Raw genomic sequence first — 57,671 nt, 5'->3', positions numbered from 1 at the left:
AATTCCTTCTTTTAATATAGTATCCAATAAAACTAGATAGTTTTTCAGTATCTCATTGATTCTTAGTCTTAGCGCTAAATTAGATTGTCTTAACTCTAATTGAGTCACTGTTGCTAAATGATGATCTTCTGCTAATACATTAAAATGATTTTCGATCATTTTAAATAATTTCTCGGAGGATGTCGTATTTTCTTCTAAAATAACTTTTAAATTATCTGCGAACATCTCCATCTTCTCTTCGAAAACTGAGATTAAAATGTCTTCCTTGTTTTTAAAGTATAAATAGATCGTACCGTCGGCTACACCTGCTTGTTTAGCTATTTTTGAAACTTGTGATTGATGATAGCCATTTTCTGCAATAACAATAATTGCCGCATCGATAATTTGTTTATACTTAGGCTTGTCTTTCTTCAATGAATTCACCACCAAAATAAAAATATGAATGATGATTCATTCATATTTTTATATTATATTTAATTTTTCTGAATGTCAATCTTGAATTATGCCTCTAGTGCTTGTGTTAATTTTTCTTTTTCTTCTTCAATTAACTTTCTTCGTAATATCTTTCCGACAGCTGTTTTTGGTAGTTCTTTTCTAAATTCATAGATTCTAGGAACTTTAAAAGCTGCTAGATTTTCACGACAGAACTGATTTAAATCTTCCTCTGTAACTCTTGCACCTTCTTTTAAAACGATAAACGCCTTAACCGTTTCCCCACGATAAGGGTCGGGTACACCTGCTACAACACACTCTTGGACTTCAGGGTGTTCATATAATATTTCTTCAACGTCACGAGGATAAATATTATACCCTCCTGCTATTATCATGTCTTTTTTACGATCAACAACGTAAAAGAAACCGTTTTCATCCATATACCCTAAATCACCTGTTAAAAACCATCCATCACGCATCGACATAGCTGTCTCCTCTGGACGTTTCCAATAGCCCTTCATTACTTGAGGTCCTTTAACAGCTATTTCACCTATTTCACCAGGAGGTAGCGGAATCGTCGAGTCAACATTAAAAATAGCAGCATCCGTGTCTGGCCATGGAATACCTACTGATCCTTTTACACGTTCGTCACTATATATTAAATTAGCATGGGTAACAGGGGAAGTCTCTGTTAAACCATAACCCTCCACTAATCTACCACCAGTAACTTTTTCAAACTTCTCTTGAACTTCAGCTGGTAAAGCAGCTGAACCGCTTAAACAAGCAACGATCGAGGATAAGTCATATTTTTGAATATCAGGATGATTTAAAAGACCGATATAAATTGTTGGAGCACCGGGAAATATAGTTGGTTTTTGCTTATCTATCGTTTTAAGTGTAGTCTCCACATCAAACTTAGGTAATAATATCATTCTATTCCCTAGCATTACGGAGAAGATCAATACAGTAGTCAGGCCATATACATGAAAGAATGGAAGGACTCCTAAGATACTTTCTTCTCCTTCAACACATTTATAATTCCAAGCGGTACACATAGCAGTATTAGATACTAAATTTTTATGTGTCAACATAACTCCTTTAGGAAATCCGGTTGTACCCCCAGTGTATTGTAAGAGAGCGATATCTTCTTCAAAATCAAACTCTAGTATAATAGGTTCCGCTTTTGCGACTTTCATAATTTCAGGGAATAGATGATTCATACCACGATGCTCTACTTTTACACTAAATCCATATTGCTTCTTTTGAATAAATGGATACACTACATTTTTAGGGAAAGGCAAGTAATCTTTAATACCTGTAATAATAATATTTTCAAGCTCTGTCTCTTTTAAGATTTTTGAGATTCGAGGGAATAAAATGTCCATTGCTAATATAACTTTTGCACCCGAATCTTTCATTTGGTAGGATATTTCTCTTTCAGTATACAATGGGTTTGTCTGAACAACAATTGCCCCTGCATAAAGTGCGCCATAGTATCCAATAACCCCTTGTGGACAGTTTGGCAACATAATAGCTACTCGATCACCTTTTTGAATTCCTAAAGTTTGCAGATAATTCGCGAACTTTAAAGAAGATTCATAGAGTTCTTTGTACGTAATATCCTTTCCCATGAAATGAATAGCAACATTTGATGGGAACTTTTCATACGATCTAGTTAAATATTCTTGAACTGGAATAGCTTCATAATCAAGCGTATGCGGTATTTCAGGTGGATAATTTGATAACCATCTTCTTTCTGTCATTATAAAAACCCCCTTTGTTTTATAATAGCGTGAATATTCCTATTTTTGATTATAATGAAAAATGAATGACAATTCAATTCCTTGTAAAAAAAGAATGAGTTGGCTGCTCATTCTTAATTGATTACTACATATACTATTCCGACTATAACAAAACATATGCCTACTGCTATTAACACTTTCGATAATTTTTCCATTTTAATCTCTCCTAAGAAATACTTGCACCAATAACAAATGACAAACCTACGGAAATTATGAGAGAAATAAAACCAACAGAACGGTTGTCCTGTTCAATTTCTTTGTCCACATTAAAAGAGGGTGTTAAAAATTCAAATAACCAATATGCAATGATGAGCAGGAAAAAGCCAAACCCTCCCCATCCAATCATTTCAAAAAGTGAATTATGTTGTTCAATTGAGTAACGGAAAATATTACATACACCAAATATTTTCCCTCCTGTTGCCATTGCAACAGCTATATTCCCGTTTCTGATTTCTGCCCAATTTTTATACTTTGTTACGATTTCAAATATTACCATGGAAACGACTAAGCACAATATGACTACGCTAAAATAGCCAGCAGACTCTACAAGTGGGTTCGACCAAAAACTTAATAGTATCATTTAAATAACCCCTTTAAACTTTTCTTACTCTACGTTCAACAAAATAAAAGGTTTCAAAATTTAATATTTTACTTTAATTCAACTACTGTAACTCCATGTCCGCCTTCTCCCGCTTCTCCATATCGATAACTTTTCACTCGAGTGTGGTTTTTCAAATATTGTTGAATAGCTTGCCTTAATACACCAGTGCCTTTCCCATGAATAATGGAAACACGTGGATAGTTAGCAAGTATTGCGTCATCTAAATATTTTTCTGTACGGATAATTGCATCTTCGTATCTTTCTCCTCGAAGATCTAGCTCGAGTTTCACATGTGAGTCTCTTCCTCTAACTGCATTAACTGATACTGTTTGTTTTTGTTTTTCAGGTTTTATATATTCCAAGTCTGCTTCATCAAGCTTCATTTTCAGCATACCTATTTGTACTGACCACTCAGTGTTGGAGAGCTTTTCAAGCAATGTACCTTTTTGACCAAAACTAAGTACCTTTACTTCGTCACCTGCTTTTAATTCTTTTAGTTGTTCGTTTAATTTCTTTTGTTTTTTAAGAACCGGATTGTTAGGTAATGCCTCTTCCAAACGTTTTTTTGCGTCAATTAATTCATGTTCTTTTACGAGCTTATGCGTATTTGCTTGCATCTTTCGTAACTCACTAATAATTTCATCCGCTTCACGTCTTGCGTCTTCCACTATTTTCTTTGCTTTTTCCTTTGCTTTTTGCTCTAATTGCTCTTTCTTCTTATCAAGTTCTGATAGTTTTTGTTCTAACTCTTCTTTTACTTGACGTGCTTCTACTAACTGTTCTTCTGTTTCTTCCGCATCTTTTTCTGCTTGTCTTCTACTTTCTTCAAGAGATGCAATCATGGAATTTACTTCCCCACGGTCTGTACCGGTAAAGGATTGAGCCTGGGAAATAATATGTGTTGGAAGCCCTAAACGTTCCGAAATTTCAAATGCATTACTGCGACCAGGAACTCCGATTAACAGTTTATAAGTGGGACTTAGTGTTTCAATATCAAACTCCACGCTTGCATTTGCCACTCCAGGACGATTATAGCCATATGCTTTTAGTTCAGGATAGTGAGTAGTCGCCATAACGCGTGCTCCTGTTCCATGGACCGCATCCAAAATAGATATTGCAAGGGCAGCTCCTTCTTGAGGATCGGTACCTGCACCAAGCTCATCAAATAATATTAAAGACTTTTCATCATATTTCTTTAGAATATCTACGATATTAACCATGTGTGAGGAGAACGTACTTAGACTTTGTTCGATCGATTGCTCATCCCCGATGTCTGCAAATACCGATTCAAACAAAGCCACTTCAGAACCGTCTAAAGCAGGGATTGGTATTCCACTTTGTGCCATCAAAGTACATAAACCTACTGTTTTTAGTGTAACGGTCTTCCCCCCTGTATTAGGACCTGTAATAACAATAGCCGTAATATCTCTTCCGAATTCAATTGTATTTGTAACAGCGGAGTCTACAGGAATAAGTGGATGTCGTGCTTTTACTAACCTAATATATCCTTCATTATTAATAAGCGGCATCGTACATTTCTCCGCTTGTCCATATTTTGCTTTGGCTAGAATAGCGTCAATTTCGCCTAGTATATTAACTAATTGAAAAATTTCGTGACCTACTACTTCAACTTCTGCTGTTAGCTTAATTAAGATTCGTTCAATTTCTTCTTGTTCTTTTACTTTCAAACCCCGAATATCATTATTCAATTGAACAACTGCAGATGGTTCAATAAAAAGCGTTTGCCCTGAAGAAGATTGATCATGAATAATTCCACCATAATGGCTTCTATATTCTGATTTCACAGGTATAACATAGCGGTCATTACGAATCGTAATGATTGAATCTGACAACATTTTAGATGCATTTGCACCTCTAGTATAGCTCTCTAATTTTTCACGTACTCGTCCTACATAAATACGTAGTTGCTGACGAATAGATCTTAGTGTACTACTAGCGCTATCTAAAACAGTACCATTTTCATCTATGCAATCATTTATTTCGTGTTCTAATGCAGTTAGAATAGGAATGGCTTCCTTTTTTTCTAGAAGGTGAGCTATCTGCACATCTTCAGTTTCCGCCACATTTTCTAAAAATTGACGTAAAATTTTACTTGCACGTATGGTGCTTGCTGTTTCCATAAGCTCCATTGGACTTAACATTCCACCTATTTGCGCTCGTTTAGCATGGGGACGTATATCTGTGATTCCCCCCATTGGAACATTACCTCGTAGTCGTAGTACAGTTAAGCCTTCATCCATTTCTTCCAAAAGCTTAGTTACTTTTGCATAGTCCACAGAAGGAACAAGCGCCTCTATATGACTTTTTCCTATAGAAGACGTACAGTATTTCGAAACTTCTTCTCTAATTTTAAAGTATTCTAATGTTTTCAGTGCTCTTTCAGTTATCACTAAGGCACCTCCTATTTATTTCGTTATAAATTGCTTAAACTTATCCAATGACCATGTATTCACAATTTCATCTGTGGATAACCAAGCTTTTTGTGCATAACGTACTCCAAGATCCATGTATTTAAGTTGGTTTATATGATGAGCATCCGTATTTATGGCAATCGGAACACCTGATTCTTTTGCAATCCTCAAATATTCTGTTTTTAAATCTAACCGATAAGGGCTAGCATTGAGTTCAAGTATCTTTCCATATTCCTTAGCCCACTCGATTAAAGTCGGGACATCGGGATTGTACCCATTCCGAGTTTCAATTATTCTTCCGGTAGGGTGTGCAATCATGTGAACAAAAGGATTTTTAATAGCGTTAAACAAACGCTCCATTATTTTCTCCTCCGGCTGACTAAAGCTTGAATGGATCGAAGCAATAACAAAATCCAATTGTTTTAAAACATCATCATCAAAGTCTAGCGAGCCATCAGGTAGAATATCCATTTCTGTCCCAGTAAATATTTCGATATCTGTATACTTTTCGTTTATCTCGTGAATTGTTTCTATTTGATGTAACAAACGCTCTTTTGTTAATCCATTTGCTACTTTTAAATAATCGGAATGATCCGTAATGACTAAATGCGAATATCCTTTAGTTCGACAAGCTTCCACCATTTCCTCTATGGAATAAGCTCCATCAGACCAAGTAGTATGCATATGAAGGTCTGCCTTTATATCCTCTAACTTTACAAGTCGTGATAGCTGATCTAGTTTTGTAAATTCTGAGCCATCCTCTCGAACAGTTGGTGGAATAAATGGCAAATCGAAAAATGCATAGAATTCCTCCTCAGTTTTAAAATGCTGAACTGTCCCGTCTTCTAACTCCACACCGTATTCACTTATTTTTTTCCCATGGTCCTTTGCAATTTGCCTCATTTTAATATTATGATCTTTTGAACCTGTAAAATGGTTGAGAGCGGAGGCAAATTGATCAATGTTTACTAAACGAAAGTCAACGTCTACCTCATTCTCTACGTCAAGTGTAATAGAAACTTTTGTGTCGCCAGCAGCAATAACTTTTAAAACCGGGAGAACTTTCAAAATTTCTTCTCTAACTTCGATTGGGTACTCTGTTGCAATGATAAAGTCAATGTCCTTACTTGCTTCCTTTACCCGTCTATAAGAACCCGCAACAGAAAATTTTTCAATCGCGGTAATATGTGAAAGCTTCTCATTAATTATTTCAACAATTGGCTCTAATAGCCAAACTGCACTTCTTTCAGGTTTCACTTGAAAGTTTTCTAATTCAGCTAGTATTTTCACTTCTGTCTTCGCGGCAAAGCCAGGAAGTTTTTGAACCTTATGTGATTCACATGCTTCTTTCAATGCTTCAATTGAATCTATTTGTAATTCTTTATAAAGCTTTGCAATTTTCTTACCGCCAAGCCCAGGTATTTTTAACATAGGAAGTAATCCACTTGGCACTGAATTTTGTAGTTCAATTATTAAAGAGGATTCTCCTTTATTCATCAAATCTTCAATAACAGCTCCTGTCGCAGCACCGATCCCTTTAAGTGATAAAATATTATCCATTTCTGAAAGACTTCTTGAATCTAATTCTATTACTTGGGCAGCTTTCCGAAATGCAGAAACTTTAAAAGGATTCTCACCCTGCAACTCCATATATAATGCAATCTTTTCTAAAGTTTTAATGATTGTCTTTTTATCCAAAACAAAAACCCCTTTCTGTCCATAGAAGCAAGCACTTGGTCAGTGCCTTGAGTAGCTATGTGCTAAGTTTAGATATTCAAAAAAAACTTCCCTCTACTGAGAGAAGTTATTTTTCGATATAAATATACCACCATTTTTTTACTGTTTCCGATAGTAAAGGAGTATGATCCAACATCCAAGATGTCAAAATAGACTTGGAAATTAAATTTTGAATAAAATCTATCGGTAGTAACGCAAAAACATAAAGTAAAACAAATAATATAAAATAAAACTCTATAAATCCTAAAACTGCACCAACAATATTGCTTATAAAACCAAGTATAGGCAAATACTTTAAAAAATCAAACATCGAAGCTAATAACTGTAATGCAAACTTTACAACAACAAAAATAAGTGCAAATGCAATAATACGATAGAATGTTTGATCCAAATCTAAACTTTCTACAGCAATTGTAAGCTTAGATCCCGCAGTTACTGCTGGAAACGGAATCCATAAAACAAATTTATCCGCAAGTGGTTTATAATAAGTATAGGCAACGATTAAAGCGATGATAAATCCAGTCATATGAATAAGCTGAACAATTAACCCTCGTTTTGCGCCAGTAATTAAACCAGCTACTAGTAATATTAAAATCAGAATATCTAACATTTTTTCAGTCCTTTAACTTTTTCACTTCTTCTTCCAGAAGCTCTAATTGTTCTTTTACTTTTATGTAATCGTTTACTGCATTAACGGCTGTTAACACCCCAAGTTTAGCAATATCTAGTTGACTATTATGAGAATGAATTTCTCTCATTTTATCATCTACCATGGAGGCTACAAGACGCATATGTCCAGAAGTTTCTGGACCTACCATTGTATAATTCTGTCCATATATATCAACAGAAATTCTTGTTTTTTGTTGTTCTGACAAAGACATACCCTCCCCCAGAAAATCCTATTAATTATAATAACACGAAATAGATTCTGATGTGAAGAAAGGAACAATCGAATGTCCAATGTAGTGCTAGTGTTATCACCCGATGAGATTAAAAAAGTGAAACTTCATTATATGAATTATAAAATTGAAAGATCTGCTCCAGGTGTCGTTTTTGCGGCAAAGCTAACCGATACAGCTATAACAGTCTATAAATCTGGCAAAGTCATGTTTCAAGGAAACGGAGCATCTCAGGAAGCTTCTTTATGGGGAATGTCTCCTGAAAAAGTTACCGTTTCTACTAAAGGCGATACATTACCACCTAATTTCTCTTCTCTATCTGTCATCGGATCAGATGAAACTGGAACGGGTGATTATTTTGGTCCTATAACAGTTGCTGCATGTTTTGTACGCGAAGACCAAATAGAGTTAGTTAACGAGCTAGGAGTCAAAGATTCAAAAATGCTTACCGATGATGTGATGCGTAAAATGGCACCTGATTTAATGGCTTCATTATCACACAGTGTTCTAGTATTAAAAAATGAAAAATATAATGATATACAGAGCCGAGGTTGGTCCCAAGGGAAAATAAAAGCACTCATGCATAACCAAGCACTCAAGCATGTAATAAACAAAATAAATCCTGAAAAGCCATCTTTTATATTAATCGATCAATTTGCTGAACGTGGAATCTACTATAATCATATTAAGATGGAAAAAGAAATTATACGTGAAAATGTACTCTTCGCTACAAAAGCTGAACAACTTCATGTTTCTGTTGCAGCAGCTTCCATTATAGCAAGATATGCTTTTTTGAAGGAGATGGATCGTCTTACCGAAATAGCCGGAACAACTATCCCTAAAGGTGCTAGCGCAAAAGTGGATGAAATAGCAGCAAAAATTTATATAAAAAATGGAGAAGCATTTCTAAAATCCATTACAAAATGGCATTTTGCAAACACGCAAAAAGCATTGATGCTTGTTAACAAAAGAGAATTTTAAGCATACTAGAGCAAAAGCATTCCATTGTTTTTGCTCTTTTCTTTCTACACCCGTGTTAGAACATTCTTAATATTCATTATTTTTGTCGAAAATTCTGAGAATATATTGTATAATAATGAAAACGCTTTCGTAATTATTGAAGGAGGTTAGTTAATGGATTTGATTCTTAACCAAAGACAGGAACTCGGCTTAGTTATGACATTTCAGTTAAGACAAGCCATCGAACTATTACAATTCTCCACTTACGATTTATATCAATACATAAAAGAACAAGAGATTGAAAATCCATTGATAGAATTAAAGGAACAGACAAAGGATATAGTATATACCGAGCAAACGAATAGAAAATCGCTTTCTTCCTCTCCTACATCAGATATGCTTGATTTTATAAAAAACGAGGAAATCAGTATGAGGCAGAAGCTATGTGAACAAGTTAGGCTTCATTTCAAAGAAAAAGATCAACAATTCCTTTTATATCTAGTTCAAAATTTAGATGATAGCGGGTACTTACGTTTAGATGATAGTGCAATATATGATGAAAATGCAGTTAAAAGAGGCATCCATCTTCTCCAAGAGATTGGACCAATCGGTATTGGCGCAAGAAGTTTAGTAGAGTGCTTACAATTACAATTAACATACAACTATCCAGATCAATTGCTGGCTAAAGCGATAATTGACAATCACCTTGACCTAATAGCGAATAGAAAGTGGAACGATATTGTACGTGTGATGAAAATATCATTAGAAAAAGTAAAAGAAATTTATGAGTTTATACAAACCCTTAACCCAAAGCCTTGTATACACTTGGCTGATTTTAAAGTGGAATATGTAGTACCAGACATTGTAGTTGAATTGAAAGAAGGAAAATTAATTCATTATTTAAATGAAAGCTATTTACCAAAAATTAGTCTAAATAAAGACTATTCCAGTTTATTAAACGTTAAAGATGAAACATCACACTATATTTCCAATCAATTTTCCAAATACAAGTGGCTGATAAACAGTATAGAGCAACGCCGCGTAACCATTTTGAAAATAATGAAAGTGTTATTGGAAAAACAAGCTAGTTTTTTTAAAGAAGGCTTTTCATCATTAAAGCCATTAACATTAAAAGATGTCGCAACGGAAATTGACATGCATGAGTCTACTGTTAGTAGAGCTACTATGAATAAAATTATTCAAACTCCTCATGGTACGTTCGATATACGCATGTTATTTACCTCCAAGCTTGAGACAGTGGATGGGAATTCTATCTCTCAAACGGAAGTTAAACAACTCTTAGAAAACATTATTAAGAAAGAAAATAAATGTAAGCCATTATCCGATCAAAAAATAGCCGATTATTTTATAACCGAAAAAGGAATTACAATTTCTAGACGTACAATAACTAAATATCGGGAAGAGTTGAATATTCCTTCTTCTAGTTTACGAAAAGAAATTTAATTGAAAAAGAGATTATGGTCAATCCATAATCTCTTAAACACTAAACATACTTGAATATATTTTTATATAGATTAGTTCAGGTTTTCCGAAGCTTACCGCTCGCTTTCCGCGGGCGAGCGCCGAGCCGCTTGGGCCAACAGGACGTTGGTCATGCAATCGTTGCCGCAGAACTCGGCGAACTTAGGTTACCTTACATTTGAATAGACGCGCCTATAGCCTTCCTTCCTCTCCTACGCTGAGGGCACTAAAAAGTCCATAGAAATCGACTTTACTAAATAATTTCGTCCGATAAATAAGAAAAGCGTTGAAACGGCTCCCTTTCCGTGGGCGTTGCCTTAGCCTCCTAGGCCAACACGATGTTGGTCATGCAATCGTTGCCGCAAAAGTTCTTTTGCGACGAGCTTTGCGCAGGAGCAGGATGCGGCGAACTTAGATTGCCTTCCCCTCAACTGCGGAATCTTCGGCTAACGCTATTCCCGCAGGAGTGTCGCCTTTTTCAACGATTTTCTATAAATACTAATTGAAAAAATGTAAGTGATAATAACTTGATCTATTAATGAATGATAGTTTTCTTATTGAAAAGCGGATAATAGTTGATGGAGTGGAAGGCGGCGACTCCAGCCGGAATAGCAAATGTTTTCTGCACCGAAAGCGAAGCGTCAGGTGCATGAGCTGAAGACCCTGGACTGAGCGGAGCGAGGGAAGCGGCTGAAGCCATGCCGGCGGAAAGCGTCCGCCTGGAACGGAATTTAACGGGACCCAGACAAAAAGCGAGTATGTGAACGAAATGTCGTTCACATACTCGCTAAGAGATACCTTACTGCCGTTTGTCTTAAATCTGAGAGATTATGAATGTTACATAATCTTTTTTTCTATTTCCCTTTATAGTGTTTTTATTAATATACTTGCAATAATAACCGACCCTACAGTTACAGTTGTAAAACCACCTACGAGCATGGGGGTTAATATCTCATTAAAAATCTTTTCTTCTTCTTCTTTATCTCTTCCTACACTTCTGCTAACTTCTTCACACACAATATAATCTCCAGGGAAGCCAAACGTAGCAGTTAGGGCCACTGGAATCCCTTTAAGTGGGTCCCACTTAAATATTTTTGATCCGATGTACGCACCGACAATAATTCCTATAATCCCAACAACCATAATGTATAGTACTTCTGGGAGGTAGCCAATAAATTGGCCAAATGTAATATCATTCATCATGATAATAATTAAGAATATAATTCCTGCCATACCGACAGTAAATGCATTCGCACGCTCCATTACTCTCTCTGGATAGAATCCAATTAACCTACCTAAGACACCGATAACTAGAGCCCATAAACTATATGGAATAGGTGTGTATTTCCCTAGAACAACTGCAAGAGCTCCACCGACAAATAATAAGAAGAGTAAAATTAAATTACTTCTAAATTTATCCGGAAGAAAAAACTTGTCATTTTCCTTTTCATTATTATTGCTTGCCTTGTATTCTGAGACGTAGGTTCCATTGTCCATTTCAGTACGAATTTTCAGTGCATATTTACGGAGAATATTTGTCGCGATAGGTATTCCAAATAAGGATTGTATCGCCATAATTAATACAGGAATTGTCACCAGTGAAACTAAGCCTAACTCCGCTAGTCCTTCTGACGTAACAAGAAGGGCGATAATACCTCCAGTTAGAGGACCAACACCAGCAACTGCTACAGAATAATCAAAAATGAAAGTAACAATCGTTAAGATTAGCACAGAAGCAAAGATTATACCTAACACTGCTATTGCAACCGCTCTCCATTGGGACTTAATGCTTTTTAATGGAATTAATGTCCCCATATGAACAATAATCGGAGCAGTACCTAAAACAGTACCTACAGTTACGAAACCAGAATCAACAATCATACTCTTTGGTAATATTCCTGTCCAAATTAGTACAAGATAACCCATCAACGCTATGAACAGCATTGGAATTCTTGCTTTTGTTAAAATAGATATTACCTCTCCAACAGCGATTAATCCTAAAATCACCATTGCTGCTACAACAGGTTCTTGAAACATACATCTTTTCCTCTTCTCTATCATTATTTTATGGGAAATTATTTATAGAGTTTTTCTAAGATGATGTACTTGTTAATTCAATAATTTAAACGGTGCCTTAATCAATAGCTTAAGGCCCATCTCCAATGATTTTTCATCAATATCGAATCGAGGATGATGATGGGGAAAATTACGCCCATCATCAGCAAATGCTGCTCCAACACCAATAAAACAGCCAGCAACTTTGTCTGAAAAAGCTGAGAAGTCTTCCCCACCCATCATCGGTGGAACAATCATAATTGTTTCATCACTAAATTCTTCTTTAATAAGTTCTTCCATTTCCTCCGTTAATTTGTGATTGTTCATTACAGAACCATAACCATATATATAATCAAACTCGTAGGATGCTTTGTGAGCCTCTGTAACTCCTTTCACTATTTCTTCCATACGATGTACAATTTTTTCTCGAACTCCTTGATCAAAACTTCTTACTCCACCACCGATTTTAATGGAATCAGGTATGATATTTTTTGCGGTTCCACCATTAAACTCCGTAACGGAAACTACCGCTTGCTCTAATGGCGCTACATTGCGTGCAATTATATGCTGCATGTTATTTACTACTTGCGCTCCTATTGATATGGGATCAATTGTTTCTTCAGGCTGAGAGGAATGTCCCCCCTTACCAATAATTTTAATGTCAAACACATCTGAATTTGCTGAGAAAGTTCCATAAGGCATAATAACTTTTCCAGTTGGGATATTGGAAAAAACATGTAATCCAATTATTTTGTCGACACCATCCAGCACTCCAGCTTTCACCATTTCTTGCGCACCACCAGGAAAGAGTTCTTCAGCATGTTGGAAAATAAATCTTATCTCACCTTTTATTTCATCCTTTAGTTGAACAAGAATTTTAGCAGCACCAAGGAGCATTGCTGTATGTCCGTCATGCCCACAAGCGTGCATGACACCTGAATTACTTGAAGCAAATGGCAACCCAGTTTCTTCCGTTATGGGCAAAGCATCCATGTCAGCTCGCATCGCTAGAACTTCACCGGGCTGGCTGCCTTTCAGGCGTCCCACTACACTTGTTTTAGTAGGACGTGTAACTTCTATATTTCCAAATGATGTGAGTGTTTCAAAAACATATTGAGATGTTTTAATCTCTTCATACGATAATTCAGGGTTTTGATGAAAATATCTTCTCCATTTAATTACGTCCTCAAATACACCTGTAATGAGGCTATCCATGTTACTTTTTAATCGAAATTCCGTCATTTCCTTCCCCCCATTTTAGAAATAGCTTTATTAATATTACTTGCCGAATTTTAATACGTCTTCTCGCAAAATATACTGGGCTAATGCTTCCATTTGGTCAGAGATTGCTCGATCACTATCTAATGGCGGGCATATCGCTCGCACTTTTTCTAAGTAATCCTTTGTCGCTGGTGCAAGTTGGTTTTCCGCTTTCTCTAAGTAAATCGCTTGAGATGCACATATTAACTCAATAGCAATGACTCTCGCGCTGTTATGAACAATTTCACGTGCTTGGCGTGACCCAATAGTCCCCATACTCACATGATCTTCCTGGTTTGCTGACGTCGGAATGGAATCAACACTTGCTGGATGAGCAAGGACTTTGTTTTCCGAAACTAGAGCAGCCGCAGCATATTGCGGAACCATTAATCCACATTCTAAACCTGGATCCATAGCTAAAAATGGAGATAACCCACTTAATTGGGGATTAACTAGACGTTCCGTTCTTCTTTCTGAAATATTCGCCCACTCTGCAGCCCCAACTTTCAAAAAATCCATTGCCAATGCAATTGGTTGACCATGAAAATGTCCACCAGAAATTATTTCACCATTTTCTAATATAATAGGGTTATCCGTTGCAGAATTAATTTCAATTTTCAGTCTTTCTTCCACATAATTAAATGCTTGCCAGGATGCACCATGAACTTGAGGAATGCATCGAATGGAGTATGCATCTTGCATTCTTATTTCCCCTTGATGCGTAATTCGTTTACTTCCTTCCAACCAATTTCTCATTCGAGAAGCGACGAATTCCAATTCCGGATGTGGGCGCACAGCTAATAATTCACTATCAAAAGCAGAAATAATTCCTTGTAGTGCTTCCATTGTTAAGCATGCAGCCATATCCGCGGCTAAGCCTACACGTTCTGCTTCATTAAGTGTAACAACTCCAACTCCAGTCATCGCCTGTGTCCCATTGATTAATGCAAGTCCTTCTTTTGCTTCTAAGGAAACAGGTGTTAAACCAGCTCGCTTGAGAGCTTCAGCACCCGAAAGAATCTCACCTTCATATTCGGCTTTCCCCTCACCTATTAACACTATTGCTACATGAGCTAACGGTGCCAAATCGCCACTTGCTCCAACTGACCCTTTACTAGGGACAATAGGATGAATACCTTTATTAATCATATTTACTAATAATAGAAGTGTGTCTTCTTTAATCCCTGAAAAACCTTTTGCTAGTGCATTTGCACGAAGAACCATCATCGCCCGTACAACGGGTGTTGGTAGTGGGTCTCCTACCCCAACTGCGTCTGCACGTAGTAAATTTAATTGTAATTTCGCGATATCTTCTTTTTCTATTTCGATATCACTTAATTTACCAAATCCAGTATTGACTCCATAGATCACTTTTCCATCTCTAAGCTGTTTTTCGATTCTTTCCCGACTAGCACGTACCCTTATTAAATCAGCCTCTGGTACAATCGCCTTTACATCCCCATAAACCACACGCTCAATTTTATGTCTATCTAACGTACGTCCATCTAATTCAACTACTTCTTCATTTCTCATTGTCCGTTCACTCCCTATGTCTACTACTAAATAGAATAATTATTTATGATTCTCATACCATTGTTCTATTAAATCAGCTGTTAGTCTACCTGTATTTATTAAGTTTTCAATACTAATACATTCTCTAAAGGAGTGGATGTTTTGAAACCCATTACCTAAAGTAATACAAGTCAAACCATTCTCGTTAAGTACATTAGTATCTGCACCTCCTAATGTTTCGGTTAAATATGGTTTTACATGTATGTTTCTCGCTGATTTTTCAACCGTGGAGGTTAGAATATGATCCTTAGGAATATCAAATCCGCTATATTTCTTTTCAATACGCACATTTACTTTACCATCACTTTTTCTAGCTGCCTCTTGCATCGCATCCTCCATATGCTTTAACTGGCGTTCTAATTTATCTTTAGAAAAGCTTCGTACTTCTCCTGCCACCTTCACAGAACCAGGAATAATGGACGTTAATTCTCCTCCATTTATAATACCTATATTAGCTAGTGTCTCTTCATCAATGGTGCCTAACTTCATATTCAATAGACCATTTGCAGCTATTAGAAATGCACTATTTCCTTCCTCAGCGTTTAGTGCAATATGTGCCGCACTACCTTCCACTTCCATCCAGATGCGACTACTGTATGGTCCTTTTAAAATTATTTGACCGACATCGCCACTACTATCAAAAATGTAACCTGCTTTACTCTTAATCTTTGAATAGTCCATATATTTTGCTCCCACAAGTCCTGGTTGCTCATTAACAGTTAAAACAAATTCAATTGGTCCATGTTGTATCCCGCTTTCAACAACTGCTCGAATTCCTTCTAAATATGCAGCTAATGCAGCTCGATCATCTGCACCCAATATAGTTGTGCCATCAGAATAGATAATTCCATCTTTTATAACTGGTTTAAGTCCATCAGTCGGAAGCACTGTATCCATATGTGTAGAGAAAAATAGTGGAGGAATAGTTGCATCAGTTCCCTCATGCCAAGCAATTAAATTACCAACTTCACCATTAAAATTTTTATGAGCTTCATCAAATTCAATTGTAAATCCAAGCTCCGGTAATGCTTTCATTAAATATTCCGCTACAAGTTGTTCTTTTGTACTTGGACCATTAATTTTTGCAAGTTCCAAAAACAACTGGAGCAAGCGCTCTTCTTTTACTTCTTCTGCAGCAGAAGTGAATTGTTTTTTTGTCATCCATAACTCCTCCTATTTTATCGATTGACTACTACTTTGCCGTCTTTAATAACTGTTTCAACTATGTTCGTTCCAAGCTCGTAAGCTATATGTTTATACGTAGGAATATCCCAAATCTGCAAGTCTGCTAGTTTACCTACTTCAATAACACCACGATCATACAAATTTAGTGCTCGTGCACCTCCATATGTAGCCGCTTTTATTGCTTCTTCAACTGTGAATTTATACAGTCTACATGCAAGGTTAATAACAAATTGCATGGACTCTGTATAACATGCAGGGCATAAATCAGTTGCAAGAGCTATTTCCATCCCTAAGTCGAGCATTTTTCTCGCATCAAATGGTTGCTTGTGTCCAACAGCAAAATCCAATGCCGGCATTAATACTCCAGTGACTTTGGATTGTGCTAGCCTTTCCATTACTTCAACAGGTGTATAATTAAGATGATCTACGGAAACCATGTTCATCTCCACCGCTAAATCTGATCCTCCAATATAGGAATATGCATCTGCGTGTAACTTCGGTTTCATTCCATATTGCAAAGCAGCTTCCAATATTAGCTTTGATTCCTCCGCCGTATAGTAACCTTCATCACACCAAGCATCACAGAATTCTGCAAGATTGCGCTTACCTACTTCTGGAATCATTTCATTTATAATAATGGAGAGATAATCACTCTTTTCCATACCTTTCGGAAAACCATGTGCTCCCAGAAAAGTATTTAATACATCGACAGGAGTTTCCCTATCAAGCCTTCTTCCCACCTCAAGTATTTTAATTTCACTTTCGGTAGTCAAACCATATCCACTTTTACTCTCTATTGTTGTAATTCCGTAATTTAACATGCTTAGCATTCTTTTCTTGGACTGTTCAAATAAATCTTCTATGGAAGCATCCCGCGTCAATTCTATTGTCCGATTAGGGCCTGTAGTAATGCCAAGTTCTTTTAATTTTTCAGGATTGTTGCCAGTCAGTTTTGCTGCATATTCCTCTACGCGAGTACCGTTAAATACTAAATGTGTATGACAATCTACAAATCCAGGTGCAACTACTTTTCTAGTCGCATCGATTATTTGTGTATTTTCAATATCAAACTTCTTACATAGTTCATCTTTTAACCCGACTCCAATAATTCTTCCATCATTAATTACAATCGAAGTATTCTTTAGAACTCCAATGTCAGACATACCTTCGCCAGAACAAGTTACGATTTCCGCTGCATTACTAATTAAAAGATCAACTTCTATCTTTTCACTCATTGTTTTCATACCTCCATTATAAGTAGTAAGAGACGCATTTCAGCTACACACCTCCCTATTTTAGAGGAATAAAAATGCAAGTGGTGTAACAATAATTAGCGTTAAAATTGTTCTCCAAAACCAAATTGCTAATATATGAGTCATCTTAATTGGTATTTCCGTTGATAGAATACAAGGTATCAAAGCAGAGAAGAAAAGAATCGTTGAGATGGAAAGAGATCCAATGATAAATCGAGTTTCTAAACTTGCCTCCAATACAACCAATGACGGTAAAAACATATCGATCAGGTTAATGGCTGCAGCCTTTGCAGCTAGAAGTGGTTCTGGAATTTGAAGAATCCAAGTTAATGGATAAAAAATATAACCAAGAAAGTCGAACACCGGTGTATAATTGGCCAATATTAGCCCAAATAATCCAATGGACATAATAGATGGTAATATACCCATTGCCATTACTAATCCATCTTTGACATTCTCATAAATATTTGTCTTTAATTTAGGAGCGTTATGAGCTGTAAGCATTGCTTGTTCCCATGCATACTTTACTCGATTCTCTTTTATAATTTCTTCTGGATAACCTTCTTCTGTGTAATACTCATCGCTCATTTTATTTATTGGCCAAATTCTTACCGTAATTGCTGTTACCACAAAAGTAACTAAAAATGTGAGCCAAAAATATAAATTCCAAATATGCATTAAGTCTAAAGTGTTTGCCACAACAATCATAAATGTAGCGGACACAGTTGAAAAACCAGTTGCAATAATAACTGCTTCTTTTTTTGTATATTTACCTTCCTTGTAAATTCTGTTCGTTATTAACAAACCAATTGAGTAACTACCAACAAACGAGGCAACTGCATCAATAGCAGATCTACCAGGAGTTCTCCATATTGGACGTATAATCGGCTGCATGAAAATACCAATAAACTCAAGTAATCCATATCCGACTAACATTGCTAAAAAGATGGCACCAATTGGTACAAGAACTCCAATAGGAATGAGCAAACTATAGTACCAGTAAGGGCCCATATCTTCTGCCATAAGCCAGGCTGGACCAATTTCAAACAATACAAGAAAAGCAGCAATAGCTCCTAATACTTTAAAACCAGATAACACCATTTCCACTTTACTTTTGCGCCATGTCTTTTTGTAAAATGGGTAAGCTGCACCCAAAACTACTAATATCATGGCATAATAGGCATTTGCCGTATTAGAAAATGACCGAATCCATGTAACCAAATGATCTAAAGGAATGGAATTTTTATCATTTATATTGATAGGTATAAAAAACATAAAGATTCCTATCGTACTAAAAAAGAAGAACTTTATGAAATTCCGAAACGAATATATTTTTTGTTGCTCATTAAACGAAACTTGATGATTTTCTAATGATTCTGGAAGGCTATTCATTTTTTCACCCCATTTTTGATTTCTTAAATCTCGGAAACTATTAGAGAACCTTGCTCAAGAAGGATTTTGTACGATCGTGTTGTGGATTTTCAAAAATTTCTTTTGGAATATTTTCTTCCACTATGAAACCACCATCCATAAATATAACGCGGTCACCTACTTCTCGAGCAAATCCCATTTCATGAGTTACTACTACCATCGTCATCCCCTCTTTTGCTAATTGCTTCATTACTTCCAGAACTTCCCCAACCATTTCAGGATCTAATGCAGATGTCGGTTCATCAAAAAGCATAATTTTCGGCTCCATCGCAAGTGCCCTTGCAATAGCTACTCGTTGTTTTTGACCGCCTGATAGGGAATCGGGATAAGCATTTGCCTTCTCTTCAAGTCCCACTTTGCGAAGTAAATCTAAGCCTTTTTTCTTTGCTTGTTCTTCCGAAAGTTTTCTCACCCTCATAGGGGCAAGTATTATATTTTCCATTACCGTTTTATGGGGGAATAAATTAAATTGTTGAAACACCATACCTACATCAGTTCTAACTTTATTAATATCTGTCTTCTTATCCGTTATATCAACACCTTCTATCGCAACACGACCATCCGTGATGGATTCCAGTAAATTCAAGCATCGTAAAAAGGTAGATTTTCCGGACCCTGATGGACCAATAACTACCACAACTTCTTTTGGCTTTATGACAACATTAATATCTTTTAATACTTCGTTACTACCAAATGATTTTTTTAAGTTCTTCACTTGTATCATTCTGTTGCCAACCTTCTTTCAAGATGATTTAACAAGAAGCTTAAAGTAGTTGTTAGTATGAGATAAATAAGGGCAGCGGTCAGATAAGGCTCCCATACTCTGTAATATTGACTTGCTAATGCACGCCCATAATACATCAGCTCTGGAGTTGCAACAATCGCTGCAAGTGAAGATTCCTTAATTAGGACGATAAACTCATTACCCAGTGGTGGAATCATTCGTTTGAATGCTTGTGGCAAAATTACATCTTTCATTGATTGCACATGATTCATACCTAGTGAACGTGATGCTTCCATTTGGCCTTTATCAATCGATTGAATCCCAGCTCTGAATATTTCTGATATATAAGCACCCGCTATTAATGAAAGTGCGATAATACTAGCTATTATTCCATTTGTATGACCAATAATCATAGGAACTACCCCAAAGTGGATCAATAAGATTTGGACAAATAAAGGTGTTCCTCGGAAAAATACTATATAGCAACTACATATAAAAGAAATAACTTTATTTCGCATCATTTTTCCTAAACCTATTAGTAATCCTAATATTGTTCCTAGTAGTATTCCAATAAGTGATAATCCTATTGTTAATAACGTTCCCTTTAAAAAGAAAGGGATATATTCCACTAAAATGTCTAGTCTAAAATCCAATAGGTTCCCCCCCTAGTAAAAACTAAATAGCGTAACTAATAAATTCAAAGTTACGCTATTTCATTTTCATATCATTCCTGTTGAGCAAGTATTGTATCTACATCCGGTTCTGTTCCAAACCATTCTTTATAGATTTTTGTATAGGTTCCATTTTCAAGAATTGTAGTCACCGCTTTATCAAAATCTCCTGTCAGTTCACTTCCCTTAGGAAACATAATTCCATAAAACTCACTCTCAAATCCTTGTTCATCTGTAATTACTACAAGCTTTTGGTCGGGATTATTTTTTGCATATTCTTCCACTACTGCATTATCTGCAACAACAGCATCAGCCCCACCGCTAATCATTTCCATGATAGCTAAGTTATTATTATCGAATTTTTTTATATTACTATTATTTTTACCAAGAATACCTTCCACTGCTTCCTGACCAGTCGTTCCACCTAATACCGCTACTACCTTATCATTCTTTAAGTCCGCAGCAGTTTTAATATCACTACCTTCTGGAACTAGAATTTTATTAGTTGATAGATAATATGGAACTGAGAAATCGTACGTTTGCTTTCTTTCATCATTGATTGTAATTGCACATATCCCTAAATCAGAAAGCTTACTTTTTACTTCAACAAACAGTGGATCCCATCCAACATTAACTAGCTCAATCTCATAACCAGCTTCTGCTGCAACAGCATTCATAAAGTCTACATCGAAACCAGTCATATCTCCTTTATCCAAATAAACAAAAGGCGCATAATTAGCCTCTGTTGCAACTTTAAGTGTTTTCTTATCTCCACCGCTACCATTCTTATCTGCATCTGCATCAGCCTCTCCTGACCCACATGCCGCTAAGATTAAAGAGAAAATCATGACTATCGTAAGAAATAAATTCTTTTTCATTCCATTGCCCCCTATTTATGTTTTTTTAGAGCCATTTATCCATGAAACTAAAAGAAAAGAAGGGTAGATATCCTATGTCTAGATATCTACTACCTTTTTTCATTTCCTTATGCCTTAACTTCCTTTTTCACATCTTTAGGTCCAAATGTCGCTTCACGCTTCCACCATAATGGGATCTTGATACTCTCCTCTGTTAATTTTCCTTTTCCGTTCGCTACGTCCTGTGCAATTTCATAGCCCGCCTGTGCGTGACGAACAACCCCTATGCCTGAGTCTACCGTCATCGCCACCTCGAGTCTCATATCCGATTCTGCTGTTCCGTCCGCAACCATCGTCACGCCTGTATGAACTGCCTCCCCCATTGAATAGTTCGCTTGGATCGCGATGAGGTCACACATGCCTACTGCGTTTAAAAGTCCGTTCAACATCGGCCAGTCAGAGATCAGGTCACTGCCGTCTTTCATGTTTTCTGATTCGAATGTCGGGTTCACGATCGAACCAGAATCCAGGTTGTCACGGGAGAATGCCACAGGTCCTGCAAGTTCTCCGCGACGGATCATGTCGTTCACTTCTAATGCGAAGGCCTTGCGTTGACCGAAGCCCATGTAACAAATACGCGCAGGTAGCGCTTCGATCGGGATATGTTTCTTCGCAAGCTTGATCCAACGTGTCACCAGGTGGTCGTCACTGAATTTCTCGAGGATCATGTCGTCAATCTTGCGTAAGTCCTCTGCCTCACCCGATAGGCAAACCCATCGGAATGGTCCTCGTCCCTCACAGAACAGCGGGCGGATATATTCTGCCACGAAGCCCGGTAGTCGCTTCGCCTCTTTTTCGTCCATTCCAGCATCGATGCATTCTTTGCGGTGGCTTGTTCCGTATTCGAATGAATGGACACCCAAATCCATGAATTTGATAAGCGCCTTCAATTCACGGACCATTGTCTCACGTGCTTTTTCCAGGTAAAGTTCACGGTTGGAATCACGTAACTCTTCCGCTTGTTCCACGGTATAACCAGCTGGCAAGTAAGAGATTGGGTCATGCCCTGGGGTCATGGAAGTAGATATGTCTGGTAGCCATCCTTTTTCAAGCACTTCCTCAAAAATATCAGCCGCATTTCCTACGACTGCGATGCCAAGCGGTTTCCCAGCAGCCGCATATTCCTTCGCCTTCGCAATCGCCTCGTCCAGCGATCCCGCAACCTCATCGATGAAGCCTTTGTCGATACGACGTTGAATGATTTCGATGTTCGAGTCACAAAGGATGGCAACACCCCCGTGCATCGTCATTGCACGAGTTTGGTTTCCACCCATACCTCCAGCTCCTGCAGTAAGCAGAATTTTTCCAACGAGTGAATCATTGTAATGCAGGCGTGCAATCGCCGAAAGTGTTTCAAATGTTCCTTGGATAACCCCTTGGGTACCGATATACTCCCAAGGCGCCGCTGTATAGTTCGCATAGATCGTCAGGTTTTTATCTTGTAGATCGTAGAATGTCGGCCAATCTGCTTTCATGATGTTCGTCGTTGCCATCACCACGGTCGGGGCATACTTATGTGTCTTGAAGATCGCCACCGGCATCCCAGATTGCACGACCAATGTCTCATCATCCTCTAGCTCTTTTAAGGAGTTCACGATGGCATGATAGGATTCCCAGTTGCGTGCAGCTTTCCCGATTCCCCCATAGATGACAAGCTCTTCTGGTTTTTCTGCGTTTTCCATGTTATTTTCAAGCATGCGTAGGATGGATTCCTGTCTCCATCCTTTACAACGTAACTCAGGTCCTCTTTGTGCTTTCACGGAATATAAGATTTCAGGTGTTGTCATTACTATTTCCTCCTAAATTATAAAATTGTTTTCTACACATTTTTATAATGCAAGAGCCGTGCCAATTTTCTAAATCATTTTGAAACTATTTTAAAATTCCGTAAATTCATTTGATTTTATAAGTCTATTTTTGTTATCACCGAAATTTTGATAGATAGAGAGATGCCAAAATCATTCAAAACACTGCAGATATTTTTTTACTTACAATTAAATAATTTTATTTATTTATCAAAACATATAGAGACAGTTGTGTTTTATTAGGTGCAGATAAATTTTACATGCAGACTCTTCTAAATAGTCAGAAGAATTATGTTATACTATTGATAATTTTATTTATGGAAGGGAGTAAAACTACCATGACTGTAGCATTTATCGGATCAATTATTCGAAGTTTTGTAGATGGAGTGATTGCACTAAACGAGAATCATGATATTCTTTGGTATGACTTAGATATGGACTTTCCTATTAAGATCTCAAATGGAATGGCTATTAGTAGTTTTATTGACTGTGATCACAACCAGTTTAACAACAATGAATCATTTACTCTTCAATTAGATGGAAGAAAGTTATCAGTAGATGTGAAAGTTTTTTCTTCCGATTGTTCTATTATTTTTTTATGCCTAAAATATTCGGAAAGCGATATAACTTATATAGAGGAAAGATTGTTTTGCTTAGAAAAAATTATTGAAGCTCTTGATGAAGGAGTTATGATGAGTAATTCAGAAGGAGAAATTACTTTGTATAATGATGCTCAAGAGAAAATGGAAGGTTTATCTAGCAAGGATATAATAGGTAAACATTTATGGTCTGTCTATAATTACAATCCGCAATACTCGGAACATCGACATACATTTAAAACAGGAAAACCTATCTATTCTAGATATCGGGCACATTCAAAAATTAATGGTATACCTAAATACGTTAACTATAGTACATTTCCTATCCAAAAAGACGGGAAAACCATTTCAGTATTTTCTATCAGCACGAATGAATCAAAATTGAAAGACCGACTGCACGAAACAATTGAACTAAAAAGACAAGCAAATGTTTCAAGCGAAGATAAAGTCCATTCTAAGAATGGCACTATTTTTACGTTTAATGATATTAAGGGAAAAAGCCTCGCTCTATTAGAACTTATAAAAGAAGCTCAAAATGTTTCTATACATAATGCAGATACATTAATTGTAGGCGAGACAGGTACTGGAAAAGAGTTATTTGCACAAAGTATGCATAACCATAGTCCGCGGGCAAATAAACCATTCGTTGCAATAAATTGTGCTGCAATCCCAGAAAATTTACTCGAAAGTACGTTATTTGGAACAGTAAAAGGTGCATTTACAGGTGCTACAGACCAAATGGGATTATTTGAATATGCACAAGATGGCACCTTATTTTTAGATGAAATTAACTCGATGCCCATTACTTTGCAAACAAAATTAATGCGTGTCCTACAAGAAAGGCTAGTTCGTAAAGTAGGCTCTAACGAAGTTGCACCTGTAAAATGTACTATTATAAGTGCGTGTAACGAAGATCCCGAGAAACTTATTGCAGAAAATAGGATGCGACTAGATTTATTTTATCGAATTGCACATACAAGTTTATACATTCCACCACTTAGAGATCGAATTGAAGATGTACATTTTTTTATAAATTATTTTTTAGATACTTATCAAGCAAAATTATCAAAAACAGTTCCACCACTTTCAGATTGGTTACGAAAAAGTCTTCTTCATTATACTTGGCCAGGAAATATTAGAGAATTAGAACATTTGATTGAAAACATCATTATTCGAGTTCCAGAAAACGGTGAAACTATTGATATTGAGCACCTTCCATCTTATATGCGTGGAAAAATAATGATGTATTCCAATACTTCCTATAATCAGCGAGAGGATACTCAAAGACCTCTTAAAAAAATCTTTAATAGTACGGAAAGACAATTAATCGAAACAACATTAGTACAATCAAATTGGAATGTATCTAGAGCTGCAAAAAAACTTGGCATTACACGCCAAAGTCTACAGTATCATATTAAAAAGCATGACCTTGAAAAACCTACTATTTAAATGAAGGGATAAATATCATACAGGATTTTACGTATCTATTTGCCATTGCAATGGTAACAAATGCGCATCAAAAAACAGAACGGCTTAATGCCGTTCTGTTTTGTATTTTATTTCACTCTAGCTTCTTCTTTCTTTATATCTTTAGGTCCAAATGTCGCTTCACGCTTCCACCATAATGGGATCTTGATGCTCTCCTCTGTTAATTTTCCTTTTCCGTTCGCTACGTCCTGTGCAATCTCATAGCCCGCCTGTGCGTGACGAACTACCCCTATGCCTGAGTCTACGGTCATCGCCACCTCGAGTCTCATATCCGATTCTGCTGTTCCGTCCGCAACCATCGTCACGCCTGTATGAACTGCCTCCCCCATTGAATAGTTCGCTTGGATCGCGATGAGGTCACACATGCCTACTGCGTTTAAAAGTCCGTTCAACATCGGCCAGTCAGAGATCAAGTCACTGCCGTCTTTCATGTTTTCTGATTCGAATGTCGGGTTCACGATCGAACCAGAATCCAGGTTGTCACGGGAGAATGCCACAGGTCCTGCTAGTTCTCCGCGACGGATCATGTCGTTCACTTCTAATGCGAAGGCCTTGCGTTGACCGAAGCCCATATAACAAATACGCGCAGGTAGCGCTTCGATCGGGATATGTTCCTTCGCGAGCTTGATCCAACGTGTCACCAGGTGGTCGTCACTGAATTTCTCGAGGATCATGTCGTCAATCTTGCGTAAGTCCTCTGCCTCACCCGATAGGCAAACCCATCGGAATGGTCCTCGTCCCTCACAGAACAGCGGGCGGATATATTCTGCCACGAAGCCCGGTAGTCGCTTCGCCTCTTTTTCGTCCATTCCAGCATCGATACATTCTTTGCGGTGGCTTGTTCCGTATTCGAATGAATGGACACCCAAATCCATGAATTTGATAAGCGCCTTCAATTCACGGACCATTGTCTCACGTGCTTTTTCCAGATAAAGTTCACGGTTGGAATCACGTAATTCTTCCGCTTCTTCCACGGTATAACCAGCTGGCAAGTAAGAAATTGGGTCATGCCCTGGGGTCATGGAAGTAGATATGTCTGGTAGCCATCCTTTTTCAAGCACTTCCTCAAAAATATCAGCCGCATTTCCTACGACTGCGATGCCAAGCGGTTTCCCAGCAGCCGCATATTCCTTCGCCTTCGCAATCGCCTCGTCCAGCGATCCCGCAACCTCATCGATGAAGCCTTTGTCGATACGACGTTGAATGATTTCGATGCTCGAGTCACAAAGGATGGCAACACCCCCATGCATCGTCATCGCGCGTGTTTGGTTTCCACCCATACCTCCAGCTCCTGCAGTAAGCAGAATTTTTCCAACGAGTGAATCATTGTAATGCAGGCGTGCAATCGCCGAAAGTGTTTCAAATGTCCCTTGGATCACCCCTTGGGTGCCGATATACTCCCAAGGTGCCGCTGTATAGTTCGCATAGATCGTCAGGTTTTTATCTTGTAGATCGTAGAATGTCGGCCAATCTGCTTTCATGATGTTCGTCGTTGCCATCACCACGGTCGGGGCATACTTATGAGTCTTGAAGATCGCCACCGGCATCCCAGATTGCACGACCAATGTCTCATCATCCTCTAACTCTTTTAAGGATTTCACGATGGCATGATAGGATTCCCAGTTGCGTGCAGCTTTCCCGATTCCCCCATAAATGACAAGCTCTTCTGGTTTTTCTGCGTTTTCCATGTTATTTTCAAGCATACGAAGGATGGATTCCTGTCTCCATCCTTTACAACGTAACTCAGGTCCTCTTTGTGCTTTCACAGAATATAAGATTTCAGGTGTTGTCATTACTATATCCTCCTAATGATAAAATTTTGTTGATACACTTTTAATAATGCAAGTGTCGTGCCAACATACGATTTTATTAGAAAAAATTAAGTTTTATATTGCTATTGATTTCAGTGGGAAAAGCGTGTCCATGTGCTGTAGGAGCTAACAAAGAGCATGTTTAATAGAGCCTCAGAATAAGAAACTTGTAATTTAATCAATCTCGTACACTTACACAAATTCCGATTAGTTTATTTTTAGTTAAATGAGATATCAGAATTTCATTTCTTTAAAAAAAGCAGATAATATTTGCGAAGTGAAAAAAAATGCAGATAAAATTTTCTATAAAAGGCAAACAGGACATGATAACATATTTATAGATTGATAACAGTGAAAAGGAGTGGGGATTTGAAGATTGTAATGGAAACTGCTCGATTGTATTTATGCGTATTTGAAGAAGAACATATAGAGTCTGCAAAACATTTTTGGGGCAATCAAGAAGTGATGGCATTATGTGATGGACCTACCCCACATGAACTATTGTCTCAAGTAATCGCAGGTTATCGTAAATGTCATGAAGTCCTCGGGTTATCCGTTTACGCTGTAATAGTAAAAGAGACGAATGAGGTTATTGGTTCAGCAGGGTTTAATATAGCTGGCTCCATGAAAGAAGTTGAATTAATTTATCATTTCATTCAATCATCTTGGGGAAATGGTTTTGCATCTGAAGCTGCTAACGCTTGCTTAGAATTAGCTAAAAGTCACACAAATATTCAAAAGGTTACAGCATCAGCGAGTCCAGAGAATAAAGGTTCACTCAAAATACTAGAAAAGATTGGTTTTACTTATAAAGGTATGAAATGGTTTGATGATACGCAACAAGATGAGCCTTATTATGAATACATTATTGTATCAAACTAGAAAATGGGGCTGTCTTGAAAGTCATAAAAAATGACTTTTAGGGGCAGCCACTTTCTTCGTAGCTTCTAACTAATAAAATGACGATTATTTCCGTTCCAGGGGCACGCTTTTCGTGGGCACTGAAAAAGTCTATAGAATTTGACTTTACTAATAATGTCGTCCGATAAATAAGAAAATCGTCGAAACTGCTCCCTTTCCTCGGGCGTTGCCTTAGCCTCCTAGGCCAACACGATGTTGGTCATGCAATCGTTGCCGCAAAAGTTCTTTTGCGGCGAACTTAGATTGCCTTCCCTCAACTGCAGGGTCTTCGGCTAACGCTATTCCCATAGGAGTGTCACCTTTTTCAACGATTTTCTATAAACACTAATTGAAAAAATTTAAGTGATAAAAACTTGCTCTCTTAATGGCATAATGTTTATCTACTTGAATAGCGGATAATAGTTAGAGTGGAAGGCGGCGACTCCAGCCGGAATAGCAAATGTCTTCTGCACCGAAAGCGAAGCGGCAGGTGCATGAGCTGAAGACTCTGGACTGAGCGTAGCGAAATTATTTTTTGCGACGAGCTTTGCGCAGGAGCAACGTTTTTTGCGACGAGCTTGCGCAGGAGCAAGGGAAGCGGCTGAAGCCATGCCGGCGGAACGCGTCCGCCTGGAACGGAAATTAACGGCTCCAAAAAAAAATCGAGTATGTGAACAACCTGTTGTTCACATACTGTTATGAAATCTCGGTGAGGACTTTTTCAGCGCCCTCCTACAGTGCGGTGCCTCGGACTGTCTCGCTTTCCCGTAGGGGTCGCCTCCTTCACTCCAATCAATTACTTCTCTCAATCTAAAATATAATAAAACTGGAACTTTTTTATGAAAAAAGTATACAAAAAAACCGCCAAATTTCTTATAATGTAAGTCGTTTTTCTTCATTTGCATTATTTTAGGGAATTATTGGACAGCCCCTTTGTTTTTACATGCTTATATTTATTCCTTTTGCTTCTTTTATGATCCGCTGTATTAATGCTTCAGCTGTCTCCGTTCTAGCAAGTAAGGGGCTTTGACCAGACCAAAGAGACATAAATTCTTTATTATGTTGTTCAGAAGATGTCTTTCGAATCGATTGTGTCAATGTATTTTGTATAGGAAAAATTGGGATATCAGTTTCATTTTTGTGCATTTCTATTATAAATTTATTTTTAATCCCTCTTGCCCATTTACCTGAAAAAGCATTAGTTAACGTTATATCTTCATCTTTTGCTTCGAGTATTGCTTCTTTATGTATTGGTTGAGCACCACTTTCCTCACAGGTTAAAAACGCAGTACCCATTTGGACAGCACATGCACCTAAGCTTAAAGAAGCCATTAGTCCTCTACCATCCATAATTCCCCCAGCAGCTATAACAGGTATCTTTACACGATCTACTACTTGAGGAATCAAAGACATTAGGCCAATCAAGCTTTCTTCGTGAGCATTTAAAAAGTTACCTCTATGACCTCCTGCTTCACTTCCTTGTACAACGACAGCATTCATTCCTAGTTCCTCAATTGCCATTGCTTCCTTAACTGTAGTTGCCGTACCGATAGAGATAATGTTTAGTTTCTTTAATTCATTTAATACTTCTTTGGATGGAACACCGAAAGTAAAGGAACAAATAGGAACTTTTTCCTCTATAACAATTTGTATTTGTTCCATAAATGTCTGATTGGCATTCTCTATACTTGGAAGAAGTATATTTTCTTCTTGAATGTTTAATTCCGCTTTATATTTGCTTAGTAATTGATTGGTTTTCTTAATCTTCGCTTCATCAATCTCAAAAAAGTTTGGAACAAATAAATTTACTCCATAGCACTCTGATGTTAACTGCTTTACCTCTTTGATTTGCTCTTGTAATTGAGCTGGAGTTAAATATCCGGCTCCAATCATTCCAAGCGCTCCACTATTAGAAACAGCTGCTACTAATCTCGAAGTAGTTATCCCTCCAGCCATTGGTGCTTGAATAATTGGATGCTCTATCATTAATAACCTAGTAATTTCATTTTTCAACATCAACTCAACTCCAATCTTTTTTAACTACAAACTTAGGGAAATGGATTACATCCATCCCTAAACTTTCAGTTCTTAACCATTCCATTGCTTTTAGTACGAGTGGTGAAGCATTTTCAGCATTAATTTCATTTTCAGCAACCCACACAGCTCCAAATGAGTCTTGTCCTTCAAATTGTTCAGGTTCCACTATATCACCACCCACTTGCTTAACTAAATAAAACACTGCAATATGATGTACATCTGTCGCTCCTCTCCAGTCCGCAGAAATCATGAAATCAGTCGTGCCTATAGTTTTAATAATTTCGATTTCTAAACCTGTTTCTTCTAAAAATTCTCTTTTTAAAGCTAGTACTAAACTCTCCCTTTCTTCTAAATTCCCTCCAGGAAGATCAAAGCGGTTAATGTAAGGACCACCATTTTTCTTGATAACAAGCAGTTTTTCTTGTTGCACGCATATACCATATACACCAAATGCGCGATGAAATTTCCTTTTGATGATGCCTTTTGACCATTCCATTGCTTTTTGTTGAATATCCAATACTAATTTTTCTTTTCCTTTAATGTACGAATCCATATTATATGGAAATTGTTTTGCTAACATATTCTTTAATTCCCCATATTCATGGGCAACTTGTGGATGCACGCTTAAGTAATCTCTAAATACAAGGTGTCGTTTAATTTCTGTATTACCCGTTTCATACATATGCACATGGTGTGATCGATTATCGCCACCTTTTTGAAAATATCTACGTCCTGGGAGACCATTCTCTCCTTTTGGAATATATCCAAGTTTAATCATTGCTTCGTTATATGTATCAATTGTAGATATATCACTAACTACCGGCATCATATCTATTATTGGTTTTGCTTGAAGTCCTCTAACAGAGGTGCTCCCAATATGATGGATCTCCAGAATGTCTGAACCAAATATTTCTTTTATTTCTCTTGCTTCATCCTCAAATAGTTCCTTCCATTGATCAGAATAAGGCAAAACTTCTACTTTACGCATTTACATCCCTCACAGTATGAAGATGTTTTTCTAACTGTTCCTTATGGATCTTTGAATATTTAAGCAACTCAAATTTATCTTCCTTTAGTAATGATGTAATTCTATTGGCTTCGTTCCATGCTAGATTATACATATCTCGATCAATGAGATTACTTGAAAGAGCATCTTCCAGTTCATCTTCATCTTGCAGAATAATCTCTCCACTTGGCAAAATAATAATATCTAGAAATAAATCATCCCACCAAGGAATATTATTTTTTGTTCCTATTTCATGGCATATATCTATATACCATTGTACAATCTCATCATTCGCATTAAACATCGTAGTAATGGAATAATTGTTCCCTATTGGGAAATGTTGCATCCAACTATACCCATCATCTACAATACAAATGCTTTTGTCTGCATAGTTCACCCATAAAGGCTCCGTTACTTGAACAAGATTTAATAATGTTAAAACTCCAGTAAACTCTTTAGTATTCAAATAATATTGTGTATACTTTCTATTAACAATTCGCTTCCAATCTGAACGATTCCCATATCTCCTTTTTAACATATCTATTCCCCTTTATTATTTTCTCTCATTTCCTCTTTTAAAATTGCCAGTGAGTTTCGCTAATATTAATTGTTCTTCTTTTTCGTCTTTGGCATCATTCATTTTTTCTAAAAATCTCTCAGCGTCTTTTCCTTTTAATATTTTCACACGTTTCCCATGAAACTCTAGAAAAACAATATGATCCTTCGTAATATGATAACTAAAAGGATTAGCATCTAAACGTTTTCTCTTGTCTATGTTATCCATTTCATAGCCTCCAACAATATACATATTATTAAGGTTCTATTTAAAGAAGGTAAATCCTTTTTTCTTAATAAATTAAACCATTGTCCTTTTGGGATATATGATGTTAAATAAAATAAGAATGGAAAAAGGTGGGGGGAACATAAATGAATATAAAAACAGAAAGACTTCATATACGCAACTTTAAAATAAGTGATTGGAAGGCAGTGCACGAGTATACTTCCGATCCAGTTGTTATGAAATACATACCAGAGGGAGTTTTTACTGAAGAGGATGCAAAGTGCTTTGTAAATAAAAATATTGGCGGGGACGCTCATATGTTTCCTGTTGTATTGTCAGATAAAGAAGAATTAATTGGGCACATTTCCTTTCAACAATATTTTGGTGATCATACCTATGAGATTGGTTGGGTGTTTAATCCTAAATATTATAATAAAGGGTATGCTTCGGAAGCTGCTCTTTCCATATTAAAATATGCTTTTGAAGAAATGAAATTACACAGAATCATTGCTACTTGCCAACCTCAAAATCCACCCTCTTACCGAGTTATGGAAAAGATCGGTATGAGAAGAGAAGGGTATTTTAAGAAATGTATTCCTCATGATAATGAGTGGTGGGACGAGTATTATTACGCTATATTAGCAGAGGAATGGAAATAATTATCAACCGATAAGTTAGTTAGACTTGCAAGATGCGCAATCCTTTACTAAAAGCTTATAGCATTCTTCCGTCTATTGAAGATAATTAAAAAAACAGTTTTCGCTTGTTCACTTTAAAATCAGTTACAATATTCAAGGATATTTGTTATACAGAATTAATTTGCTTTACATTAGAAGGAGAATTGATTTGAAAGTTCAAGTTTTATTAAAAGGGTATAATTTTTTATTTTTTGGTTTACTTGCATTATTTATTCCTTTTTTACCTGTCTATTTGGAGGATAAAGGTTTATCAGCTAGCGAAATTGGAATAGTTATTGGAACGGGCGGATTTGTAACATTAATCGCACAACCTCTATGGGGATTCATTAGTGATAAGACAAAAACTATACGTAAGGTGATGCTAATACTTGTTAGTCTAACAACAATTTTTGGATACTTCTTATTTAACGTGGATAGTTTTGTGTTGCTTGTAATGTTTGCTTTGTTAGTATACTTCGCACTCATGCCACTGGATCCTCTGACGGAAAGCCTTAACTTTACCGTTTCCGAAATGGCTCGAGTCAGCTATGGATCAATTCGAACATATGGAGCGTTGGGATATGCGATTTTGTCTTTAATTGTCGGGTTTTCAATGGACTATTTCGGTATGAACAGCGCTTCTATATTGTTTGCAATATTAGGATTGATATCATTTGCAATCGTTTGGTTCATGCCGGATGTCCAAGCCTCCACAAAGCCTGTTACTATGGAAGGACTGAAACAAGTATTAAAGAATAAAGAAATGCTTCTGTTTTTAGTGATGGTTTTCATAAGTTCAATACCAGCACGTATGAATGATACATTTCTAGGTCTACATTTGCGGGCACTTGGAGGGGATACTTCATTAATTGGAATTGCCTTCTTTATAGCAGCAACAAGTGAAATAGTTATATTTGCTTTAAGTTTTTGGTGGCTTCGAAAGGGCAAAGAGTTAGAAATTATTACGATGGCAACATTTTTCTACTTTTTACGTTTTATCCTCGCTGCTTTCATTTTAAGTCCCCTTGCTTTAACATTATTGCAAGTACTACAGATGTTTACATTCCCTATTTTTTATACTGCTGCGATTCAATATTTATATCAAATTATGCCAAAAGAATGGCGTGCTACTGGACAAACCGTACTTGCGCTCTTATTCTTCGGTTTATCTAGTATAATTGCATCTTATGCTGGTGGTTACCTATATAAAGAATTTGGTGGACATACTTTTTATTTCATTATTTCCATTATGTCATTCATTGGAGTTTTATTCGGTGTTTTATTGACAATTCGGAAACATAAAAACTAGATGAATAGCAAAAAGCTATCTTTGGCCTGACCCAATAATTAGACAAAGTGGTAGCTTCCATGACCTGAGTTCGATATCCATTCGAACTTAGGTCTTTTAATTTTTAGTTCAGTGCAGACTAACGTTTAGCGCATAGGCTACATGTTGTAATGTCCAGTTACATTATAGTTGGTAACTCCAAAATTCAATAACCGCAACGAAATACGTATGTTTTAAAAGATTTATATTTACATTAAAGTTGGTAGCCCATCCAATCTTACTTTTAGAACATTATAGTTAGTAACCCAATGTTATTGTTTTAACTTTAAATCTGAAGTAATTATATTGATTATTTCGGAAATCGAATATTTAACTAACGCACCCGTTAGTTAAACAGCAGAAGGTTTCTTATTCAAGAACCGCTCCAATCGTACTACTGTATTTAATTACATATCATAAGGTTCAAGCTTCTTCAAAATAAATTCTTCAACATCCTTGCCTCTTGCGTTGGAAAAACCCTTATCTTCAGAGATGATTTTAAACCCGCATTTTTCCAATACGCTGATGGAGGCGAGGTTATCTTTAGCGGCACGAGCATAGAGCGGGCGTACCTTAATATACTCCAGAAACTCTGACAACGCTTTAGTTGCAATACCTTGACCCCAATATTCCTTCCCAATCCAGTAGCTTACTTCGGGTTCGCCGAACTGTTCAAAGTTCGAGACGTGTCCAGTGACAATGCCATTGAATAATATAGTCTTAATTGTGATGGTCTCGTCAGCGATAATTTTTGTCCAATGGTCAAAAAATGCGTCCTTATCAGTAGGGTCTTTAGCTGTAAAGGCAGCCATATAGTTCGCCGTTGAATCTAGTTGTTGTTCGAAAAACATAGGAAGATCTTCCTCTATGATATCTCGTAGCTTCACTTCGCTTTTGCTAATGGATTCCATATAATTCACAAGCTCCTTAACATATTTTATAATATAAATTCTTCCAAGTTTAGAGAAATTCCTTCTTCAACTATCCTGCCCCTTTAGTTCAATAAAAAAAGAGTTGCCTTAGCAACCCACGAGTTTCAACTAAAGCTCACCGAAAGTTTAAGTATTTTGCAACCATAAATTCATTATATTATGTTCACCTTTAGGACCAATTTTTCTCTTACCTGTATCTTTAAAACCTAATTTTAAGTACAGTCGCTGTGCAGGAAGATTTTTATAGTTTACATATAAAACGACTTCATCACAGTTAGGAAATTCAGATTTAACAAAATCGCTTAGCAAGAGCATACCTTGTTTAGCATAACCTTTTCCTTGCTTCTCATGATTAACAGATAAAGCAGTTAACAACATAGCTTTCGGATTATCTGAATACTCCTTTACTCGTCAGTTGAATGCAATAAAAAGAAACCTACAGGTTCATTCTCACATAAAATAACAATCCGATATTGTCCTTCTGTCGCCTCTAAGATTTTGCTTGGTAATGCAGTAAACTGCACTTGTTCTTCAGGAAGTTCAAAAGAATTTAATGCATCTAAATATTCATTCGAAAAATGTTTTAACTAAACGTACTCAACTTTTTTCATAGACGTTGTTACTCCTTTATTTTTTATTACATATTACTATAAGAACATACACAAGAAGCATTTTTATTAAACCTCTTTAGTTCAATAAGAAAAAAGGTTTATCTATTTAATACTTTATCGGTTAATGAAAATTATAAACTACATTTTGACTTTCACCCGTCTCCATATTTTTTATATTATAAGAGCCGTTTATGATTTCATCGTTTCCTAATACAATTACATTTTCAATACCTTCACGATTTGCTCTTTCCATTGCTTTATTTACTTTTTTATTTGATAGTTCCACTTCTACTCGTTTACCTTGGGAACGTAAGTTTGTTGCCAGCTTAAGTGCTTCCTTTACCGTTCCAATTGGTATGATATAAATATCTACAACCGAGTATTTTTTTACGCGTTCTAATAATTCAAATGCAAAATAAATAACATCTAATCCAAAAGAAATACCCACTGTTGCAAAAGTCTTCTCGGAGTTTAAAAGTCCTCCAATAGCATTGTCATAACGTCCACCACTTCCTATACTTGAACGAATCGTAGCATCTGCTAAAAAGATTTCATAAATTGTTCCTGTATAAATTTCAAGTCCTCTTGCTAAAAACGGGTTAAAAATACACATTTCCTGAATTTCGAGTGACTCTAAATATGTCGTAAGTTCAGCTAATTCCTGTAAGCCTTCTTGCACATAAATATTTTCCTGTTCCCATTGTTTGAAGCTTTGTGTCGTTAATTGACCTTTTGATTCAATAAATGCTTTGATTTGAGCCAAGCTATTTGAAGTCAATTGTAGTTGAACTAACTCATCCATCATTGATTCAACCGAGACCTTTTCAATCTTATCTAACACTAAAATGACGCGATTCATTACACCTTCTGGTACCTGAAACTGTTGAAGTAAACCATACAAAAGCTTACGGTTATTAAATTGAATCTCTACATTTACGTTAAGATGTTTAAAAGCATCTAACGCCATCATCATTAATTCTGCCTCTGCAGCCTGTGAATCTACCCCTACAATATCTACATCACATTGAGTAAATTCACGATAACGCCCAGCTTTAATTGGACCATCTCGAAATACTTTACCAATTTCATAACGTTTAAACGGCATAGGAATAGTTGGATTCATCGCTACAACTTTTGCGAACGGAATCGTCAAGTCGTAACGCAGGGCTAGATCACGTTCACCACGATCAGTTAATTTATACATCTCTAGTAAAATTTCTGTACCACCCGCATACTTAGATGCCATTAAATCAGTGTAATTTAAAATAGGCGTTTCTAAAGGACTGCAACCATATGCAATAAATGTGTCCTCTAATGTTCTTCGAATGTTTCGTCTGATTATTTCTTGTCTAGGTAAAAAATCTTGTGTACCTCTTACGTTTTGATAATCCATTTTTTTCATCATACTCTTCCTCTTTTCTTATTTTTGACAAATAAAAAAATCGCACTAACATAAGCTCCAAAACGGCTTAGTTATACGATTCAACGAGAAAAGTCTTCCTATGTAGATATAAAAATATCGATAGCAAGACTAGTTAATATGATGATGTGAAGTTGTAAAAGTTAGTTTTTGCAATAGCATATGAACCCTCCTTATTTGTTAGTGCAATAATACAAATTTTCAAACCATTTGTCAAGCTATTAAAAGAATATTATTTTAAATCACTCTTTTTAGAGAATCCGTATCTATAAAGCGAAAGACACTTCTTAAAAAGTCATTCCTTCTTCAACTAACCTGCTGCGTTAGTTAAATAAGAAAAAGCCACCCTTACAGGCAGCCACTTGTTTAACTAAAGCACCCGTTAGTGAAATTAGAACTATACTTGGATTAGTCTATATTCCTTTGAAAGAGTAAGTATTTTTTCTGTGATTTCCTGTTCGTAATCCCCGCTCAATGAAATAGTCTCTTTTGCAAAAGGAGCTAACTGTTCGTGATAGCCAATCATAACTGTATGCAATGCGTTTTCAAACATTGATATATCATTCGCATCATTCCCAAAAGCAATATATGTATTTTCTTTTATCCCAAGAGTCTTTAATGCACTCCATTTATTTATCCCACTTGGGCTGATATCAAGTACATTCTCGTTACTATGTTTATTTACATATACATTAAGTTTTGAAAGTTTTTCTGATAATTCATCCATACTATTTGAGGTTAGAAACAGAACTTTAACTACTGAATCAAGAGACTCTATGCTAACCATTTTCGCTAATTTTGCGGGGTCTAAATTTTGAAGTATAGGGTGTGTATCTGAGCCTGTATAAGCATAATCCCAATCACCATCTATTAGATAAGTAGCATTATATTTATTAATAAGATTCTTTATTTCATTAATTTCATTTGTTGAAAACGAGTTGGATTTGATGACTTTTCCTTCTTTTGATATTAAAGAGCCATTTCCCCCAATCATTGTGTAATGATGAAATGCTTCGTCTATGACAGGTAACATATCTCGAATAGGTCTGGCAGATGCGAAAATGACTTCAATACCCGCTTCCGTTAACTCTGACAACGAATGAAGTATCCTGTTAGATATTGGTTGTCCTTTAAAACATACTGTTCCATCTAAATCAAAAACAAATCTCAAAAGTCTCACTCACTTTCATATTAAGTGTATAAATTATAATTTAATTATACTGCAAAAAGAAATGTAATTGTCTTCTTCTTCAACTAACCTGCCCCGATAGCTCTATAAGAAAAAAGAGTTGCCTAAGCAACCCCATGTTCTTTAACTAAAGCACCCGTTAGTTTAAGTACATTATTTCACAATCTCACCTAAAAACATACAAAACCCCGTTACGAGAAACTTCTTTAATACAATCATTTTACATTTCACTACATATTTTTACTTTGTTGAAGAAGTTTTGATTTCCCTGTCCTTTCCCATTCTTCCACAGTCTCATATGCTTTTTCAGGAGAAAATCCTTTTCCGACAAGAGCCCCCATTAGAATAAATTCTTGAAGAATATGAGTAGCATTTATTCCTCTTGCAACATCCTCTAATCCTTCATTTACCAAAAATTCAGTGTACCGTACCCATTCATCTGGAGTCTTGCCAGAAATAACTGTATTTCCATTGCCATGACCGTTTTCTTGTTCAGCAGCCATCGCATCTGCTTTCGTAGGATGAACAGTACCGTATGGGTGGTTAGGCGGAGCATATATCGAATAAAGCTTTAATGGAATATTACCTGTATTTGTTAGATTATGCCATGTTCCAGCAGGTATCATGATTGCAGAATCATCATATACCTTTCTTCTAAAATTTAAAATATCTTTACTCTTGCCCATTTGAGTAATACCCTGACCCTGTTCAATACGTAAAAATTGGTCGACATCAGGATGCATTTCTAGTCCAATATCTTCTCCTGGATTTAGACTCATTAATGTAACCTGCAAATGATCTCCAGTCCATATTGCAGTACGATAAGTGTTGTTTTGTTTAGTCGCTTCATTAATATTAATGACAAATGGGTTAGCTCCAAAATCTTTTAACATTCCTCTTCCATGACCATTAGAAACACGATAGGAATCAAATGGATTTGCATGAATTGTCCCATAAGGATAAGTCCAGTAATTCGGGTTACCACCATAATTATATGATATAGTTCCATAATAAGGGTTATTATATAGAGACCCATAAGGAGTATAATACACGTTCTTCAATCCCTTCACAGATTTATGTATTATCATATGCTCCTATTTTAAAAACGCTCTTTTTATAATTTTTATAATGGAAACAAGTTTTATTCTTCTCCTAAAAAAATAAAAAGCCGAATACAAAGTTCGGCTTTCAAAAAAATTAATTTTGTTGTTCAGTCATTAATTGGGTTCTTAATTGCTGAACTACCTCTTCCGAAGCTGGCGCAGCAGGTTTATAGTGTCCCTTTTGAAGGGCAAAACTATATAATGTTCGTTGACGTGACTCATCTTGATTGATTTAATTAATCAACTAACAAAGTTAAAAGAAAAAAGCGTCAATTTTTTTAAAATCAACACTGTTAATTTATTTTATTAAAGTCCAACTTACCAATTACTTCAAATCCATTTCTCCATCCTTTTGGATGAATTACAATTCCAGTCATATACGGTAAATTCCCAAACTCAATTTCTTTTGGAAAACTATGGCCTATGATTAACCTATTTTGTCCTTTAGAGGGTGGAAGTTCGAATAATCTTCTAATCTCATGAATGATGATTTTTCTCTTAGAATCAGTAATTGTTGGCATTTCACTTAAAGCAACAATTTCTGCCAATGAAGGTACTATACATATAATCTTTCTAGGAAAAGCTAAATTTGCAGTGTCAATTGCTCTACAAAAGGGACTTGAAATTACAAATGGTTCCATTGGTATCCCTAACAGCCTAAGGACTTTTCCAATAATCATTGCTTGTTGTTTACCAGTCTTGCTTAAATTCCTTTGGGTCCTACAATCTTCAAATTTTACAGTTTGGTAATCATTTCCGACTGTTGCTTCAGTATGTCTGAAATAGATAATATAACCACCATTCAGTAGCTTGTCAAATCTCATGTAATCCCCCAATACTTCCCCATATTTACGTTAAATGATTAACTAGTATATTTAAATTATCCAAAAAATGTTACTTATTCTAGATGGGAATAAAACTCTTCTTCAACTAATCTGCTGCGTTAGTTTAAGTGTACCATTTCACATTGTACATAAAAATAGACCATCGAAATGACGATCTTGTTTCACTAAAGCACCCGTTAGTTGAATAAGGGGTAGCGTCAGGAAAATGCGGATTTACAACGATAAGGAAATTCCAAATTAAAAGCCCAACTTCTCTACAAATCAAAATAGAGAAATTGAGCTTTTCAGTTACTTCATTTATTTATTGAATTCATTAACTGGAAGAAGTATTCAGGTTTATGAGTCTTATTTAGGTTATACCATGAATGTAATGCATCTGGTGTAAATACATCTATTTTTTTCAGTACCTCCATTGCAAATTCCAGAGGAGCTATTCCTGATGCAGTAACTAGATTCGCATCAGATACCGCAGATCCCAACTCATAGAACTTTTCTCCTTTATAGTTAGGACATACCATTTTAGTATATTCTAAGTTATTACTTGTATGCTTTCTAGTATCTAAGTATCCCATATTCGCGAGGCCCTCAGTTGCACCACAAATTGCAGCAACAATAGTGCCAAGCTTTAAAGCTTGGCCAATTCTTTCCAAGAGAGGTTGATGAATTTTTTCACTCCAAGTAGTCCCTCCTGGTAAAATTAAAAGATCTTTACTCTCAAGAGTACATTCATCAAGGGAGATATCTGGTTTTATGCTCAGTCCTCCCATAGTAGTAATCATTTCTTTATTAGCTCCTACTGTAATTACTTTTAAAGGTGCTAAATCTTTTTTGAAATATCTTCCTGAGTTTAGTTCAGCAATTAAATATCCATATTCCCAGTCCGACATTGTATTAAATACATATAGAAAAACTTTTTTTGTTTGCATCCAATACCACTCCAATCACAATTGATACAGCTATTATAATATAACTTCCCTGACAGTTAACGTCAGGGAAGTTATCATACTTGATGAAATTTTATTAATTCCGACAGAACTTCAATAAGTCTTTTCTTAAGACTTATTGGCTCAATAACTTTAATAGATTTATTGTACGGTAAAAGTAAATAAGGTACATATGTATGTATCATATCTTTTTCAAGAAGAAAAACTGCTTGATTTGAAGTCCGTTCTTGTAAATAATGTCCTAAAAACCAATGTTGGCAAATATCAGCCAATACACTTTTATCCCCATTAATAACCAAAGAAATAATCCCTTCCTTATCTTCTATAGTTGGAAGAAGAATTTTTATAAAAAAGTCACGTGCTGAAAAATTTTCTGGCCGGTTAAACTTATTTTCGGATAGCATTAGACTTTCAATTCGATCTACTCTAAAACTACGGATGTCATTCCTAAGATGACAAAATCCAATCACATACCACTTATTATTCCAATAGATAATTCTGTACGGATCGACCAATCTATAATTTAATTGCTTTTCGCCACTTTTATGGTAAAGAATTTTTACTGAGTACCCGTCAGCTACGGCCTGCTCCAACTCCTTCAAAAAAGGTTCCATAGAGAGTGAACTTAATCGACTTATTACTTCAAGACTAGTTAAATGTTGGTTTATCTTTGTTTCCTGCTCTTGATTTGAGTAATTACTTAGTTTTGAAATGGCCCTATTTAGTGCTTCACCTCCATAATATCCGGCTTCTTCTGCAAAAACAGCAGCGTGAAATAGTGAAGTTTGCTCCTCAAAATCAAAAAAAAGAGGAGCCTCAATAAAATTGTTCAATAAAGTGTATCCACCGTTATGTCCTGGTTCTGAAATTATAGGTACGCCACTTGTTGAAATTGTATCAATATAACGATACACAGTCCTTATATTCATCTCTAACTTTTCTGAAATTTGTTTTGCAGTAATTTTTTCACCTGAACGAAGCATCCATAGAATTGCTAACATATTGTCAATTTTAGGCATATAATTCCACCTCTATATGAAATTTATTTTCTATTATATATTTCCGATTTTTGGTATAACTCATCAACTGTTCCTTTCCGATAGCTTTCTATATAATGAGGCCCTAGACACATTTGTAATTTCACAAATTTGATTTACAGTCATATCTCCCTCTTTATAAAACTTTACTGCATAATTCATACCTGCATGATTTTTATGGTACTTCTTTAACCGACCTTTAAACTTTCCTTCTTTCTTAGCCAGTTCAATTCCTTCACGCTGCCGCATACGGATAAGATCACGTTCTAATTGGTTTACACCCGCCATAACCGTAATTAAGAATTGGCCATGTATCTTTTAAGGATTTTAAATTTGCCTTTTTACTCCGTATGTTATCGATTAATTCAAATAAATCTTGTGTACTACGAGTAATCCGAGTTAAGTCCGTAACATAAATGATGTCACCTTCTTGTATATCCTCTAACATTTTTTGAAGTTGCTCACGATCTTTTGTTGCTCCGGAAACTTTTTCTTCAAAAATAATATCCATTCCGATTTCGTTTACACCTTCTCGAAATAAAGCCCTCCTTAGTTGAAGAAGTATGCTGTCATTAGAAAGCGGGAAGGTACTTTCTCCATTCTTTCCACGCTTCCAAATAATCATTTAGATCGTGCGGATGAACTTTAATACAAACTCCAATTCGTGTATATAACTGAAAAAGAACTTCATTTAAAAGCTGTTCACTAGTAAAGGAAGAATTATTATTCCACAGGGAAAATGCTGACAAAAGCGTTTTTAAATCTAAACTATCAGGAGAAGAACAGAAAGCATATGTAAAATCATAAACTTTTGGACCGATTAATGGAGATGGGTCAATAATTCCTTTTAATTGTTTTTCCATATATACAAAATTATGAACACCAGTATCTCCATGTAGATAATACTTCTCGTGTTGAAAATGATAAGTATTCAATTTATCTACCAAAAACTCCACTCTATTATTGTCCTCACTTGTCAAAAGGTCTCCTATGTTATTTTGGGCAGACTCCAAACTACTTTGATTAAAGTCTGACCATGAGTTTCTATGTATGCCATTGACTCTTCCCCATGGAATGTCACTGTCAACCTTTTTGTATTTATTGAATAGGTCATTTATTAAAATGGTCATCCATTCCATCTTAGATCCCCTATTATAGTGTGTCTCTCCTGCAATATAAGAGTAGGCAATAAATTCTTTTTTATCGTCTGTGTAAAGTACATCAGGCATCAATTTCACATCATTATATGTCAAAAGAAAATCCTGAGTTGAATTTATTATCTTAGGGTTATCAATTTTTATCACATAGGTGGGCATTTTTTTCGCAGAGAGAGTATATAGAACACCATCGGTCGTACCACTTCTTAACTGCTTTAATTCCAGACCATCATTTATTATCAAACATTTATTAATAAGAATATCAAGGATTTCATTTATTTTTTTCATCCATTTATCGCGCTCCTTATGAGTTAATTATGCGTATAATAACGTCTTATTCAAACTAACCTTCATCGTCAGTAAAAAAACTCTTTATGTCTATTATTCTATTAAGTTGGCAATAATCCTTTTAATATTACATTTTAGGGGAAATGGAATTGTTACTGTCAAATGCATGGGCTTCGTTTGAAGCTGATAAGCGAATAGAGGGCTTTTCGCCACAAACGTTGATGGCCTACCAGTTACAGTCTTTACTACTAATTGGTTATTTTAAGGATATAGAGATGGAATTACTGGGTACAAGTGGACTAAAAGAGTATCTTGCTATATCTGGTAAGCATTTAAAACCAGCTAGTCTTGCACATCGCATCCGCTTTATGAAATCATTTTTTCGTTGGTCCCATGAAGAAGGCTACCTGAGTAAGAATCCAACTTCCAAAATTAAAGAACCCAAAGTAGGTAAGCGAATCCCAAAGTATTTAACCGAACGAGAGATTGAACATCTTCGTGAATCCTGTCATTCCCCAATGGAAAAAGCAATTTTTGAATTCATGTTTTCTACAGGTTGTCGAATTGGAGAAATAGTTGCGTTAGAAAAGAACCATATTAATTGGTCCAATCAATCTGCGATCGTGAGAGGAAAAGGCGATAAGGAAAGGGAGGTTTATTTTAATACACGTTGTGACATATGGCTAAAACGCTATATGGAAAGCGAAAGCCGTAATGACCATAACTCAGCGATCTTTGTGGACAGCAAGACAGCCACATAAAATGAGTGTCGCCCAAATGAGATACATCATCAAGCGGATATCTAACCGAGCTGAAATTAATAAAGAAATTCATCCACACCAACTTAGACACAGTTACGCAACTCATTTAATGAATAATGGAGCTCCGATTGAAGTTATACAAAGTCTTATGGGGCATGAGAAGAGTGAAACCACCAAGATCTATGCTCAGTTGAGTGGAAGGTTAAGGAAAGAGTATTATCAGAAATACTTTTAAATATAAAAGAGCACCCGTTAGTTTAAGTACATTCCTTCACAAACTATTTTATTCACTCTTGCCTAAATTTATTTTAATTGACCATTTTTTTATAAAAATAAGTGATAGATAGATACCATACAAAAAGAATAATAAAACTAGCCCAATAATATTAGCTTTTCATTTTCTTTTTAAAGCCAGAAATCGCAATAAAGTAAATAACAATTGTATAGCCGATAACCCAAAGTAATGGAACGACAAGATTTCCATATTCACACGCCAGTGTCGCCTTTGTTACATCTCTGGCATGAGCAAATGGGAGCAAATAAGAAATCGTTTTGAATGTGCCACCAATCATATCTAATTCAAACCATGCTCCGCTTAACCAAGCTGAAAGGTTCACAAAGATCGCAAAGGCCCCACCAACTTGCTTATCTGTTAGGAACGTCCCTAGTAAAATACCAAAACCAATGTATAGAAAGGAAATAATAATAAGTACAATAAATGCAATGATGACGTTCATATTAAATGGCAAATCTAAAATAAAGGCAGAAATAAAGCACATAACAATTTGAAGGATTGCAATCGGTAGCAGTGGGAGTGTATATCCAACTATAAAATCTGTTGCTGTCATAGGTGAAGCAAAGATGCGTGTTAAGAACGAAGTGCTTTTGTCCTTCCCAAGAAGCATTCCAGAAAACAATGTGATAAACGAGAAACTAAATACGACAACACCCGGCGTTAAGTTTTCAATACTGTATAAATCAAAGGGCATATTTTTTTGCATTATGGAAAATAGCCACATGATAATAATCGGAAGCACAATACCAAATAAAAGTGTTAATGGATCGCGTAATATTTCTTTACGATTTCGTTGTGCAAATGTCAGCATTCTCATCGTTACTGTTCCTCCGTTAATTGAAGAAAGACATCTTCTAATGTTGCTTGACCTGTTTGTTGTTTTAACTCTTCACTTGTACCAAGTGCATGTAATTTTCCATTATGCAAAATGCCTACTCTGTCTGCCAATGCTTCTACCTCTTCTAAATAATGTGTTGTCAAAACAATCGTCATTTTTCCTTTTAAGCTTAGTAAAATTTCCCACAAATCACGTCTTGCACGGACGTCTAATCCAAGTGTTGGCTCGTCTAAGAAGAGAATTTCAGGATTTGAAATCATTGCCATTGCAACACTTAACCTACGTTGTAAACCACCCGATAAAGTTTTAGCTCTACTTTCCGCACGATTTGTTAATCCAAATCTCTCCATCATTTCAGCAGACTTTTTCAGAGCATCACGTTTATTAAAACCATATATTGCTGCAATGAACTCCAGATTTTCTTTCACCGAAAGATTTGGTGCAACAGCCGTTTCTTGTGGAGAAAGGTTAATTTTTTGCTTCACTGCATCTAGCTTTTCAACAATACTGTCTCCATTCATCCATGCATCACCACTTGTAGGTGTCAGTAAGCAACTTAGCATTTTAATTGTTGTTGTTTTTCCTGCAGCATTTTGGCCCAGTAGTGCAAAAAACTCTCCTTTTTCAATGGTGAATGATAAATGATCTACTGCTGTGCGATCTTTGAACTGTTTAGTTAACTCTTTCATGACAATCGCCATTTATTTGTTTCCTCCCTCTTCATTTCTTTTCGATTGAATGGCTGCGTTGATCTTTTGTATATCTTTTTTCGAAAGGGTATATTGAATCCACCACGTCAGAATATACGTCGCTAAAAAGTTAATCATCATAATAATGACGTTTTTGAACGTTTCCGGCGTCCATAACAGCATCACTACCGGCACCCATACAATGGAGGTTACGCAAAAATGGATCATATATTGCTTTAATAGTCCCCATTTTGCAATATCAAAAACAAGTGAACTTGTAGCAAAAACAACACCAATACAGCCGGTCAAAATAATTTGAATGATGAACGCTGTTGTTTCATTTGTAAAGAACGCACGAAAATTATCTAATACGGGAAGATAAGTCCCTTGCCCTACTTGCAATGAAATGAGGATCTGAACCACTTGTCCAATCAATACCCCAATGACAAAACCACCAATTATTCGACTGAGTATAGATTTCATATTATTTCACCTCATATTCCAAATAGTTTCTTTATCTTTGTGACATAGCGACGGGAAGCAAACGTTTTAATATCACCTTTTAAAGACACACCAATTGTTCCGGTCATACTAATATCCATGTTCTTAATCATTCTGATATTCACGATTTCTGATTTCGACATACGGATAAACAATTGATTATCTAATTTTTCTTCAAGTTCATATAACCTTAAACGGACCGTATAGATACCATCTTTCGTTTGAACATACACTTTTTGTTTCTCTGCATAGATCCGAATAATATTCTTATTGTTAACGATTTCAACACCTCGATGAGAAAACACTGCTAGTGAATCCACCGTATGTTCTGATAGGCGTTTCATTATCTCTGCAATCTCGTCTGTCATTTTATCAGTGAGAATGAGGATTCTCGGATCTTTACAAGACGGATCAATTGAAACTTCCACTTTCATTTCATCACATCCCTTCCTCTCACCTTTACTATAAAAAGAATTCTTCTTCCTGTATATGAATTTTCGATAATCGGTCGTTATCGAATGATAAGCGGTCATAAAATTAATGTCACATAGTCAATTAAAGTAATATAAGGATATAGCACATTTCTTTAAAAGAATCATCTCCTTTATACCACTATTAAAGGATTATCCATTATTTCTTTAGCATAAAAAAGAATCAACTTTGTTAAAAAGTCGATTCTTACTTTAATTTCTAAGTTCTAATTTACAAACTCTATTAAATAAAGTTTAGTATTGCAGGCGAGTTCCACTCTAGTGATTTACTTGTTGTTGTCTTTATCTTTTTATTAAACTAACCTGCACCGTTAGTTCAATAAGTTCCACAAAGGAAAAGCTATTAAAACCAGTATAATCACACTTTTGATTTTATTCTTATTCCACATATTAATTGCTGATAAAAACCCTCCTAAAGCTAAAAATACATATCCAATTAACTCCATCATCCTAATGGCGAATAATGACCCTAAATGTGCAAAGAAAGCACCCATTACAATAAACCCAATTGTTAAAATAAAACGGCGTGACCTAAAATCATTGATTGCTGATTTTTTATCCTCAGTATTCATTTTTAAATAACCTCTAACGACCATAAAAGCTGGTATTCCCCAAATAATTATAAAAGGAATAAGAGAATCAGTATCCATATTAATTATCCATTCCTCCTTTCCTCAGTTGGGTAAATTACTCTTCAACTAAACTGCCCCGTTAGCCATCCATGCAGCACAAAATAGTGCTGCACCACAGAGAATGAAAATGGGTTAGTAAAGTCAATACTAATAGTCTACCGAAAACAATAGACTTATTAATGTCAGCTCTCCTCTTTTTTTACGATTAAGCAGGGGTCTTCTTTAGTATTGTCATTTTCTTTTCTTGAAGAAATTAATTTTCATGGTAGTTCAATAAGAAATTAACTAAAGCACCCGTTAGTTAAATAAGCACCTTTTCTTCTATTGCACTTTTTGTTTCAATTGCGACATAATAAGAATGGAATTTCTATCTCTTGTTCAACTTACCTGCTTCGTTAGTACAATAAATTCAACAAAAAAGAGCGTAATCCTGCCACGCTCTTAAGACTTCTCTATATTGATTTCCTCGATAGCATTTTCTCGCTATTTTGTCGCCTCTTATTTCTGGTGATTCCGAGATAAACAAATACCATACATACTACAAGTCCTAATATTGCTGGGATAATAATTGATTTTCCAGAGTCACCTGCATAAATGATACTCCAACCTACTTTCCCAATTGCGATAAAGGCCATAATTGACAATCCGAACCATATGTTACGTTGCCAGAAAGCAAGAGCTAAGAGCGTTAAAGATAATGGTACAACCAATGTAAGTAAGATTTTAGATATTCCCCAATCCCCAGTTAGATAATCGACTTCATATTGAAGGAATTCTTGTACATTTGCGTCTACAGAACTCGGTTCTGGGAACCAAAACATGGATGTGAAGATGCAAAACAGCGTGAAGGAGATACCCGTAAGGCTTCTTTTGAAAGCAAAAAAACAAAAAGGAATAATGAAAATTGGTCTGATATACCAAGATAGCTGATTATGATGTCTTACAAAAGCCCAATTGAGTAAATCACGATTAAATATGAACCCGATTAGTAAACCTATTGAGCATAACGCAAAGAAAATAGCCAACGCCTTATCATATTTTCGCATTAAATTAATTCCCCTTTCCTTGAATTGGGTTAGATAACCCTTTTTCTAAAAACAAAATCATTTCATCAGTTAGAGAAAGTAGGTTATTATCGAAATAATCAGAACCAGATCTTTCGATGAAATACTGAACAAACGACAAGTTAAGAGAATTAATAAGCATAATTATTGTTTCGTTATTTAACTTCTTATCGATTTCATCCCTCTTCTTACCCTTATTGATTAATGAATGAAAAAATTCATTACTCTTATCATCACCATCCCTAAGTACTGATTTCTTCAGATCTTGATCAGGATTTAAAATAAGGTCGTTTGCAATTTTGGCCATGTCAGGATGTTTACGATAAAAATGAACTCCTCCGATAAATAGGTTTCTCACGATATCAATAAATTTCATTTCACCAGATATTTGGTATGAATTTTGAGTGTATTCGTTTTTTTGGATGCCTATTTGTTCGATTACATACTCGTATAAATCAAGTTTGTCATCAAAGTATTGATAATAACTGCCCCTCGGAATTCCAGCTTTTTTGATAATGCTTGAGATACTGGACTTTTGATAACCATTTTCTGAGAATTCAGCAATACCAGCTTCTAAAATCATTGATTTTTTCTCATTGGACAGGTTGAAAAACGTAGCAAAAGGCATTAGAAATTACCTCACTTTAATTATGACAATAGTGTCATATGACATTGCTGTCATATTACTACATGAGATGCACTTAGTAAATATTTTATTTTACATAACCATCACTTTATTTTCTTCTTCAACTAAACTGCTGCTTTAGTTTAATGAGAAAAAAGGCTTTATCCCTTCTTGAAGTAAAGCACCCGTTAGTTTAAGTGAAAGGTTTCACAATCTATCATAAATACATAGGATTTACCCGTTAACTTTAATTGAATAACCTCGCTATTAATTTCTTCTGGATAAAAGTTCTGTCTCTTAGCCACTAATAAAAACACACCTTTATAAAAACAGTATCATAATTAATACAACATTTTACGTGAAAGACGTGATATTTTCCATACAAGTACATTTTGAAATTTATCCTTCTCAACATCCGATATCGATGTTTTCTTTTGCTTTCATCTTTTTGTGTATATGTCCCCCTGTGTTGTACTTTGAACATTACCGTACATAAAATAAATCATTTTCGGTAGAAAGAAATTAAGGTTCATGGTAAAATCACATTAGGAAAATAAAGGCAATGTAACCTTTGGGTTCAACCTCGCTGAAAAGTAGGTTGGACCCTTTTTGCATTCTTAAACCTAAAGGAGGACTTTTAATGTTGAGAACAGAAATGCTGTTGCATCGGCTGGACGAGATCGGCAAATCGCTCGAAAGAAGAGGGGGTGCACTATTATTGTTAGGTGTCGGTTCCGTTGGAATCGAGACTGCTCGGCTGGACGATTATTCAGATTTGGATTTCTTTGTCATTGTAAGGCATGACCAGAAAAGCAGATATATCAACCATTTGGATTGGCTAGAAGAAGTTCACCCTTTAGCTTATTCTTTTAAGAATTCGGATATTGGCTATAAAATTCTGTTCGAAGACGGCATTTTTGGTGAATATGCGGTATTTGAGGAATCTGAGCTGATTAATGGTTCTTATACGGAAGGGAGAGTCGTTTGGAAGGATCCCTCCTACAACAATACGGGAATTTCAAAACCTTCCAACCCGATACCTAGCCCCAAAAAAGACTCCTTAGACCATCCTTTGAACGAAGCTTTAACTAATCTCTATGTGGGACTCGGCCGCTTTGCCAGGGGAGAACGCCTATCAGCGACGAGGTTCGTACAAGGTTATGCTGTGGACAGGATTTTATCGGTACTTCATTTGATAGAGCAAGAGGTGGATTACTTTCCCGATCCTTTCGGAAACGAGAGGCGCATGGAAAAAAGATACCCTCGTTTCGCCGAAATGATTGCAGACATGATACAGGGATATGATCATGTACCTGAATCTGCACTTCGTATTTTAAGCTTCATAGAAGAAGTGTATCCAGTTAATCGAAAACTAAGCGATGAAATACGACGTTTAGCCAAAATATCCTGCCGTTAACAAAGGAGTTGAATCTTATCATATAAAAATAGCTATCTATTGTCCCATTTCTGCCATTACTTGTTTTGCATAAGCAGAATAGATCAAAAATAGAGTTAACCTCTCAAAAAGAGCCAAATTTCTCTATCAGGAAATTTGGCTTATTAGTTATACCTCGAAAGTCCATTAAACAAATTGCTGACTAGGCTGTTTACAAAAAAACTCACCACGTTGTACTGGGCTTCAATTGTTTGTTTTGTATCTAATAATGAGGTCCAGTGCATTAAGGAATGCTCTCTAATACATTCTTCACCGCTGAAGTATTTCCTCTAATTAAACTAAACTGCTGCGTTAGTTCAATAAGCAAAAAAGCTACCATTAGCAGCTCGATGATTTTTAACTAAAGCACTTACTTAATTGAATAAGAATTAATTACTCATTTTTTGGAGTGTAAAGATGAGTTCGTTCGCTTCTCTTTTATTTAAATGGTATGTTTTATTTTCAACACCTTTTTCTTCTGTTAACTTTTTAATTAAATTAATTTGTTCCTGGGTAGGAGCTTGCCTCTCCATTAGTTGTTCAAAGTTTTGATATGCCACTTTTGCGGAAGTTTTTGGCGATAGTAAATCGATGAATTCATACATCGCAATGTAGGAATTTTCTAATCCAATCTCATAGCCTGAATCAGAACCGAGAACGAATCTATCCGGATACTCTTCAACTATTCGAGCAAAATCATCCAATTTATAGTCGCCACCAGGATTATGTAAAGTATAACCCGAGAAAAAATCAATCATAAGATTTTCATTCCTATCCAATAAATCACGAAGATATTGAGGGGAAGTATGCACATTTCCGTGAGCAAAAATAAAGGTTGTATCAGGATGGTTCTTCATTGCTAACTCAAATTGTTGCATTGGTAATCCTTTTGGTGGATCTATATGTAATAAAACTGGAACATTGTATTCTGATGCTAAATCATAAACTTCAGGTAGATTTCCATCGTTGGGATGTTTGGCTTTCCATCGGACAGAAGCAAATGGTGAATAGGTTGCGGCTGCGAATAATTCCCCGATATGCATATATCCGATTTCAAGATTCTGTTTGACTTTCGAAAGACCATCTTTATCAATTTTTACACCTGCAAATGAAGGATAAATTTTTTCAGGGTATTGTTCATAGTAACGCCAGCTAAGCAGATCGGACTTAATGGCGGTCGGATCTGATACAGCACCAAACAATACTGTTTGATCTATGCCATATTTACTCCACAAATCTTTTACAGAAGTATAATTATCATTATTTCTTCTTTCACTCAAATCTAATGCATCTACATCATGACTATGAACGTCAATTATTCTAAGTTGCTTGTATTTTTCTAACAAACTCTGATTATTATTTTTTCTCATTTCTGTAATTTGCGCGGCTACTTCTTTGTCTTTTTCATAAGACAAATTTGGGATAATAGTAATTTCTTTTCTTAATTGAGATAAAAGAAAAAAAACAAATAATAAAATGATTAAAAATATTAATAATTTAAATTTTTTCTTCACAACAAACTCTCCATTCATTCTAATAAAACCCTTCTTCTTTCTATTTTATTCGGGACCAATAAAGAAATTTCCTTCTTCAACAAACCTGCTTCGTTAGTTTAAGTGTAACATTTCACATTGGACATAAAAATAGACCATCGAAATGATGGTCCAGTTTAACTAAAGCACCCGTTAGTTGAATAAGATTTATCTGTATTGGTCTAAGTAATATTGCCACAATTAATTGAATAAGACTCACGGTTTTTATTACAGTTTTTTGTATCGTTCATTATCCTTACTACTCTAAAAAAGTTTAAAACAAATTGATCAATAGATATATACCTTCCGGAAAAAGGAGTATGTTTTAGTCGGTTAGTGAAAAATCCTTTTTGATTTGTTCAATGCTCCTATTTGTTATTTCTGCAATGTATTTCAATAAATCATCATATTTTTCTCGATTATTTAGTTTTTTAAATTTCTCAACAAGACCCTCAAAACCTTTAAAATATTCACTATGATAACTTGGGTTGTTATAAATTTTAATAAATTCAAGATAATCTTTTGTATACATTTTATCTTTAATTTGAATAAGAATATCATTCCAATTTTTAATTCTTTTTTTATGAATAGGCTTTTTTACTCCCAATTCCTTATTTTCTTCATTTTTTATCTGTTGAATAAATTGTTCTACTTCAAGTATATATTGAAAAAGCTCATTCCTGTTTTGGCTATCCAATTCCATTAGTATTTTAATTTTATAATGATCATAACGCCCTTTCCTATGATGCAATTTTCCCTCAGTTTTGTTTGATTCTTTTTTCTTAGCAGTATTTTCTTTTATTACCTTTCCTCCAGCACCCAATAAACCTAATACTGCCGTAATTTCTTTGCGGTTTTCTTTAATTATTTTTCCTGCTTTTTTTCCACCTTCAATAATTGGTCCAATTGGAATTCTACCCATATGCCCCACCTTAATTTAAGAGTTAGTTTTTATGTAATTAAATTCGACGTTGTAAAGACCGTTTCCTTCTTAAATTAACCTGCCCCGTTAGTTTTAGTGAAACCCTTCACAATCAATAGCTATTTTAACATAAGTATCCAACAAAAAATCACCTCTCAGTTAAACTAGAGAGGTGATTTTAAAATTCTTTTATAAATATCAGTAACCGACTTTAATGTAAAGTTACCTACTATAATGTAACTGGACAGTAACAGCTCCATATCATTTTGATCATTTCCAAATGTTTCATCTTTTTATTCATAAAAAAGCAGCACCAATAATTGGTGCTGCTCCATTTAAATTATCCTCTTAACTCTGCTCCTGCTTGTTCTGCAAGTGCTTTTAATACTTTGTTATGGGCATTCACAACTTCTTCGTCTGTTAGTGTACGTTCTGGGTCGAAGTATGTGAGAGAGAATGCAACCGATTTTTTACCTGGTTCCATTTTTTCTCCTTCATATAAGTCGAAAAGATGTACACCTTTTAATAGTCTTCCACCAGATAATTGAATAATTGCTTGTAGTTCGCCAGCTGCTTTTTCGCTGTCTACTACTAATGCAATATCACGTGTAATTGACGGGAATTTTGAAACTGGTGCATAGTATAATGCATCCAATTCTTTATTTAATACTTTTGCTAAATTAATTTCTACTACATAAGTTTCTTTCAAATCACGTGCTTTTTGCTCAGAAGGATGTAATTGCCCGATGACACCGATTGCTTCTCCTGCTAGCTTAATGGATGCAGTACGTCCTGGATGTAAGCCATCTATTACCGCTTTTTCAAATGTAAGTTCACTTGTATGGCCAAGAAGTTCCATTAAACCTTCTACAATTCCTTTTAATACAAAGAAATCAACTACTTTTTTCTCACCTTGCCAGCTATGCTCTAGCCATTTACCTGCAATTACTGCTGCTAAATGTTCTTGCTCATGTGGTAAACCTGATTCTGTTTCTCCTAAGAACACAGACCCTACTTCATAAAGTGCCACCGTATCTGCTTGACGTGCAGTATTATACGTAACAGCTTCCAATAAGTGCGGGATTAAGCTTTGGCGAAGGATGCTACGTTCTTCACTCATTGGCATTAATAGTTCTGTGACTGGAGCAGTTTCTAATGCAAATTTTTGAGACATTTCTTTAGAAGTTAAAGAATACGTAATAGCTTGATAAAGACCTGCACCTTCCAAATAACTTCGAACTTGACGACGTTTTGCTTGGTAAGAGGTTAAGCCACCTGGTTTTGATTCTTCCACTGGTAAAGTCATTGGAATTTCATCGTAACCGTACATACGAGCAATTTCTTCCACGATATCCTCTGGAATTTTAATATCTTGACGACGAGTTGGAGCATTAATATATAAGTATCCATTTGCCGCTTGATAATCAAACTTTAATCTGCTCAAAATAGATGTCATGTCTTCTAGAGAAATTTTCATCCCTAAACGGTTATTGATGAAATCAGGAGACACGACTACTTCTGTAGGTTTTTTGTCTAACTCATCCATTATAACAGAACCAGCTAATACTTCTCCGCCAGCGAGCTCTGCAAGAAGACTTGCCGCTCGTTCAGCAGCTAGAATTACACGATTTGGGTCTACACCTTTTTCAAATCGAGCGCTTGCATCACTTCGTAAGTTGTGATCTTTAGATGTTTGTCGAACAGAACCACTTGCAAAGTATGCAGATTCAATTACTACCGTTGTAGTTCCATCATGCACTTCTGAATTTGCGCCACCCATTACACCAGCAATTGCAACTGGTTCTTGACCATTTGTAATTACTAAATGAGTGGACTTCAATGAACGCTCTTGATCATCCAATGTGACAATTTTTTCCCCTTCTTCTGCAAGACGAACGACAATTTCCTTTGTTTCTAATCTGTCATAATCGAATGCATGAAGAGGTTGACCATATTCCATTAATACGTAATTTGTAATATCTACTACGTTATTATGTGGACGAACGCCAGCTGCCATCAAGCGATGCTGTAACCATAATGGTGATTCTTTTACTTGAACATTTTTCACCACTTTTGCTACGTACATTGGATTTTCTTCCATAGCATTAACACGTAAATTTAAATAATCAGATGCTTGTTCATTACTTTCATTGTAAGTTGCTTCCGGATATTTCATGTCTTCTGATAGGATTGCCCCTACTTCATAAGCTACCCCAAGCATACTTAGTGCATCTGAACGGTTAGGAGTCAGACCAAGTTCAAGGATAATATCATCTAAACCTAGTAAAGGCAATGCACTCTCCCCAGGAGTTGCTGATTCTGGAAGTACATAAATACCCTCTGCATACGCTTTAGGTACGAGTCTTCCTTCTATACCTAGTTCTTGAAGAGAACAAATCATTCCGTTTGATTCTTCTCCACGAAGTTTTGCCTTCTTAATTTTTATTCCACCAGGCAGTACTGCTCCTGGTCGTGCAACGATTACTTTTTGTCCAGCTGCAACATTTGGAGCCCCACAAATAATTTGTGTTATTTCTTCTCCTACGTCTACTTGGCAAATATTTAATTTGTCTGCTTCTGGATGCTTCACACAATCCTTTACATAACCTACTACAACGTTTGTCATCCCTTGAGAACGATCTATTACTGCATCAACTTCAATACCTGAACGAGTTATTTTTTCACCCAAATCCTTTGGATCGAGTCCTTGCGTATTTACATATTCTGCTAACCATTTCGTAGAAACTAACATGTCATTTCCTCCTTACACTTCTGTTCGGTGGAATTGCGATAAGAAACGCACATCATTCGTATAGAAATGACGAATATCTTCCACTCCATATTTCAACATAGCAATACGTTCTGGGCCCATACCAAATGCAAAACCTGAAAGCTTTTTCGAATCATATCCAGCCATTTCAAGGACATTCGGATGCACCATACCAGCACCTAAAATCTCAATCCAGCCTGTTTTTTTACACACGTTACAGCCACTACCACCACACTTGAAGCAAGAAATATCCATTTCAACAGATGGCTCTGTAAATGGGAAGAAACTTGGACGTAGACGGATTTCTCTATCCTCTCCGAACATTTTTTTCGCAAAAACAGAAAGTGTACCTTTTAAGTCACTCATTCGAATATTTTCACCTATTACCAATCCCTCAATTTGAGTGAATTGATGTGAATGAGTCGCATCATCATTATCTCGACGATACACTTTACCTGGACAAATAATTTTAATTGGCTTGCCTTCTTTTGCTTCCATTGTCCGAGCTTGCACAGGTGATGTATGTGTACGAAGAAGAATATCTTCTGAAATATAAAAAGAGTCTTGCATATCACGAGCTGGATGTCCTTTTGGCAAGTTCAAAGCTTCAAAGTTGTAGTAATCCTTTTCCACTTCTGGACCTTCGGCAATTTCATAACCCATGCTGATAAATAAGTCCTCAATCTCTTCTACCACTCGTGTTAAAGGATGATGATTCCCAGTTTTAACTGGGCGACCTGGTAATGTAACATCAATAGATTCTTTTTCTAATTGCTCTTGAATTGCTTGCTCTTGAAGGAGTGTCATCCGAGCTTCTAATACTTCGGTTACTTCTTCTCGAACAACATTTACTAGAGCTCCCATTTTTGGACGTTCATCTGCAGGAAGTTTACCCATTCCTTTTAATAAATCCGTAATGGGTCCTTTTTTCCCTAGGTATGCAACACGTACATCATTTAATTCTTTTACATTTTGTGAAGCTTCAATTTTTTGCAAAGCTTCTTCTTTTAATTGTTGAAGTTGTGCTTCCATGTTTTATGATCTCTCCTTAATCAAATTCGCCTTGGCTTATTTGAGTCCAGATTTTAAATCGAGCCCGCTCGATGAACTCCATTACAAAATCTGTGCCATCCGCCGAAGGCATGCATGTTTCCGCTAATTGAAATTTTGACAAAATAAAAACCCCGCCCCTATAAAAGGGACGAGGACTAATTTCGCGGTACCACCCTGATTATTGTACAAAAAACGTACAATCACTCAATTCGACTAACGGCTCTACACCGGCACACCTTTACAGCAATTGCTGGTCCCGGTGGCAGCTAACGGGGTGAACTTCAATATGCATTCTCCAATTACACTTTCAGTCAAGGTGTAAAATTCCTTTATTCGAATCGTCATATATACTTTTCCCGATGACAGCTTTTTTATTTATCAAATTATATTCTATTATACGGACTTTTAAACGTTTCATCAAGTGTGACTTTTTTATATTATACACAACTGAACCATAATGTTGCGCATACTAGATAAAATACGTCTTAAAGAAGTGCCCGCTAGGAGTTTCGCAGCAGTCGGACGCTTTCCGCGGGGTGAGCGATGAGCCATCACCGCCGCTACGCGTTCGTTGTGATGACTCATCTGTCTCACTCATCCCGCTGGAGTCGCCGCCTGCTGTGAAAATCAATGGAACTTGCTGGTTAATCAATAGCAAAATGGGATAGATCATTAGATTTATCAACGTCTTAC

General features: G+C 36.0%; 48 protein-coding genes, 4 pseudogenes and 1 other annotated feature (1 of these 53 cut by a window edge). Of the genes and pseudogenes, 8 read left to right on the top strand and 44 right to left on the bottom strand.

Translation table 11 applies throughout. The annotated features are described in order from the left end of the window. The 7 genes from PGC35_RS13600 to zapA all read right to left on the bottom strand — a co-directional run. Positions 1 to 414 carry the 5' portion of a fatty acid metabolism transcriptional regulator FadR gene (locus tag PGC35_RS13600; RefSeq protein ID WP_053588702.1) on the bottom strand. The gene continues 168 nt to the left of window position 1, outside the view, so 414 of the gene's 582 nt are visible here — the first part of the coding sequence; it begins with the start codon at positions 412 to 414; the stop codon falls past the left edge of the window. Between the two features lie 86 nt (positions 415 to 500). Then, complete coding sequence (locus tag PGC35_RS13595; protein WP_375219538.1) at positions 501 to 2,195, bottom strand: long-chain-fatty-acid--CoA ligase; 1,695 nt, start codon at positions 2,193 to 2,195, stop codon at positions 501 to 503. A gap of 205 nt (positions 2,196 to 2,400) precedes the next feature. Beyond that, the gene (locus PGC35_RS13590; protein ID WP_053588700.1) at positions 2,401 to 2,814 is read right to left on the bottom strand and encodes a DUF350 domain-containing protein; all 414 of its coding nucleotides are present in this window, start codon (positions 2,812 to 2,814) and stop codon (positions 2,401 to 2,403) included. Between the two features lie 68 nt (positions 2,815 to 2,882). Next, on the bottom strand, positions 2,883 to 5,246 hold the full coding sequence (locus PGC35_RS13585; RefSeq protein WP_056831478.1) for an endonuclease MutS2: 2,364 nt from the start codon (positions 5,244 to 5,246) through the stop codon (positions 2,883 to 2,885). Between the two features lie 15 nt (positions 5,247 to 5,261). Continuing rightward, positions 5,262 to 6,965, bottom strand: a complete 1,704-nt coding sequence (gene polX / locus PGC35_RS13580; RefSeq protein ID WP_375219537.1) for a DNA polymerase/3'-5' exonuclease PolX — start codon at positions 6,963 to 6,965, stop codon at positions 5,262 to 5,264. A gap of 106 nt (positions 6,966 to 7,071) precedes the next feature. Further along, entirely contained in the window at positions 7,072 to 7,614 is a 543-nt protein-coding gene (locus PGC35_RS13575) for a CvpA family protein (RefSeq protein ID WP_053588697.1), read from the bottom strand. A gap of 4 nt (positions 7,615 to 7,618) precedes the next feature. Continuing rightward, positions 7,619 to 7,879 carry a cell division protein ZapA gene (gene zapA, locus PGC35_RS13570; protein WP_056831474.1) on the bottom strand — a complete coding sequence of 87 codons (261 nt, stop codon included), beginning with the start codon at positions 7,877 to 7,879 and terminating at the stop codon, positions 7,619 to 7,621. A gap of 78 nt (positions 7,880 to 7,957) precedes the next feature. Here zapA and rnhC point away from each other — a divergent pair, with 78 nt between their 5' ends. Both rnhC and rpoN read left to right on the top strand, forming a co-directional pair. Continuing rightward, positions 7,958 to 8,884 carry a ribonuclease HIII gene (gene rnhC / locus PGC35_RS13565; protein ID WP_375219536.1) on the top strand — a complete coding sequence of 309 codons (927 nt, stop codon included), beginning with the start codon at positions 7,958 to 7,960 and terminating at the stop codon, positions 8,882 to 8,884. Positions 8,885 to 9,037: 153 nt separating this feature from the next. After that, a complete protein-coding gene (gene rpoN, locus PGC35_RS13560; RefSeq protein ID WP_375219535.1) occupies positions 9,038 to 10,327 on the top strand; it encodes an RNA polymerase factor sigma-54 in 1,290 nt (429 codons plus the stop codon). An 882-nt stretch (positions 10,328 to 11,209) separates the two neighbouring features. Here the strand turns inward: rpoN and PGC35_RS13555 are convergent. The 10 genes from PGC35_RS13555 to hutU (PGC35_RS13510) all read right to left on the bottom strand — a co-directional run bounded on the left by PGC35_RS13555 (position 11,210) and on the right by hutU (PGC35_RS13510) (position 23,200). After that, the gene (locus PGC35_RS13555; protein WP_375219534.1) at positions 11,210 to 12,382 is read right to left on the bottom strand and encodes a hypothetical protein; all 1,173 of its coding nucleotides are present in this window, start codon (positions 12,380 to 12,382) and stop codon (positions 11,210 to 11,212) included. Between the two features lie 72 nt (positions 12,383 to 12,454). Beyond that, positions 12,455 to 13,642 carry an amidohydrolase gene (locus PGC35_RS13550; RefSeq protein WP_375219533.1) on the bottom strand — a complete coding sequence of 396 codons (1,188 nt, stop codon included), beginning with the start codon at positions 13,640 to 13,642 and terminating at the stop codon, positions 12,455 to 12,457. 36 nt (positions 13,643 to 13,678) lie between these two features. Further along, the gene (hutH, locus tag PGC35_RS13545) at positions 13,679 to 15,193 is read right to left on the bottom strand and encodes a histidine ammonia-lyase (RefSeq protein WP_375219532.1); all 1,515 of its coding nucleotides are present in this window, start codon (positions 15,191 to 15,193) and stop codon (positions 13,679 to 13,681) included. Positions 15,194 to 15,232: 39 nt separating this feature from the next. After that, a complete protein-coding gene (locus PGC35_RS13540) occupies positions 15,233 to 16,393 on the bottom strand; it encodes a M20/M25/M40 family metallo-hydrolase (protein WP_375219531.1) in 1,161 nt (386 codons plus the stop codon). A 17-nt stretch (positions 16,394 to 16,410) separates the two neighbouring features. Then, on the bottom strand, positions 16,411 to 17,652 hold the full coding sequence (gene hutI / locus PGC35_RS13535; protein ID WP_375219530.1) for an imidazolonepropionase: 1,242 nt from the start codon (positions 17,650 to 17,652) through the stop codon (positions 16,411 to 16,413). A gap of 60 nt (positions 17,653 to 17,712) precedes the next feature. Further along, positions 17,713 to 19,062, bottom strand: a complete 1,350-nt coding sequence (locus PGC35_RS13530; protein ID WP_375219529.1) for a YjiH family protein — start codon at positions 19,060 to 19,062, stop codon at positions 17,713 to 17,715. Positions 19,063 to 19,102: 40 nt separating this feature from the next. Continuing rightward, positions 19,103 to 19,825: an amino acid ABC transporter ATP-binding protein gene (locus tag PGC35_RS13525; RefSeq protein ID WP_053588687.1), complete on the bottom strand. Its 723-nt coding sequence runs from the start codon at positions 19,823 to 19,825 to the stop codon at positions 19,103 to 19,105. Next, positions 19,822 to 20,478: an amino acid ABC transporter permease gene (locus PGC35_RS13520; RefSeq protein ID WP_375219528.1), complete on the bottom strand. Its 657-nt coding sequence runs from the start codon at positions 20,476 to 20,478 to the stop codon at positions 19,822 to 19,824. Before PGC35_RS13520 ends, PGC35_RS13525 begins: the two co-directional genes overlap by 4 nt. Positions 20,479 to 20,549: 71 nt before the next feature. Continuing rightward, the gene (locus tag PGC35_RS13515; protein WP_056831451.1) at positions 20,550 to 21,374 is read right to left on the bottom strand and encodes a basic amino acid ABC transporter substrate-binding protein; all 825 of its coding nucleotides are present in this window, start codon (positions 21,372 to 21,374) and stop codon (positions 20,550 to 20,552) included. 107 nt (positions 21,375 to 21,481) lie between these two features. Continuing rightward, positions 21,482 to 23,200: a urocanate hydratase gene (hutU, locus tag PGC35_RS13510; protein WP_375219527.1), complete on the bottom strand. Its 1,719-nt coding sequence runs from the start codon at positions 23,198 to 23,200 to the stop codon at positions 21,482 to 21,484. A 356-nt stretch (positions 23,201 to 23,556) separates the two neighbouring features. Between hutU (PGC35_RS13510) and PGC35_RS13505 the strand changes: the two genes are divergently transcribed. Continuing rightward, positions 23,557 to 25,266: a sigma-54 interaction domain-containing protein gene (locus PGC35_RS13505; RefSeq protein ID WP_375219526.1), complete on the top strand. Its 1,710-nt coding sequence runs from the start codon at positions 23,557 to 23,559 to the stop codon at positions 25,264 to 25,266. A gap of 107 nt (positions 25,267 to 25,373) precedes the next feature. Here PGC35_RS13505 and hutU (PGC35_RS13500) read toward each other — a convergent pair whose 3' ends face one another. Then, positions 25,374 to 27,098 (bottom strand): urocanate hydratase, encoded by a 1,725-nt coding sequence (gene hutU, locus PGC35_RS13500; protein WP_375219525.1) that lies wholly within the window; start codon positions 27,096 to 27,098, stop codon positions 25,374 to 25,376. A gap of 387 nt (positions 27,099 to 27,485) precedes the next feature. Here hutU (PGC35_RS13500) and PGC35_RS13495 point away from each other — a divergent pair, with 387 nt between their 5' ends. Then, the gene (locus PGC35_RS13495; RefSeq protein WP_375219524.1) at positions 27,486 to 27,998 is read left to right on the top strand and encodes a GNAT family N-acetyltransferase; all 513 of its coding nucleotides are present in this window, start codon (positions 27,486 to 27,488) and stop codon (positions 27,996 to 27,998) included. Between the two features lie 957 nt (positions 27,999 to 28,955). Here the strand turns inward: PGC35_RS13495 and PGC35_RS13490 are convergent. The 4 genes from PGC35_RS13490 to PGC35_RS13475 are packed head-to-tail and all read right to left on the bottom strand — an operon-like array spanning position 28,956 to position 31,843. Continuing rightward, positions 28,956 to 30,032: an NAD(P)H-dependent flavin oxidoreductase gene (locus PGC35_RS13490; RefSeq protein WP_375219523.1), complete on the bottom strand. Its 1,077-nt coding sequence runs from the start codon at positions 30,030 to 30,032 to the stop codon at positions 28,956 to 28,958. 4 nt (positions 30,033 to 30,036) lie between these two features. Beyond that, complete coding sequence (locus tag PGC35_RS13485; RefSeq protein WP_375219522.1) at positions 30,037 to 31,041, bottom strand: GrpB family protein; 1,005 nt, start codon at positions 31,039 to 31,041, stop codon at positions 30,037 to 30,039. Beyond that, a complete protein-coding gene (locus tag PGC35_RS13480; RefSeq protein ID WP_375219521.1) occupies positions 31,034 to 31,597 on the bottom strand; it encodes a ribonuclease FAU-1 family protein in 564 nt (187 codons plus the stop codon). Before PGC35_RS13480 ends, PGC35_RS13485 begins: the two co-directional genes overlap by 8 nt. 15 nt (positions 31,598 to 31,612) lie before the next feature. After that, positions 31,613 to 31,843 carry a hypothetical protein gene (locus tag PGC35_RS13475; RefSeq protein ID WP_053588679.1) on the bottom strand — a complete coding sequence of 77 codons (231 nt, stop codon included), beginning with the start codon at positions 31,841 to 31,843 and terminating at the stop codon, positions 31,613 to 31,615. Positions 31,844 to 31,986: 143 nt separating this feature from the next. Between PGC35_RS13475 and PGC35_RS13470 the strand changes: the two genes are divergently transcribed. After that, the gene (locus PGC35_RS13470) at positions 31,987 to 32,499 is read left to right on the top strand and encodes a GNAT family N-acetyltransferase (protein WP_375219520.1); all 513 of its coding nucleotides are present in this window, start codon (positions 31,987 to 31,989) and stop codon (positions 32,497 to 32,499) included. A 187-nt stretch (positions 32,500 to 32,686) separates the two neighbouring features. After that, positions 32,687 to 33,826: an MFS transporter gene (locus PGC35_RS13465; RefSeq protein ID WP_375219519.1), complete on the top strand. Its 1,140-nt coding sequence runs from the start codon at positions 32,687 to 32,689 to the stop codon at positions 33,824 to 33,826. A 425-nt stretch (positions 33,827 to 34,251) separates the two neighbouring features. On the opposite strand, the gene PGC35_RS13460 is transcribed toward PGC35_RS13465, so the two are convergent. The 11 genes and pseudogenes from PGC35_RS13460 to PGC35_RS13410 all read right to left on the bottom strand — a co-directional run bounded on the left by PGC35_RS13460 (position 34,252) and on the right by PGC35_RS13410 (position 43,370). Then, the gene (locus PGC35_RS13460) at positions 34,252 to 34,755 is read right to left on the bottom strand and encodes a GNAT family N-acetyltransferase (RefSeq protein WP_375219518.1); all 504 of its coding nucleotides are present in this window, start codon (positions 34,753 to 34,755) and stop codon (positions 34,252 to 34,254) included. A 147-nt stretch (positions 34,756 to 34,902) separates the two neighbouring features. Continuing rightward, positions 34,903 to 35,363 (bottom strand): annotated as a pseudogene (locus tag PGC35_RS13455) (GNAT family N-acetyltransferase); the annotation flags it as partial. Positions 35,364 to 35,508: 145 nt separating this feature from the next. Next, positions 35,509 to 36,789: a histidine--tRNA ligase gene (locus tag PGC35_RS13450; protein ID WP_375219579.1), complete on the bottom strand. Its 1,281-nt coding sequence runs from the start codon at positions 36,787 to 36,789 to the stop codon at positions 35,509 to 35,511. 415 nt (positions 36,790 to 37,204) lie between these two features. Further along, positions 37,205 to 37,978, bottom strand: a complete 774-nt coding sequence (locus tag PGC35_RS13445) for an HAD-IIB family hydrolase (protein ID WP_375219517.1) — start codon at positions 37,976 to 37,978, stop codon at positions 37,205 to 37,207. Between the two features lie 248 nt (positions 37,979 to 38,226). Continuing rightward, the gene (locus tag PGC35_RS13440; RefSeq protein WP_375219516.1) at positions 38,227 to 39,084 is read right to left on the bottom strand and encodes a cupin domain-containing protein; all 858 of its coding nucleotides are present in this window, start codon (positions 39,082 to 39,084) and stop codon (positions 38,227 to 38,229) included. A gap of 109 nt (positions 39,085 to 39,193) precedes the next feature. Continuing rightward, positions 39,194 to 39,328: pseudogene (locus tag PGC35_RS13435) on the bottom strand (spore coat protein); the annotation flags it as partial. Between the two features lie 64 nt (positions 39,329 to 39,392). After that, the gene (locus PGC35_RS13430; protein ID WP_375219515.1) at positions 39,393 to 39,923 is read right to left on the bottom strand and encodes a histidine phosphatase family protein; all 531 of its coding nucleotides are present in this window, start codon (positions 39,921 to 39,923) and stop codon (positions 39,393 to 39,395) included. 314 nt (positions 39,924 to 40,237) lie between these two features. Continuing rightward, on the bottom strand, positions 40,238 to 40,870 hold the full coding sequence (locus PGC35_RS13425; RefSeq protein ID WP_375219514.1) for a type 1 glutamine amidotransferase family protein: 633 nt from the start codon (positions 40,868 to 40,870) through the stop codon (positions 40,238 to 40,240). A gap of 74 nt (positions 40,871 to 40,944) precedes the next feature. Beyond that, positions 40,945 to 41,907 carry a helix-turn-helix transcriptional regulator gene (locus PGC35_RS13420; protein WP_375219513.1) on the bottom strand — a complete coding sequence of 321 codons (963 nt, stop codon included), beginning with the start codon at positions 41,905 to 41,907 and terminating at the stop codon, positions 40,945 to 40,947. Positions 41,908 to 41,970: 63 nt separating this feature from the next. Beyond that, positions 41,971 to 42,490 (bottom strand): annotated as a pseudogene (locus PGC35_RS13415) (recombinase family protein). A gap of 7 nt (positions 42,491 to 42,497) precedes the next feature. Further along, entirely contained in the window at positions 42,498 to 43,370 is an 873-nt protein-coding gene (locus tag PGC35_RS13410; RefSeq protein WP_375219512.1) for a hypothetical protein, read from the bottom strand. Positions 43,371 to 43,519: 149 nt separating this feature from the next. Between PGC35_RS13410 and PGC35_RS13405 the strand changes: the two are divergent. After that, a pseudogene (locus PGC35_RS13405) lies at positions 43,520 to 44,366 on the top strand (tyrosine-type recombinase/integrase). A gap of 151 nt (positions 44,367 to 44,517) precedes the next feature. Here PGC35_RS13405 and PGC35_RS13400 read toward each other — a convergent pair. From PGC35_RS13400 to PGC35_RS13370, 7 genes are all read right to left on the bottom strand, one after another. After that, positions 44,518 to 45,243, bottom strand: coding sequence for an ABC transporter permease (locus tag PGC35_RS13400; RefSeq protein ID WP_375219511.1), 726 nt, complete (start codon positions 45,241 to 45,243; stop codon positions 44,518 to 44,520). Positions 45,244 to 45,245: 2 nt separating this feature from the next. Then, a complete protein-coding gene (locus PGC35_RS13395; RefSeq protein ID WP_375219510.1) occupies positions 45,246 to 45,965 on the bottom strand; it encodes an ABC transporter ATP-binding protein in 720 nt (239 codons plus the stop codon). Beyond that, complete coding sequence (locus PGC35_RS13390; RefSeq protein WP_375219509.1) at positions 45,966 to 46,436, bottom strand: DUF3021 domain-containing protein; 471 nt, start codon at positions 46,434 to 46,436, stop codon at positions 45,966 to 45,968. Positions 46,437 to 46,447: 11 nt separating this feature from the next. Continuing rightward, entirely contained in the window at positions 46,448 to 46,888 is a 441-nt protein-coding gene (locus PGC35_RS13385; protein ID WP_375219508.1) for a LytTR family DNA-binding domain-containing protein, read from the bottom strand. 368 nt (positions 46,889 to 47,256) lie between these two features. After that, a complete protein-coding gene (locus PGC35_RS13380; protein WP_375219507.1) occupies positions 47,257 to 47,595 on the bottom strand; it encodes a hypothetical protein in 339 nt (112 codons plus the stop codon). A 434-nt stretch (positions 47,596 to 48,029) separates the two neighbouring features. Continuing rightward, the gene (locus tag PGC35_RS13375) at positions 48,030 to 48,623 is read right to left on the bottom strand and encodes a hypothetical protein (RefSeq protein ID WP_375219506.1); all 594 of its coding nucleotides are present in this window, start codon (positions 48,621 to 48,623) and stop codon (positions 48,030 to 48,032) included. A gap of 4 nt (positions 48,624 to 48,627) precedes the next feature. Then, positions 48,628 to 49,269 carry a TetR/AcrR family transcriptional regulator gene (locus PGC35_RS13370; RefSeq protein ID WP_375219505.1) on the bottom strand — a complete coding sequence of 214 codons (642 nt, stop codon included), beginning with the start codon at positions 49,267 to 49,269 and terminating at the stop codon, positions 48,628 to 48,630. Between the two features lie 637 nt (positions 49,270 to 49,906). Between PGC35_RS13370 and PGC35_RS13365 the strand changes: the two genes are divergently transcribed. After that, complete coding sequence (locus PGC35_RS13365; protein WP_375219504.1) at positions 49,907 to 50,683, top strand: hypothetical protein; 777 nt, start codon at positions 49,907 to 49,909, stop codon at positions 50,681 to 50,683. Between the two features lie 407 nt (positions 50,684 to 51,090). Here the strand turns inward: PGC35_RS13365 and PGC35_RS13360 are convergent, their stop codons facing one another. From PGC35_RS13360 to pheS, 4 genes are all read right to left on the bottom strand, one after another. Further along, positions 51,091 to 52,215: an amidohydrolase family protein gene (locus PGC35_RS13360; RefSeq protein WP_375219503.1), complete on the bottom strand. Its 1,125-nt coding sequence runs from the start codon at positions 52,213 to 52,215 to the stop codon at positions 51,091 to 51,093. A gap of 343 nt (positions 52,216 to 52,558) precedes the next feature. Further along, positions 52,559 to 53,155, bottom strand: a complete 597-nt coding sequence (locus PGC35_RS13355) for a hypothetical protein (RefSeq protein ID WP_375219502.1) — start codon at positions 53,153 to 53,155, stop codon at positions 52,559 to 52,561. Positions 53,156 to 53,495: 340 nt separating this feature from the next. Then, complete coding sequence (gene pheT / locus PGC35_RS13350; protein WP_375219501.1) at positions 53,496 to 55,907, bottom strand: phenylalanine--tRNA ligase subunit beta; 2,412 nt, start codon at positions 55,905 to 55,907, stop codon at positions 53,496 to 53,498. Between the two features lie 12 nt (positions 55,908 to 55,919). After that, the gene (gene pheS, locus PGC35_RS13345) at positions 55,920 to 56,957 is read right to left on the bottom strand and encodes a phenylalanine--tRNA ligase subunit alpha (RefSeq protein WP_053588676.1); all 1,038 of its coding nucleotides are present in this window, start codon (positions 56,955 to 56,957) and stop codon (positions 55,920 to 55,922) included. 162 nt (positions 56,958 to 57,119) lie between these two features. Beyond that, positions 57,120 to 57,351 (bottom strand) — a binding site (T-box leader). Between the last annotated feature and the right edge of the window lie 320 nt (positions 57,352 to 57,671).

The organism is Psychrobacillus sp. PGGUH221, assembly GCF_042055255.1.
Lineage (GTDB): Bacteria > Bacillota > Bacilli > Bacillales_A > Planococcaceae > Psychrobacillus.
This window is presented reverse-complemented; position numbering and strand designations above follow the sequence as displayed.

Coding starts and splice junctions, on each gene's coding strand:
- PGC35_RS13595 (WP_375219538.1), bottom strand. CDS start 2,195: ATGACAGAAAGAAGATGGTTATCAAATTATCCACCTGAAATACCGCAT.
- PGC35_RS13590 (WP_053588700.1), bottom strand. CDS start 2,814: ATGATACTATTAAGTTTTTGGTCGAACCCACTTGTAGAGTCTGCTGGC.
- PGC35_RS13575 (WP_053588697.1), bottom strand. CDS start 7,614: ATGTTAGATATTCTGATTTTAATATTACTAGTAGCTGGTTTAATTACT.
- rnhC (WP_375219536.1), top strand. CDS start 7,958: ATGTCCAATGTAGTGCTAGTGTTATCACCCGATGAGATTAAAAAAGTG.
- rpoN (WP_375219535.1), top strand. CDS start 9,038: ATGGATTTGATTCTTAACCAAAGACAGGAACTCGGCTTAGTTATGACA.
- PGC35_RS13555 (WP_375219534.1), bottom strand. CDS start 12,382: ATGTTTCAAGAACCTGTTGTAGCAGCAATGGTGATTTTAGGATTAATC.
- PGC35_RS13550 (WP_375219533.1), bottom strand. CDS start 13,642: ATGACGGAATTTCGATTAAAAAGTAACATGGATAGCCTCATTACAGGT.
- hutH (WP_375219532.1), bottom strand. CDS start 15,193: ATGAGAAATGAAGAAGTAGTTGAATTAGATGGACGTACGTTAGATAGA.
- PGC35_RS13540 (WP_375219531.1), bottom strand. CDS start 16,393: ATGACAAAAAAACAATTCACTTCTGCTGCAGAAGAAGTAAAAGAAGAG.
- hutI (WP_375219530.1), bottom strand. CDS start 17,652: ATGAGTGAAAAGATAGAAGTTGATCTTTTAATTAGTAATGCAGCGGAA.
- PGC35_RS13530 (WP_375219529.1), bottom strand. CDS start 19,062: ATGAATAGCCTTCCAGAATCATTAGAAAATCATCAAGTTTCGTTTAAT.
- PGC35_RS13525 (WP_053588687.1), bottom strand. CDS start 19,825: ATGATACAAGTGAAGAACTTAAAAAAATCATTTGGTAGTAACGAAGTA.
- PGC35_RS13515 (WP_056831451.1), bottom strand. CDS start 21,374: ATGAAAAAGAATTTATTTCTTACGATAGTCATGATTTTCTCTTTAATC.
- hutU (WP_375219527.1), bottom strand. CDS start 23,200: ATGACAACACCTGAAATCTTATATTCCGTGAAAGCACAAAGAGGACCT.
- PGC35_RS13505 (WP_375219526.1), top strand. CDS start 23,557: ATGACTGTAGCATTTATCGGATCAATTATTCGAAGTTTTGTAGATGGA.
- hutU (WP_375219525.1), bottom strand. CDS start 27,098: ATGACAACACCTGAAATCTTATATTCTGTGAAAGCACAAAGAGGACCT.
- PGC35_RS13490 (WP_375219523.1), bottom strand. CDS start 30,032: ATGTTGAAAAATGAAATTACTAGGTTATTAATGATAGAGCATCCAATT.
- PGC35_RS13485 (WP_375219522.1), bottom strand. CDS start 31,041: ATGCGTAAAGTAGAAGTTTTGCCTTATTCTGATCAATGGAAGGAACTA.
- PGC35_RS13480 (WP_375219521.1), bottom strand. CDS start 31,597: ATGTTAAAAAGGAGATATGGGAATCGTTCAGATTGGAAGCGAATTGTT.
- PGC35_RS13475 (WP_053588679.1), bottom strand. CDS start 31,843: ATGGATAACATAGACAAGAGAAAACGTTTAGATGCTAATCCTTTTAGT.
- PGC35_RS13470 (WP_375219520.1), top strand. CDS start 31,987: ATGAATATAAAAACAGAAAGACTTCATATACGCAACTTTAAAATAAGT.
- PGC35_RS13460 (WP_375219518.1), bottom strand. CDS start 34,755: ATGGAATCCATTAGCAAAAGCGAAGTGAAGCTACGAGATATCATAGAG.
- PGC35_RS13450 (WP_375219579.1), bottom strand. CDS start 36,789: ATGAAAAAAATGGATTATCAAAACGTAAGAGGTACACAAGATTTTTTA.
- PGC35_RS13440 (WP_375219516.1), bottom strand. CDS start 39,084: ATGATAATACATAAATCTGTGAAGGGATTGAAGAACGTGTATTATACT.
- PGC35_RS13430 (WP_375219515.1), bottom strand. CDS start 39,923: ATGAGATTTGACAAGCTACTGAATGGTGGTTATATTATCTATTTCAGA.
- PGC35_RS13425 (WP_375219514.1), bottom strand. CDS start 40,870: ATGCAAACAAAAAAAGTTTTTCTATATGTATTTAATACAATGTCGGAC.
- PGC35_RS13420 (WP_375219513.1), bottom strand. CDS start 41,907: ATGCCTAAAATTGACAATATGTTAGCAATTCTATGGATGCTTCGTTCA.
- PGC35_RS13410 (WP_375219512.1), bottom strand. CDS start 43,370: ATGAAAAAAATAAATGAAATCCTTGATATTCTTATTAATAAATGTTTG.
- PGC35_RS13400 (WP_375219511.1), bottom strand. CDS start 45,243: ATGAGAATGCTGACATTTGCACAACGAAATCGTAAAGAAATATTACGC.
- PGC35_RS13395 (WP_375219510.1), bottom strand. CDS start 45,965: ATGGCGATTGTCATGAAAGAGTTAACTAAACAGTTCAAAGATCGCACA.
- PGC35_RS13390 (WP_375219509.1), bottom strand. CDS start 46,436: ATGAAATCTATACTCAGTCGAATAATTGGTGGTTTTGTCATTGGGGTA.
- PGC35_RS13385 (WP_375219508.1), bottom strand. CDS start 46,888: ATGAAAGTGGAAGTTTCAATTGATCCGTCTTGTAAAGATCCGAGAATC.
- PGC35_RS13380 (WP_375219507.1), bottom strand. CDS start 47,595: ATGGATACTGATTCTCTTATTCCTTTTATAATTATTTGGGGAATACCA.
- PGC35_RS13375 (WP_375219506.1), bottom strand. CDS start 48,623: ATGCGAAAATATGATAAGGCGTTGGCTATTTTCTTTGCGTTATGCTCA.
- PGC35_RS13370 (WP_375219505.1), bottom strand. CDS start 49,269: ATGCCTTTTGCTACGTTTTTCAACCTGTCCAATGAGAAAAAATCAATG.
- PGC35_RS13365 (WP_375219504.1), top strand. CDS start 49,907: ATGTTGAGAACAGAAATGCTGTTGCATCGGCTGGACGAGATCGGCAAA.
- PGC35_RS13355 (WP_375219502.1), bottom strand. CDS start 53,155: ATGGGTAGAATTCCAATTGGACCAATTATTGAAGGTGGAAAAAAAGCA.
- pheT (WP_375219501.1), bottom strand. CDS start 55,907: ATGTTAGTTTCTACGAAATGGTTAGCAGAATATGTAAATACGCAAGGA.
- pheS (WP_053588676.1), bottom strand. CDS start 56,957: ATGGAAGCACAACTTCAACAATTAAAAGAAGAAGCTTTGCAAAAAATT.